Below are 57,671 nucleotides of genomic sequence, written 5' to 3'. Positions count from 1 at the left end.
AAGGTGCGACTCCTTTGGTTTCTTCACCAAATTTGCCTTTAAATAAACTCTCGGAACGACATTCAAATTCTTCGGGATGAAGCAACGGATGCTTATTGGCATCTAAGATAAAATAACATTTTAGCGGCGGTAAATTTTCACCAAAAAGTGCGGTGTCTTTTTCCGTTGTTTTCGGGTCGGTTACAGGAGGCGGGAAAACAGGTTGTTGCCATTGTTCCCAATTGCGTTGCATCACGTCGGGAGGAATCGGTAAATCCGGAAAAAGTAATTTCGCAATTTCGTCAGGGGCAAATAATTTCGGGTGTCGCCCGAATTGGCGGTCAAGCAATTTGACCGGGTGGATTTGATGACGAAGCAGGTAATCGGTTTCCATCACCATCGGTTTTGTCGAAAACACCTCGCCCATTTCCACCAACCGCACTTCGTCAGGCTGCATTCGGCGTGCATAGTACAATAAATCAAGCATACCGTGCCGTTGAAAAAAGGTTTCGGCAGGCAATGCCGCCAATGTGGGGCGAAAGGATTGATTTAGCAGCACATCGGATTTCGCCACCCGTCGTTCAAAGTCGGCTTTATTATCGGCAAAAGCAAGCAATGCTGCCTGTATATCCGTTTCCACCGGCTCAAACCGTTCATTTTGATTTTCTCGCTGCTGTATTAGACGACACTGTCCGAGTTGGATCCAAAGGGATGACATATTATCTCCTATAACAAGAACGCAATACCTAGATTATAAAAGACAAATTAGACAATAAAACACCTCATTTTTCAACCGCACTTTTTTAGCTAATTTCGTCACCCAGTTTTTTTCTGAGCGACTCCTTTAAAAGTTGGACTAATTCCCAACCTATTATAAGGAGTATTTTTTAGAAAAACGCAATGAAACCTTACCTCCCAACCGAAATCTCCACTTCAAGCTGCTCCCCGAACCGCAACGGCTGGCTTAAACGGGCGGTTTCAAGGCAGACCATTGTTTGATAGGCGGTTTCGCTCATTGCACCGGTGGGTTTGTGCCACGGGTTCCAGAGTACTAATTCGCCGGCGTGATGATGTTCGAGGCGGATTTGGCGTTGGAATTGGCGGTCGATAATGTGGTTGGTTTGGCTGCCTAATGGGTCAATGCGGTAAATGCAATCGACATTTTCGCTAATGGTGCGGCGGCTCGGTACGCTTTCCTGCTGTCCGGTCAGGCTGTTAAAGCATTGGGTCGGCAGTGGTTCGATTGCCGTTTGAGCAATATCAGCAAGGTTAAAATAGCTATGCAGTGCCACCTGTGCCGCTTGCCGTCCGTAATGGGTAAAGGTAAGGCGGCATTTGTCGCTGAAGGTCATCGCCATTTTAGCTTCAATAATGCCCTGCTCGTCAAACAGGGCAAAAACCAACCGCACTTTTTCCGCTTCGATCCGATACTCGTCCAGTTGCCACAGGCGTAACCTTGCTGTGCCGTGAGCAGGCTGTTGGCTTGAGCCGAACCACGGATAACAAATCGGCACGCCGCCGCGAATTGCCGTGCCTAATTCAAACGGTTCGATTTCACTTAACCAAAACAGATCACGGCTTTCTCCTTTCGGCTGCCAGCTTAATAGTTGCGCGCCTTGCAGAGCGATTTTTGCCGTGCCAATGGAATGAACCAAATGTAGTACAGGGATTTCATTGTAATGATAAAGCTCAAGTTCAGGGGTGAGCGTGGTGATTTTTTTAATGTCCATTGGGTTTAACTCCTTGAATTTGTTGACACATTTGTTGCATATAAGGGGCGGTTTGGCGGAAAAAATAACGGTAAGATTGGCATAAGTAGTTATGTTTTTCCGTTTCATTTTCAAGAGGCACAAAGCGATGTTTCGGGCAGCCGCCGTAACATAACGGTTGAAATTCACATTGGCGGCATTGTGTGTCCAACGCCGCTTTTTGTTCGCCGAATTGCTGCTGTTGGGGCGATTGCACAATCTCCGCCAACGGTTGCTGATTTAAATTGCCCAGTCGGTAATCGGGGTACACATAATGATCGCAGGCATACACATCGCCGTTGGCTTCCACCACCAAAGATTTTCCGCAAACGGGCTGATAAATGCAGCTGCTTGACGGGTAGCCCAGCCATTGCCCGAGCAGGTTATCAAATTCCAGTACAAAAATCCGCCCCACATCTTCCTGATACCATTGTTGAAACACATCAAATAAAAATTGCCCGTAGCCGTTTTGCGGCACGGAAAAATCGGTTACGCGATTGCCGATCCGCTCCACAACCGGAATAAACTGCATAAAGGTTGAGCCTAGGGCTTTTAAGGCAAGGTAGGTTTCTTTGCCCTTTTGCCAGTTCTGTGCGTTTACCACCGTGAGCGTATTAAAATCCACCTGATATTGCTGCAATAACGCCATTGCCCGCACCGCTTTTTCAAAGGTCGGGTTGCCGCTGGCGGTAATGCGGTAGCGGTTATGCACCGCACTTAAGCCGTCAATGGATAAGCCGATTAGAAATTGATATTGCTTGAAAAATGCCGCCCATTGTGTGTTTAAGGCAATGCCGTTGGTTTGAAAAGCGTTGCTGATGAGTTTGCCCTTGGCAAATTCTTGCTGAAAATCGACCGCTCTTTTGAAGAAATCCAGCCCCAATAACGTCGGTTCGCCGCCCTGCCAGACAAATTCCACCCGATTGCCCGGCTGGGATTGAATGTAGTTTTTTATATAATTTTTCAGGGTGTCGGGCGACATAAAAGGCGTTTTTTCGCCGAAATAGTGGGATTTTTCCAGATAAAAACAGTATTCGCACTGAATATTGCAATGGAAGCTGCTTGGCTTTGCCATTAGGCGAAAATCGGGGCGGGGGGCAAAAAAGGACATTGGGCTATTTTCCCCGTTGCGGTTGGGGGAAGAGCTCGGTAAACAAGCCTTTTTGTTTCAGCTCTTTGCCGATGCGAATGGCGGTTTCCGTTTCGCAGCCGGCATATTCAGCGATTTCACGGTACGTCCAATTATAGTAGGGGAAGTGGGTGGTTAAAAAATAAAGGCTATCGATCACACGATCAAGGGTGCGTAAATAGGCACTTTTCGCCAACCGTTGCTCCGCTTCGCGTAATTCCTTCGCCAAGGTTTGCAATAAAAAGCGGCTTAATGCGTTGTTGTGCAGGAAAAATTGCTCGATATTATCCGGCTTGATTTGGGTTAAGTCGGCATCAATCAACACTTTCGCATTGCAATGATAGTGCTGATCGTCCTGCCCGAATAACGTGCGGAAGCCGAAATAATCCCCTTGGCAATAAAGCCGCACCAGACTTTCTTTGCCGTTATCCAAGGTGTGATACAGCCCGACCAGCCCGGCGTTGAGATAATAAAAAACGTGGGCGGTTTCCCCCTGATTATAAATTGACGTGCCTTTTTTCATTTGATGCAAATGATTAAGGCGGCAATGGGTTAGGTTGTTCGGTAAAAGGTAAGGGGCGGTCATAGTTAGTCCTGTTAATGAAAAGTGCGGTCGAAATTCAGAGTGTTTTCGATATTATGCAACAAATGCACAAAAAATAATATTTTGTGCATTTGTATTATATTGCGTATTTATCCTAAATCTCATTGATAATACGATATACCCAATTCTCCAGCGGATCATTTAATTTTTTCATTTCCTGCCGCATTTCTTCCAGCATTTCCTGTTTGATCGCCCGATAACGTTCGTCATAAAACAGATTGTGCATTTCCAGCGGATCTTGGCGGATGTCATAAAGTTCGCACAGATCGGTGGCGTTGAACACCAATTTATAATCCTTACGCCGCCACATTCGCTGCTCGAAATAGACGAAATGGCCGGCAAGCTGCCCTAATACGCCTTTGCGGTTATTTGCCCGATTTTCACGCACAATCGGCAATAGGCTTTCGCCTTCAAAGGCTTGTGGGATCGGCTGGTTGGCGATGTCATAGACCGTTGATGTTAAATCGTGCAGATAGACCAGATTGTCATCTTGTTTATTCACTCGGGTGGCTTGCGGATCTCGAACGATCAAAGGGATATTGTAGGTAGTGTCGAACATAAATTCGCCTTTTTCAATCATTCGATGCGCCCCCATTGCATCACCGTGATCGGCGGTGGCGACAATAAAGGTTTGTTCGTCAATGCCTTTTTCCGCCAGATAGTCCAGCAATTCGCCAATGGCATCATCAATTAAGCTGATGTAGCCCCAGAACTTCGTGATCACTTCCTTCCAGCGTGCTTCATCGGCTTCCCACATTCCCCACATTTTTGAAATGGTGCGGAAATGCCCCGGTTTGTTCTCAAGCGGTTTAAAAAAGCTCTCGTCTAGCACCACGTCTTCGGGGTTGTACATTGAATAATAAGGCTCAGGCACAATGCACGGGGTATGCGGCCCCCAGAAGTTGATCCAAGTGAAAAACGGTTTGCCTTCCGCTAGGGATTGATCGATATATTTTTTCGCTTCATCAATAATAAAATAAGGAATGGTTTGCTCTTTCGTGCCGGATAGCAGACCGCACAATTCCTGCACCCGTAAATGCAGATTGTCGCCAAAATAGGCACAGCTGACTTCGGGGATCTCGTAGCCTTTTTCAAGCAACCATTCGTGGTAACGGTTGGAATGGGTTGGTGGCTGGTTAAATACCAAATTTTTATACACGCCGCTGCCCGGATAGCCGTAGCCGTCAAAATTATGCCCTTTGATGTCATAATCTTCCGGTACGGATTTCGTGCCAACGTGCCATTTCCCAACTACATAACAGTTATAGCCGTCCAGTTTGGCGATATTCGGGGCTTGGCGGCTGATTTCGCCCGTGCCGCCTTTTTCGCCGTTTTTGATAATGCCGTGGGAAGACGGCATTAAACCGGTAAACAAGGACGTGCGTGCCGGCCCGCACACTGAAGCCGGCGTAAACGCATTATTGAAGCGGATGCCCTGCTCGGCAAGTCGATCCAGATTAGGTGTTTTGACGATGTTATGCCCGTATGTGCCGAGCATATCCTTGCGAACCTGATCCAACAAAATATACATTATATTCATTGTTTAGCCCCTTTTCTTGCCATTAATACCACCACCAACAGTTGCAACACGGCATAAATGCCTAAAATGAGCAGCGGCTGACCGCTTGCAGAAGCAAGCCCTAGCGGAGAAAGTAAGATATGCAATGCGATTAAGCCTAACACTAAGGATACCACGGTCATCGGGGCATAACGCCACGGGGTGAGATCCACGCCGTCTTTGTTCTCTTTGCTTTCTTGGTAAGGTTCACGTTTCAAGAATTGCCCTAGCACTAACATTACCACCACATCAAATACAAACAATGCCGCCATTACATACACGAAATTCACTTTAACATTAAATACCCAAACGATAGAGAAATAAAGCACAACGTGTAATAACAAGGCAATGCGGGCGGCAACGCCGGACACGGTTTTGTTAAACAAGCCCACGGCGAAAAGGGCGACAATCGGAATGTTCACAAAGCCGGCAAAGCGTTTGGTTAATAGGAAAATGCCGTCTGTGCCGAACATTAACAACGGCCCGATAATCATTGTTAGCACCGCCATTACTGCTGACACTTTTTTGGCGTGGCGGATCAATTCCTGCTCAGAGAAGGTTTTTTTGCTGATAGACGGCAATAAATCTTTGCAGTAAATGGTTGCCGCTGAATTTAAGAAGGAGTTAAAGGTACTTAAAATTGCCCCGAATAATGCGGCAATAAAGAAGCCCTGTAAAAAGGTTGGCAATACACGGTTTACCAAGGTCGGATATGATGCGTCCATTGGTTCTACGCCGTCGCCTAAAATATGGAAACTTAACAAGCCGGGTAAGTTTAAGATAATCGGCAAGGTTAATAGGAAAAGTGCTGCAATTAAAATCCCTTTTTGACCCGCTTGTAAATCTCTCGCCCCCAACGCACGTTGTACAATGGCTTGGTTGGTTGTCCAATAGAAGAAATTGACGATTAAAATACCGGTAAACATCGCCTGCCAAGGCACAGCGTCATCAGCTCCGCCAATGGCATTAAATTTTTCGATATGGTTATTGCCAATAATGCTTAACCCTTCGCTAAAGCTGCCGTTGCCGAGATAAATCAAGGCAAAAATCGGCACGAGCAACGCCCCGATGACCAAAATCACGGCGTTGATCGTATCGGATACCGCCACCGCTTTTAAGCCGCCGAATACCGCATACGCTGCCCCGACAATGCCGATTGCCACTACCGTATAAACAATGGATTCGGCATAGGTTAGCCCAAACACGGTTTCCAGATTGAAAATCTTATTGAAGGCGATTGCACCGGTATAAAGTGCGGTCGGAATCACGATAAAAAGATAGAACACTAAAAACAGTGCCGACATTATCAGCCGTGTTTGGCGGTCAAAGCGGTTTTCAAAAAATTCCGGAATGGTGGTGTAGCCGTTTTTAATGTATTTCGGCAACAGATAAAGAGCCAAAAAACACAACGGAATGACCGATTGTACCGTCCACGCAATGATCGAAAAATTGCCCTTATAAGAGACGGCGTTCACGCCGATAAGCTGCTCCGTGGATAACGAAGTCAGCACCATTGAACAACCGATGACCAAGCCGCTCAAGCCCCGACCGGCTAAGAAATACCCCTTGGATGTGCTTAAATCATCATCTTTGGTTTTCTGCCACGAAATAAACCCTACAATGCCCGTTACGAGCAAAAAACTGACGATAGTCATCAACATTTTGTTCTCCTCGCTTGAAATGAATACGGCTTTAGCATAATGCAACGAAAAATAAACAATTATGACCATTATCATAAATGCAATGTGATCAAGATCACAAAATTGACATTATTTTTCAGCCAATATGAGCAGGATCATAAACCCAATGCCGAGCAGCCACCGATAATGTGCAAAACGAAGAGTAAAAAGAGAGTAAACAATGAACCTTTCGCTAATTTTGATTTTAATTTTGTGTGGCGTAATGACCAATATAATGTCCGCTGTGTTCGGCATTGGTGGCGGCGTGTTAATGGTGCCGCTGCTCTACACCCTATTCCCCGATTTCCCTTTGCCAATGGTTGCCGCCACCTCCCTGACGATTGTGATCGGCTCGGCATTGATTAACCTTGTCTATTTTTACAAACAGCATATTCCGATCAATTTCAAATCGGTATTGTGCTGGTCAATCGCAATGATCATCGGCGTGCAAATCGGCTTTGAAAGCAGCTTTTATGTGCCGGATCTCGCCATTATCAGCCTTTTTATCGGCACATTAAGCCTGTTGGCATTCAAAACTCTGTCTCGCTCCCAAGCCGCCAAGCCCCATTCGGCAAACGGCAATGACCTGATAAAAGGAATGGGACTATGCCTGCTCGGCGGCTCGATTGCGGGAATGACCGGCATTGGCGGCGGCTCGATTATGGCACCGCTTATCAGCCAATTAAACAGCGTTCAACCCCGCCAAATCGCCCCTTACACCAACACAATGATGATCCTAGGCGGCACAGGCAGTCTCTACGGCTATCTCGCCAAAACCCCGCCCTTTTATTTGCCAAACAGCTGGCAAATCGGCTATGTAAATTTCGCCATTGTCGCCATTGTGGTATTTAGTGCAATGATCACTGGCTTTTTCTCAATGAAACTCCGCCGTTGCTTGCCACCGGCTCTTACGCAGAAATTACTCGGCGGAATCTTGCTTTTTATCGCCGTTTATACCTTGGGGGTTTATTGGGTGAGGGGGTGATTGTGGCTATGTAATTCCTCGCTAAAATAACACAACTCCATAATAGAATATTTCAACAAAACCAAGAGAAAACGAATGAGTGAATCTCAAACCATTGCGGTACTGAAAGAAGCGAAAGCAGGTATGATGGTTAAAGATGTTTGCCGTAAATATGGCATATCTAGTGCGACATATTACAAATTCCAAAAAAAGCGGTCAAAATTAACCGCACTTTTTATTTAACTTTAATCTTGGTTCTGCTGTGTTAATGCTTTTTCTTTTTTTGAATGATAAAAATAAAGATATAATAAACCTATAGGTGCAATAAAAATACTAAAATAGAAACATATCAGCATTATTATAAATTTTACGATTAACATTAAAATAGCGTTTATCATAAAGACATTATTCCCCATAATATATTCCACAATGGATTCATAAACGAAACGGGAATAAGGGTAAAGCAGCAAGGAAATCAATCCAAAAATGGCAGTGGTAATAGAGCCTTGTATATTGCCACTATTCCACATCTCACGGCTGAAAAAAAGTATCAAAGCATAGAAAAGTAGCCCGAATAAAAATTGCCTTACATAGTAACTTTTTGATAATCCACCAAATGTTTTAGCGAGAATGCTCATTGTTTTTCTCCTCAGTATGTTAAGTAAAATAAGCTACCCCATTAGAAGAGAGAAAACATTCTATGTCAAGCTATTCTTAACACAAAATGAAAATTTTTTGTTAATTTTAAAGCAAATCAACCATTTGTATTTTTACAATATGCTCAACTCCGTAACATCCGGACAAATAATTTAACTTAAATATTACTGGCATAGGATCTCAAAAAAACAATTTTGTCTACTATGAAATAACATTTAAACCAATCTCGCCTTCACAAACAACAACACCGGCCGATGTTGCAGATCTTTAAATTCGGTGTGCCATTGCGGTTGTTCCGCCAGCATCGGCTCTTCCAATTGTTCAATTTGAAAGCCCGCTTGAATCAAGTTATTCACAATCGTGGAAACCGTTCGGTGATAGGTTTTAAAAGGTTGTTTAAACCAATTTCGATCCCGTTCTCCTTCGTCACGATAGAAATTTAAACGGTAGGCAGTCTGCTGTTTGTTTTCATCTTTTTCCCAACGATCACCGTTTTTGTGGGCGGTGGTAATGGGGTGCTCTTGCGAAAAAATCAATGTGCCGTTGGATTTTAACTTAGCTTTGATATCCTGCAGTAACTGCGGAAAATCTTGTACATAATGAAAGGCAAAGGAACTGGTGATCACATCAAAATTCTGTTCCGGCAATGCCGATAAATTTTCCATTGCCAGTTGATACAGTACAAAGTGCGGTGGTTTTTTGGAAAATTTTTCTAAATTTGACCGCACTTTATTAAGCATGGTTTGTGATAAATCCACGCCTACCACAAATTTTGCGCCGCGTGCTAAATATAAAGCCAAATGCTCACCCGTGCCGCAACCTAAATCCAACAATTTTTTATCTTGCAGATCGGGCAGTAAGCCCAACATTGTGGGCTTTTCGACAATTTCATTTAAGCTAATGGGATTTTGTCTGAGCTTTTGATAAAGCTCGAAAAATCCTTCCTTATCATAAACACTTTGCATACTTTTTGTTTTATATCAACCTTTAAACACCGGCGACCAGCCGAATTGCATTGCAAGTTGCGCTGCAATATTTAACACGCCGAACAAAATCACAAAATACACCATAGCATTGCCGCCATAGACTGTGTAACTGCGTTCCGGAAATTTTTCACGGCAGGCTTTGGCTAATAATGCCGGAACGATAGCCGCCCAAACCGTTGCCGCCAATCCCGCATAACCGATAGCGATCACAAACCCATAAGGGAATAACAAACTCAATACCAACGGCGGTAAGAAAGTTAATAATGCAGTTTTGGTGCGACCGCCGGTGCTGTCGTCAAATTTGAATAAATCCGCAATATAGTCAAATAATCCCAAAGTCACACCAAGGAAAGAGGTTGCAATGGCAAAATACGCAAAGAAACGCAAGACGGTTGCAATATAATCCGTTTGAATATATTTGCTCAGTGCATCAAGCAATGCCGCCACATCACCGCCTTTAGCGATTACCGGAGCAAATTCACTGCGAGGCAAATTGCCTTGAATCGCCAGCTGCCATAACACATAAATCATCAAAGCAATAGTCGTGCCGATAAACACCGCTTTCATCACTTGTTTACCGTTGCGGTTATAATATTTCACCAAACTAGGCACATTTTGATGAAAGCCGAAAGACACCAAACATACCGGCAACGCTACCAACACATAAGACCAATATTGTGGTTCTGATTTTACCATTTCATCAAATAACACTTCCGGCTTCACGGACGACACCAATCCTACAACGGAAAGCACAAAAGCAATCACCATACCGATAATTAGTACCGTACTGAAGCGATCCACCGCTTTAGTGGAAATCCACACAACCGCCGCCAGTACAATACAGAAAATCAACGAACCGGCACTTCGCCCGATTTCAACCGTAAATAATTGATTAATAAATCCTTCTGTAATTCCGCCGCCGGATGTAACATAAGCATAAGTCAGAATATACAACACAAAAGCCAGCGATAAGCCGTTTAACACATTCCAGCCTTTGCCAAGCAAGTCTTTCACAATGGTATCGAAACTCGCTCCGGTAGGATAATGCAGGTTCGCTTCCAGCACCATTAAGCCTGATGTAGTCATACAAAACCAGGTATAAATTAAAATAATCAATGAACCCAAAAACCAAACACCGGCAGTAGAAGTCGGGTTCGCCAACATTCCCGCACCAATAGTGCCACCCGCAATAATCATTGCACCGCCCAATAAAGAAGGTGATTTATTTTTATTCATAATATTTACCTTATAAGAAATGATTTGCACTATTATAATAGTGCAAGAGAAATAAAGTAAAGAAACAAAAACAAAGTGCGGTAAAATTTTTGAAAATTCCACCGCACTTAGAATAGGTTACTGAATTAAAAGCTGTATTTTAAATTCATATAATAAGCTCGACCGCGTTGATTATAGGTGCGAGCAGTAGTCGCATTGCGATAGATGCGTTTATCCAAAATATTGCTGATGCCTACTCGTAATCTGAAATTATTGCTAAATTTATAGCCGACATTTGCCCCCCACACGCCATAGCTACCCAACTGATATTGTTTTACAAGACTTTTACCTGTGGTATGAATCACCTGCATAAAGTTTTCCGGATTATTCACTGTTTTTTGTCTACCGTAGCGGGTGTAAGTGGTACTTATATCCCAAAGGTCATTAATTTGCCAATTCAAAGCACTATTAATTGTATATTTCGGCACAATAGAAATTGGGTTTCCGGTATCTTTATTAATATTTTTGATTATATAAGTAAAGTTGGTGCTGAATGTCACGGCATCATCGAAAAACGGCAAGGTCAAATTACTTTCAACACCTTCAATTAACGCACGTTTTGCATTCCCCCAACGATACACATTAGTACCTGTATAGTGACGATATACAGCGACATTGTCTTCGGTATTTTCCATACGGATTTCACGGTTATAATTTGCATCAACTGTCGCCATAAATTCACCGTTAGAAATGATTTTATTGCGATAGTCATTGTGGAAATAAGCCAATGAGTATAAGATTCCACCATCACTATATTCAAATCCGATTTCTTTATTCCAGCTGGTTTCCGGTTTAATATTTTCATTGCCTAGAAAATAACAAGCACGCCCCCAATCAAAACCACCGGCATTACTATTAGTGTATGGATCACTATTAGTTCCTGTTCCGCCTGTTGCATTCAACGCATTTACATTTGTCCAAATATTTGCACTATCAATCGGACAACCATTACTGGCATTCACCAATAAATAGTTTGGTGATGACTGATATAGATTAGGTGCTTTATAAGCTCGAGCGACTCCGCCTTTGATTTTCCAATGTTCGGTTACTTGATGAGAAAAGTTTAATGACGGACTCCAGTTTGAGCCTGAATTAGTGCTGTAATCAAAACGAATACCCGGTGTAACAATTGTTTTGTTATCGGATAATAAAATATTATCTTCTAAAAATACAGCATACTCATTTTGCGATACTTTACCGCTACGACGGCTATTAGCAAGCCAAGGGATTACACCATATGTAGACATTATTTGTACCATTGATGCCGCATCATCTAGTTCTGAACGTGAAGCTTCTACACCAAATGTTGCCGTATGCACTGTGCTTCTAATAGTGAATGGAATATAAAGTTCATTGCTAAAACGATAATTACGTAACAAACTCACCGATTTATTTAAACCGTTATACGCACCTTCAGTGCTCCCCAGCAAACCTTCCGGATAGCGATAGTTGCGGGTTTGCTCGAAAGTAAAATAAGTGCGGTTATCAAATGTTTTCCACTTCCCTTCGTGTGTTAAACTGTAACTCTGTCGATATAGCGTTGATGTTTCTGCTTGCTGTAATGCCAGATTATGACTTACCGCTTGTGCACCGGATACAAATACAGAACTGTTTTGCGTATCACCGTTATAAATATTTCCTTGACGACTGTATGATGCATCCAAGATCAACTTCTGATTCGATGTAATATTCCAAACTAATTGACCGGCAATATCTTTGTTCCTTATCCCTTCACGTCCGGCATATAAAGTATTGACTCTTGTTGCCGCACTATTCGTTTGAGCCACTTCGCGAGAATTGATATCCATATTATCAGCATCAGTCTTAGCAATATTTCCATATAACCGGAATCCTAATACATCTTTTATTAATGGACCGCTAAAATTAAAACCTAATCGGTTAGTATAACCTTCTTTATCATTTTCTGGTTGTTCGGTAAACATATCAATACTGCTATGATATTCAGATGTTGGCGATTTAGTTTTGATATTTACCACACCGCCCATTGCACCAGAGCCATAACGAGCTGCTGCCGGTCCGCGAATTACTTCAATAGATTCAATAGCCTCTGCCGGTACCCAGTTAGTGTCACCACGGGTATTACGTGTACCATTGCGTCCATAACGTTCTGAATTGCGGGACTTTACCGGTTTACCATCGATTAAGATCAATGTATTTTCAGGCCCCATTGCACGAATATCCACTTGTCGTTTATTACCGCGTGCACCACCCGGTGCATTCGTACTTAGTGTCACGCCCGGTTGTTTGGCTATAATTTCAGACACATCATTTTCAATAGGATTTTGTTCCAATTCTTTTTTACTAATAATCGACACGCCCAAGGATTGTTTCACTTGTTCTTCAACCGTGACAGTGATTTCATCCAATTGCTCACTTTCTGCCGCAGAAGCTGCCCCTGAAACAAAAATCAATGCAATGGTGATTAAATTAAGTTTAGGAAATTTTTTCATAATTGAGTCCTTAATATAAGAGTTAAAAAGTAAAAATTCAGATAAAAAAATGGTTAGCTTGAATCGGGGGAAACGCTAACCATAAAGATGGTACAAATGTGAGTTGTTATAATGGCTCTCATTATATATATTTATAGATAACGATCAATAATTAACTTTAGGTATATTTGATTTATGCAAATATGCTAGAATAATGACCAATTTTTCATCTTAACAAGGATATCATTATGACAATCAGTGCAAGAAATCAATTAGCCGCAACCGTAACATCTATTACGCCCGGTGCAGTAAATGACTTAATTAACATTCAGTTAGCTACTGGCGAACCATTGGCTGTAGTGATTACTACCGGCAGTACACAGGTATTAGGATTAACGGAAGGTAAAAATGTTGTAGCTATTTTTAAAGCACCTTCAGTGATTCTCTCTACCGACAACAGCCTATTACTTTCTGCCCGTAATCAGCTGGCGGCAAAAGTTGTTGAAATTAAAGAAGGTGTGGTAAACGCCGAAGTCACAGTAAAAACCAACGGCGGTGCGGAAATCGTGGCAATTATCACAGAAACCAGTTTGAAAAAGCTTGGTATTTCAGTAGGTTATGATGTAAATGTGATTATTAAAGCATCACAAGTGATCCTAGGTGTAAAAAAATAATCGTCGAAAGATAAGCAAAAGTGCGGTACGAATATACCGTACTTTTTTATCACATTCATTATATAAAAATTTATATATAAAATAACTTATATTAGGATCTATTGATAATGCAAAAATACCGTGCTGTGATGTGTGCTCTGCTTATTTTGCTGGTACTGATGTCGCTGATCGCTTTATCTGTCGGACGGTTTTATATTCCGCTGCCGGATGTTTTGCACAGTTTGCTACAACAAAATGATAACAGTGTGCACACTAATATTATTTTTAACTTACGACTTCCTCGCATTTTAGCGGCAATACTCGTGGGATCGGCTTTAGCGGTGGCCGGTGTCACCTATCAAGGTATTTTCCGCAATCCGTTGGTATCGCCGGATCTGCTTGGAGTGTCTAGCGGTGCCTGTATCGGCGCTGCCATCGCCATTTTGCTCGGTATTGGTATGTTCGGTATTCAGTTTTTTGCGTTTATCGGTGGTATTATTGCGGTATCAATGACACTCGCTCTGCCCAAATTATTAAAACGGGATACCACTATTATTCTGGTCTTGGCAGGTATTGTGGTATCCGGCTTTATGGGAGCCTGTTTGGGATTGATTAAATATCTCGCTGATCCGGAAACTCAACTGGCGGATATTGTATATTGGCAAATGGGCAGCCTGACCAAAGCGGAATATCATAATCTGTTGCTGCTTGCCCCTATTATTTTTCTTACCATTGCAATGCTTTTTGCAATGCGTTGGCGGATCAATGTACTGTCACTGGGTGATCGAGAAGCTCAAATGATCGGTGCCAATATTCGCGTAGAACGCACCATTATGGTTATCGCTGCCACGTTACTGACCGCTTCAGCAGTCTGCTTAAGCGGCACTATCGGTTGGCTTGGATTAATTATCCCCCATTTAGCCCGCTTATTAATCGGTGATAACAATCTAAAAACCTTGCCGCTTGCCGCATTAATCGGGGCAATTTTTTTACTATTTATTGATACCCTGGCACGCAATCTTTACGTGCAAGAAATTCCGCTTGGTATTCTCACCGGTTTTCTCGGTGCACCGTTTTTTGCCTGGGTTTTGGTAAAACAAAAGGTGAGTGACTAATGCTGACAATTAAAAATCTTTACTTTAGTCATCAAGATAAATTGGTGTTGAACGGCATTGATTTAGCATTAAACCGTGGCGAACTACTCACTATTCTCGGTGCCAACGGTGCAGGAAAATCAACCTTGCTTAACTGCATTGCCGGTTTATTGAAACCGCAATTTAAAGATGATATCGGTGGTATTTGGTTAAATAATGAAAATCTCACCGCACTTTCCAACCGCCAAATCGCCCGTAAAATTGCTTATGTATCGCAATCTGCACCACAAACGTATTTATATACCGTGCAGGATTATGTGGCATTAGGAAGAGCACCGCATTTAAGCCGGTTTGCCAGCCCGAGTGAAAAAGATTACGCCTTAGTGGATCAAGCCTTAGACACCTTAGATATCCGCCATTTGGCAGATAAAATCTATATGAATATGAGCGGTGGTGAAAAACAGTTGGTGAATATTGCTAAGATTTTAGTGCAACAGCCGCAACTGATTTTATTTGATGAACCCACTTCCGCCTTAGATTACGGCAATGTATTTAAAACAATCCGTTTAATCAAACAATTAGCAGAACAAAATTTTTCCATTATCACCACTACGCATAATCCGGATCACCCAATGCTCTTACACAGCAAATTACCGGATGCCAAAGTGGCAATTTTAAATGCGGCAGGTAAATTACAAGTGGGTAACACCCTGGACATTATCACCGAGCAGAATCTCACCGCTTTGTATCAAACAGATCTGAAATTAATCTATATCCCGGAATTGCAACGGCATATTTGTGCTATTTCGCATCTTTAATTATTTCCAACAGAAGGCAAATACAATGTTTAAATCCTTAACAAAATCATTATTTTTAACCGCACTTTTAGCCACAGCACCGCTCTCTCAAGCCCGTTTGGTACAAGATATCAAAAGCAATCAAATCGAATTACCGGATCAAGTGGAACGTGTAGCGGATTTATGGCACGCGAATAATCAAATCGTGCTATTGCTGGGTGGAGCCGATAAATTAGTGGGCACAACCGATGTGATCAAACGCAATAAATGGTTCAGCGAAGTCTATCCGCGTATTAATGAAGTACCGGCTCTCACAAACGGACAAGGCGTACAATTAGAAAGCCTATTGGAAGTTCAACCGCAAGCGGTATTAGTCTCCAACCAAGCCGCGAAGCAAGAAGTGGAAAGAGCAGGTTTAAAAGCAGTATTAGTGCAATTTCAGGATTTTGACGGACTCAAAAACACCGTGAAAATCACCGCTGACGTGTTGGGCGGTAATGCTCCAACCATAGCAGAAACCTATATAAAAGAATTAGACGGTAATATCCGATTTATTGCAGAACGGCTGAAAAACGTGAGCGAACAAGATAAACCGACGGTTCTGCACATTGCCAATGCAAATAACCTGTATAAAATCGACGGTGGTATGTCGATTGTGGGTGAATGGATCACTAAAGCCGGTGGCAAAAATGCCCTACCGAATCAGGCTAATCTGGTGGAAGTAAGTATGGAAGAAATTATCAACGCCAACCCCGATGTGATTATTATCGGCAGTTTTAACGCAATTCAAGGAATAAAAAAAATCAAAGCCGATCCTCTATGGAAAAGTTTAAATGCGGTGAAAAACAACCGGATTTTTGTCAATCCGCTCGGCACATTCCCTTGGGATCGTTACAGCGGCGAAGAAGCATTACAGCTTTTATGGGCTGCTAAATTATTTCATCCGGAAAAATTTGCCGATCTGAATATGGTTGAAAAAACACAAGATTTCTATAAACGTTACTATCAATATAATCTGACGAAAGAAAACGCAGAAAAAATACTGATGGGACTAGATCCATAGAACATCCGTAGAATAAAAGTGCGGTCGAATTTTCTGAAATTTTACTGCACTCGTTTTGAGCAACTCTCTACTACAAAAATTCAATAATTTCTCTTTTATTCCTCTTGTTCCCTAGCTATTAAAACGTTAATATGCAACTTCCCCTACAAAAACAAACACAGCAATAGGACACTCTAATATGGCAAACTTTCTACAACAATATCAGACTCATATTGATGAGCGTGCGGCACTGGGCATTGTGCCGAAACCTTTAGATGCGGTTCAAACCGCTCAATTAATCGAATTACTCAAAGATCCGCAACAAAATAATGCAGCTTATTTAATGGATCTGTTTGAAAACCGTATTCCTGCCGGGGTGGACGAAGCGGCATTAGTGAAAGCGGAATTTTTAGCAGCGGTGATAACAGGCGAACAACCATCACCGTTGATTACCCCGGAATATGCCGTGGAACTGCTTGGCACAATGCAGGGCGGTTACAATATTGCCCCGTTATTGACCGCACTTGATAACGAAAAATTAGCCCCGATCGCCACTAAAGCGCTATCGGCTACCCTATTGATTTTTGATAACTTTAAAGATGTAGCGGAACGGGCGAAAAAAGGCAATCAATATGCTCAACAAATTTTACAATCCTGGGCAAATGCGGATTGGTTCTTATCCCGTCCGAAATTATCCGAAAAATTAACCTTTACCGTATTTAAAGTCACCGGCGAAACCAACACTGACGATCTCTCACCGGCACAGGATGCTTGGTCTCGTCCGGATATTCCGCTGCATGCCTTAGCAATGTTAAAAAATGAGCGAGAAGGCATTGAACCGGATGATAACGGCAATATTGGCCCAATTAAACAAATCGAACGATTAAAACAAAAAGGGTTCCCGCTAACCTATGTGGGCGATGTGGTGGGAACCGGTTCATCTCGTAAATCGGCTACCAACTCCGTATTGTGGTTTATGGGCGATGATATTCCTTATATCCCGAACAAACGCGGCGGCGGTGTGGTGCTGGGCGGCAAAATTGCCCCGATTTTCTTTAACACCCTGGAAGATGCCGGTACGTTGCCTATCGAAGTGGATGTGAGTAATATCAATATGGGCGATGTGATCGATGTGTATCCGTATCAAGGCAAAATCTGTAAACACGATACTGATGAACTGTTAGCGGAATTTCAATTAAAAACGGATGTATTATTAGACGAAGTGCGTGCCGGTGGACGGATTCCGTTAATTATCGGACGCAGCTTAACGCAAAAAGCCCGTGCCGAACTAGGCTTGCCGGAAAGTAATGTATTCGTGAAACCGCAAAGTGCGGTACAAAATAACAAAGGTTTTACCTTGGCACAAAAAATAGTCGGTCGTACTTGTGGCGTTAAAGGTGTGCGGGCCGGCGAATATTGCGAACCGAAAATGACCACTGTGGGTTCGCAAGATACCACTGGCGGTATGACCCGCGATGAATTAAAAGATCTGGCTTGCTTAAACTTCTCGGCAGATTTGGTCATGCAGTCTTTCTGTCATACGGCAGCTTATCCAAAACCGGTAGATGTGACATTACAACAAACCCTACCTGAATTTATGATGAGTCGTGGCGGTGTGGCATTGCGTCCGGGCGACGGCGTGATCCACTCTTGGCTAAACCGTATGTTATTACCGGATACGGTAGGTACCGGCGGCGATTCACACACTCGTTTTCCGATCGGCATTTCATTTCCGGCAGGTTCCGGCTTAGTGGCATTCGGTGCGGCAACGGGTATTATTCCGTTGGATATGCCGGAATCCGTGTTAGTGCGTTTTTCAGGCGCTATGCAACCGGGCATTACCTTGCGCGACTTAGTGCACGCTATTCCGTATTACGCCATTCAGCAAGGCTTGCTCACGGTGGAGAAAAAAGGCAAGAAAAATATCTTCTCCGGTCGCATTCTCGAAATTGAAGGATTGGAAAATCTTTCCGTGGAACAAGCCTTTGAATTATCCGATGCCTCTGCAGAACGTTCGGCGGCAGCCTGTACTATTAAATTAGATAAAGCTCCGATTATTGAATATCTCAATTCCAATATCGCTTTATTAACCCATATGATCGCTCAAGGCTACGGCGATAAACAAACCTTGGAGCGTCGTATTCAGAGAATGCAAGAGTGGCTTGCAAATCCACAACTCTTACAAGCGGATCCGGATGCGGAATATGCTGCCGTAATCGAAATTAATCTTGATAAGATCAAAGAGCCGATTCTTTGTGCACCGAACGATCCTGACGATGCCCGCTTGCTTTCCGAAGTGCAAGGCGACAAAATCGACGAAGTGTTTATCGGTTCTTGCATGACGAATATCGGTCATTTCCGTGCCGCAGGTAAATTATTGGAACAATCCAACGGCAATGCCCCTACTCGTTTATGGATTGCACCGCCGACCAAAATGGATGCGGATGAATTACGTAAAGAAGGCTACTACAATATCTACGGCAGAAGCGGAGCAAGAATCGAATTGCCGGGCTGTTCACTGTGTATGGGCAACCAAGCCCGTGTAGCAAGCGGTTCTACCGTGGTTTCCACCTCCACCCGTAACTTCCCGAACCGTTTAGGACAAGGTGCAAATGTCTATTTGGCTTCTGCGGAACTGGCGGCGGTAGCATCTTTGCTCGGCAAATTGCCGACACCGGAAGAATATTTGGCTTATATTAATGATTTACAAAATGAGAAAGCGGAAATTTACCGTTATATGAATTTTGACAAGATGGCCGAATATACGAAAGAAGATGTATTAATCTTTAAATCCTAACTTAACTCACAAAGTGCGGTGAAAAAATAAAAATTTTTCACCGCACTTTTACTTTATAAATCAATGAAAAGGTAAATTATGACAAATTCTGTAATCACTGTTATCGGTAAAGACCGCGTAGGTATTGTGTATGATGTGGCAAAAATTCTAGCTGAGCTGCAAATTAATATCGTGAATATCAGCCAACAATTAATGGACGATTATTTCACCATGATTATTTTGGTCGATACAGCGAAATGCCAAAAATCTTTTCCTGAATTGGCAGAAATTTTCACGGCAGAAAGCAAAAATCTGGCTCTGGATATTCGCCTTCAAAATGAAGCGATTTTTAAAACGATGCACCGCATTTAAGGAATGAACCATGAGTATTCAATCCAATGAGATTTTAGAAACCATCAAAATGGTAGCAGATCAGCATTTTGATGTACGAACCATTACAATCGGTATTGATTTGCATGACTGTATCAGCAACGATCTGGAAACACTGAATCGAAATATTTTTAATAAAATTACAACTATCGGTAAAAATTTGGTGCAAACGGCAAAAATTCTTTCGGCGAAATACGGCGTGCCGATTGTAAATCAGCGGATTTCCGTCACGCCTATTGCTCAAATTGCCGCTGCCACTAAAGCGGACTCCTATGTGAGTATTGCTCAAACCTTAGATCGTGCTGCAAAAACCATTGGTGTTTCTTTTATCGGCGGCTTCTCCGCTTTAGTACAAAAAGGCATGTCGCCATCTGATGAAGTGCTGATTCGTTCAATTCCGGAAGCGATGAAAGTCACCGATATTGTGTGCAGTTCGATTAATATCGGCTCAACCCGTGCCGGTATCAATATGGATGCGGTTAAACTGACTGGCGAAACCATCAAACAAACCGCAGAAATTACGCCGGAAGGTTTTGGCTGTGCCAAGATTGTGGTGTTCTGTAATGCAGTGGAAGATAACCCGTTTATGGCGGGCGCATTTCACGGTTCAGGTGAAGCCGATGCCATCATTAATGTAGGTGTATCCGGCCCCGGCGTGGTGAAAGAAGCCTTAGAAAATTCAAATGTCCAAACGCTCACGGAAGTAGCAGAAGTCGTGAAAAAAACCGCTTTCAAAATCACTCGCGTGGGTGAATTAATTGGTCAGGAAGCCTCAAAGATCTTAAACATTCCTTTCGGTATTTTAGATCTTTCCTTAGCGCCAACGCCAGCCGTCGGTGATTCCGTTGCCCGCATTTTAGAAGCCATGGGCTTGACGATCTGCGGCACACACGGCACTACAGCCGCTCTGGCATTGTTAAATGATGCGGTAAAAAAAGGCGGCATGATGGCATCCAGTTCTGTGGGCGGTTTAAGCGGTGCATTTATCCCGGTTTCTGAAGATGAAGGCATGATTGCTGCCGCTGAAAGCGGTATTCTTACATTGGATAAACTGGAAGCGATGACCGCAGTCTGTTCCGTGGGTCTGGATATGATTGCGGTGCCGGGCGGCACGCCGGCTCATACAATTTCCGGCATTATCGCCGATGAAGCGGCTATCGGTATGATAAACAGCAAAACCACTGCGGTACGGATTATTCCCGTCACGGGTAAAGACGTAGGAGAAAATGTAGAATTTGGCGGTTTGCTTGGCTATGCACCGATTATGCCGGTGAAAGCAGGATCATGCGAAATATTCGTTAATCGCGGCGGGCGTATTCCCGCTCCGGTGCAATCAATGAAAAATTAAAAACTTATAAAAAAATACCCGCACTTTGTGCGGGTACTCTTTATATTATCCTTTATCCATCGGCTCAAACTCACGTTCAGGTCGTCCTACATATAATTGACGCGGGCGAACAATTTTCAGATTGTCTTTATACATTTCTTTCCAGTGGGCGATCCAACCAACGGTTCTTGCTAAAGCAAACATCACGGTAAACATAGATGTCGGGATGCCAATAGCTTTTAAAATAATACCGGAATAGAAATCCACATTCGGATAGAGTTTGTGGTCAATAAAATACGGATCGCTTAATGCAATACGTTCTAATTCCATTGCTACATCCAATAATGGTGATTTAATATTCAGTTCGTTTAACACTTCGTGACAGGTTTTACGCATCACTTTGGCACGCGGATCGTAGTTTTTATACACACGATGACCAAAACCCATTAAACGGAACGGATCGTTTTTGTCTTTGGCACGAGCAACGAATTCCGGGATGCGATCTACACTACCAATTTCTTCCAGCATATTAATACAGGCTTCATTCGCACCGCCGTGAGCTGGCCCCCAAAGGGAAGCAATACCGGCAGCAACACAAGCAAACGGATTAGCACCGGACGATGCAGCCGTACGCACAGTTGAAGTTGAGGCATTTTGTTCATGATCGGCATGCAAAATAAAAATTTTGTCCATTGCGCGTTCAAGCACAGGATTTACTTCATAAGGAGCGCAAGGCGTTGCAAACATCATATACAAGAAATTACCGGAATAAGATAAATGATTTTGCGGGAACATAAACGGTTGGCCGATAGAATATTTATAACACATGGCCGCTAAAGTCGGCATTTTTGCCAATAACCGAATCGCCGTTAATTCACGGTGTTCAATATCGTGAATATTTAAAGAATCGTGATAGAACGCCGCTAATGCTCCGCTCACCCCACACATAATCGCCATTGGATGAGAATCTCGGCGGAAACCGTGGAAAAAGCGGGAAATTTGTTCATGCACCAGGGTATGTTTTGTAACTAATGCTTTAAAGGATTGATATTGTTCTTTCGTCGGACGTTCACCAAAGAGCAATAAATAGGAAACCTCTAAATAATCACCGTGTTCCGCCAATTGATCGATTGGATAGCCGCGGTGTAATAAGATCCCTTCGTCACCGTCAATATAAGTAATTTCTGACTTGCATGATGCTGTAGACATAAAGCCCGGGTCAAAGGTGAATAAGTGATTTTTTACTAAAGATTGAACATCAACGGCATCATAACCTAATGTGCCTTGGTGTACGGTCAAATCATATTCACGACCGTCGTTTATGGAAAGCTTCGCTTTTAAATCAGACATTACTCACTCCTTCGGTTATTGAGAATTTATTAAAAAATTTTAATAATGTATGTGTTGTGTGAGCTTGTAATATACACTGATTCAATTTGAAAACGCAATCATTTGATTTAATGAGATAACATTATTTTTTATGTTTTTCTAAAGATTTATGCTGAATTTTAACATTCTTCCCTTTATCTTTAAAATAATTGCCTAATTGTTCGGCAATATAAACCGAACGATGCTTACCACCTGTACAGCCAATAGCGATCGTTAAATAGCTGCGGTTGTTTTTTTCTAACATCGGCAACCAAGTTTCAATGTAATTACGGGTAAGATAGATAAAATTATGTACTTCTTTATGTTGACTTAAAAAATTGATGACTCCTTGATCTAAACCGGTTTGCGGACGCAATGCAGGATCCCAGTGCGGATTCGGCAAAAAACGTACGTCAAAAACATAATCCGCATCCAACGGCAAGCCATATTTGAAGCCGAAAGACACCACGACAATTTTCAACTCTTTATCTGTATTACCGCGTAGAAATTCTCTTAAATGCTCGGCTAAAGAATGTGTGGAAAGGTTGGAAGTATCAATAATTAAATTTGCATTTTGGACTAAAGGATCTAAATATTCACGTTCCAAATCGATGGCCGTTTCGAGGGAAAGATCACTTTGTGAAGATAGCGGATGTAGGCGGCGGGAATCACTATACCGATGAATAAGAATATTACGATCCGCATCAAGAAAAATAATTCTCACCTGATACTGCGTTGAAATTTCGGTCAAAATTTCATCCAGTATATTCGGTGTTTCCGGCAAGTTTCGGATATCCAAACTAATTGCAACGGCTTGCTGATTTTTCGCAAGAATATCGGCAAGCTGTGGCAATAAGACTAAAGGAAGATTATCAATACAATAATAACCAATATCTTCCAACGCTCGCAATGCGACGGATTTACCCGCACCGGAACGTCCGCTAATAATAATAAGTTCCATGACGTTCTCCAAAACCCATTATATTATCATTCGTTTTTTGTTCTTCTTTTTCTGTTTTAATTTCAGTTTCGATCTCTGCTACTTCTGATTTATTCTCATTATAAGCATCAAAATACTGAAAAATTTCCCAAATTTCATCCGCACTTTGTGCCGCCCGCAGCTGTTTATTCAATGCTTTGTCCGATAGCTGTTTGGCTAAATCCGGTAAAACCGAGGCACAAACGGAACAAGATTGTGCAGGAATCAATAAGGCATAAATCAAATCAACTTCTCGACGATCGGCAGAATGATAATCCACCGGTGTCGCTAATTGTAAAAAGACGGCTATCGGTTTATCGCCTTGCGGTAATTTCGCATGCGGCAAGGCAATACCGCCGCCAATACCTGTACAACCCATTTTTTCTCTCGAAAAAATCTGTTCAAAGCATAATTGCTCGTCCAAACCTAATTGTTCGGCAACGATGTCCACCACCATTTCTAAAGCACGTTTTTTACTTGAACAAAGAATTCCCTGACGAATATTTTGTGGTAATAAAAATTGCGTTAATTTAGCCATTATTACTACAGTTTAAACTGCTCTCCGAGATACACGCGTTTTACGTGCTCATCATTTAAAATTTGTTCCGGCGAACCGTTTGCAATCATTTGTCCTTCACTCACAATATATGCCCGTTCGCACACATCTAATGTTTCACGTACATTGTGATCGGTTATCAAAACACCCAAACCACGATCCCGTAAATCCATAATAATTTTTTTAATATCAATCACGGAAATCGGATCTACACCGGCAAAAGGCTCATCTAATAAAATGAACTTCGGATTCGCCGCCAATGCCCGAGCAATTTCCACTCGACGGCGTTCGCCGCCGGAAAGAGATTGTCCCATATTATCGCGAATATGACCGATATTAAATTCTTCGATTAAATCATCCGCTCTTTGACGACGTTGTTTATTATTCAAATCTTTGCGAATCTCCAACACCGCCATGAGATTATCGTACACGCTTAAACGACGGAAAATAGAAGCTTCTTGCGGCAAATAACCAATTCCCCGTTGGGCACGATTGTGCATTGGCAACAGACTGATGTCTTCATCATCAATACGGATTTTGCCTTGATCATGACGAACTAATCCCACCACCATATAGAACGTTGTCGTTTTACCCGCTCCATTCGGCCCCAACAAACCAACGATTTCATTAGAGTTCACTGTTAAACTTACGCTAGACACCACTTTTCGGCTTTTATAACTTTTTGCTAAATTTTCAGCATATAACACAGACATCAATAACTTTCCTATTTTTTCTTCGTATCATTAAGTTGTGTTGGAATCAATACGGTTTTTACACGGGATTTTGATCCGCTGGTAGCTTTCAATTGCTGTTTTTTCACCTCATAAGTAATCAAACTGCCGTTGATTTTGCTGTCTAGCTGTCTTAATTCTGCGTTACCGGTTAAAGTTAAAAATTCTTTCCCTAAATCATAATGTGCTTTTTGAGCTTTACCGTCCACAGGTTTGCCGTTATCCAATAATTGATGGAACGTGACCGGATTTCCAAAGGCATCAATGGTTTCTTTATTGCCGGAACCTTCCGCTGGCCGGGTAATCACGACTTTATCGGCTTTAATGAGAATAGAACCTTGTGTAATCACAACATTATCAGTGAAAGTCACAATATTATTTTCCAAATCTAAGGATTGATTGCTCGAATCAATGTTAATCGGTTGATTAGTATCATCTTTTAACGCTAACGCAGAAGCCGAAGCGACGACTAATACACTTGTTAAAAAAAATTTATTTATTAATTTCATAATGCGTTTTTACCTGTTCTTTAAGAGTGGCTACCTGCTGATGCAGGTTACCGGTTAATTTTTGTCCTGTGGTAGTAAAATTCAAACCATTAATTTTGACTTCTTTATCCGAGGTAATATCTTGTGTAGATAAATTTATCAATGCATTCTCGGTTTCCACCCGCTGCAATTTAGATTCGGCAAGCAAACTCTGTGCCACCACATTACCTTGCAACATTAACATTTTATCTTTGGTCAACAATGCCGTATCAGCACTTAATTTCCAACTTTGCACATCCGCCTCTTTACTTTCAATATCATAAAGATACACAACAGGCTTTATAAAATTCGTATGACCGTCCGATTCGTAATAATAAACCCGCTCGGATAATGCCAAATACTGTTTCTTTCCTGTGGGAGAAAACACCGTGGTGGACATTTTCTGCCCAATATAATCAGGCGTATCCGGCTTTTTAATCAATTCTTGCAATTGGTCGTCATCTTGGTTAAGCGAATAAAACCACGCCAGCAATCCCAAGGCAACCGATGCTAATCCAATATTCCAACGAATATTCATATATTCCTAATACTTAAATACGGTTAAATTCTGCGAATAATAGCATATTTTTCCAAAAAACAATACAGCCGACGCTTCAGCACAAACAAAATCAAAAGTGCGGTGACTTTTTTAAAAAATTTACGTCATAAAAGCAGACATTTTTCCGTTTTTATACGTTTAATCGGATACTTAAACCGAATTTGATGATTTGCAAAACAAGGGATTTTGATTACACTTATTACGGTTATCTCTTTAAAATCATTCGACAAAGCACATTATGTATAAAAAATTATTACGCAGATTCGTTACATTCAGCTGTATTATCGGTTTGTCAGCCTGTTCTCAGTTTCAATATCAGCCGATAGAAACCATTAACAAAGTAGATTATAACAAAGGATATCGGCTAAAAAATATGACATCAAATCCGCATTCCAGTGATGATTTATTTGTTATTTTATTATTATCAGGCGGCGGATCTCGTGCAGCGTCACTTGGCTATGGAGTATTGGAAGCATTAAAAGAACAAAATATTACTATTAACGGCAGACAACGGCGTTTAATTGATGAAGTGGATGTTGTATCGGGCGTCTCCGGCGGTTCGGTATTGGCGGCTTATTTTTCACTGCACGGTGCTGATACTATTCCAAGCTTTGAGAAACGCTTTCTCAATAAAAATTTCCAGCGAGAAATCATCAGCCAAGTATTTTCCTTTGCGAACATGCCGCGTTTAACTTCACCGCAATTCGGGCGCGGCGATTTGTTGCAAGAGCAATTTGAACAAACTTTATTCGGCAATGCGACTTTCGGGGATTTGGTCAACAAACGTAAAGGCCCCTTTGCACTCATTTCAGCAACCGATATGACTCAAGGTATCAAAGTAAATTTCACACAAGAATTTTTTGATATGTTGTGCTTGAATTTATCGGATATGCGAATTGCCCGCGCTGTCGCGGCATCCAGTTCGGTGCCGATGGTATTCAGTCCTCTGAGTTTGAATAATAATGGCGGCAACTGCGGTTATAATATTAACAATATCGTACAAAATATCGGTATCAAAACCTTTCACGCTAGTCCGGAACGTTTTAAAGTTTTAAATCAACAAAATCAGGCTTATTCAAATAGTAAAGAACGCCCTTATATTCATTTGATTGACGGTGGTTTGACAGATAATATCGGTTTAAGCAGTTTATTACAAATCACCCAATTAACGGATCCTGCCGATATTTATAAAATGTTGAACGGAGGAAAAGCCAATAAAATCGTATTGCTCAGTGTTAATGCACAAAATCAAACAACCACGGATATTGATCAAAAATCCGATGTTCCCGGATTAGGCGATGCCTTAAATGCAGTAATTAATATTCCGATTGACAAAGCATCCGCAACCTCAATTGCCTCTACCCGTGCTTTTGTTGATGAATGGAATAACAGTCACATTAAAAATTATAAAGGTGAAAAAGTGAATATATATTTTATTAATTTAGAATTGAAAGATTTGGAAAACCCAACATTACGTCAAAAAGTATTAAATATTTCCACCAGTTTTTATTTAATGCAGGACGATGTAAACGCATTACGGAAATCCGCCAGATTACTGCTTTCCGCATCAAAAGATTATCAAAATCTATTGCATGCATTACATTAATGTATTTTAGTCCCTGTAAAAACGCTAACTTACTTTACATCCTTAAAAAAATTTAATAAAATTTGAAATATTTGTTAAATAAACGTAACAAGTAAACTAAATTTTTTGAAATTTAACCGCACTTTTGTTTAGCTATCAATTAAACAAAAAATGTGATTAAATATTACTCAAATGAGTCTGACTATCTTAAAGATTTCTCGCGGCTTGATTTAGCTTAGCATTGTGGGCAAATCAATCTAAACTACTAACTTAGCAATAAGGAAAAAACCATGTCTGATATTTTAAGAAATGACGTGGATCCAATCGAAACTAACGACTGGTTGTTAGCGATCGATTCAGTGATTCGTGAAGAAGGTGTTGAAAGAGCACAATTTATTATTGAACAATTAATGCAGCACGCTCGTGCCAATGCAGTTTCCCTACCGACCGGTACAACTACCGATTACATCAATACGATTCCAACTTCTGAAGAACCTAACTACCCGGGCAACCTTGACTTAGAACGCCGTATTCGCGGTGCAATTCGCTGGAATGCGATTATGACCGTCTTACGTGCATCCAAAAAAGATTTGGAATTGGGTGGTCATATGTCCTCTTTCCAATCTTCTGCAACAATGTATGAAGTTTGTTTTAACCACTTTTTTAAAGCCCGCACAGAAAAAAATGGCGGTGACTTAGTTTTCTTCCAAGGTCATATTTCTCCGGGAATTTATGCCCGTGCGTTCTTAGAAGGCCGTATCACGGAAGAACAATTAGATAATTTCCGTCAAGAAGCACATGGCAAAGGCTTATCTTCTTACCCACACCCTAAATTAATGCCTGAATTCTGGCAATTCCCAACCGTTTCTATGGGGTTAGGTCCGCTCAATGCGATTTATCAAGCCCGTTTCTTGAAATACTTACATAACCGCGGCTTAAAAGATACCTCAGATCAAACCGTTTATGCCTTCTTAGGTGACGGTGAAATGGATGAAGTAGAATCCCGCGGTGCGATTTCTTTCGCTGCCCGTGAAAAATTAGACAATTTAATCTTTGTTATCAACTGTAACTTACAACGTTTAGACGGCCCTGTCACCGGTAACGGTAAAATCATTCAAGAACTTGAAGGCCTGTTCAACGGTGCCGGCTGGGAAGTGATTAAAGTGATCTGGGGTCGTCGTTGGGATCGGTTATTACAACGCGATACTTCCGGTAAATTATTACAATTAATGATGGAAGTGGTTGACGGTGACTATCAAACATTCAAAGCGAAAGACGGTGCTTACGTACGTGAACACTTCTTCGGTCGCTACCCTGAAACTGCTGACTTAGTAAAAGATATGACCGATGAAGAAATCTGGGCATTGAACCGTGGCGGTCACGATCCGATGAAAGTTTTCGCAGCATTCAACAAAGCGAAACAAGTCAAAGATAAACCTGTTGTATTACTTGTAAAAACCATTAAAGGTTATGGTATGGGTGATGCGGCAGAAGGTAAAAATATTGCTCACCAAGTGAAAAAAATGGATATGAGCGGTGTGAAACACGTACGCGATCGTTTCAACATTCCTGTTTCTGATGAAGAAATCAATTCATTACCATACATCAAATTTGAGGAAGGTTCCGAAGAATACAAATATCTTCACGAACATCGTCAAGCATTAAACGGTTATTTACCGACCCGTTTACCGAAATTCACACAGCAATTAGAAGTGCCTGCATTGGAAAACTTTGCTCAATTATTTGAAGCTCAATCCCGTCCGATTTCCACTACAATGGCTTTCGTGCGTTCATTAAATATCCTACTAAAAGATAAATCCATCGGTAAACATATCGTACCAATTTTAGCGGATGAAGCCCGCACTTTCGGTATGGAAGGTTTATTCCGTCAAATCGGTATTTATAATCCACACGGTCAAAACTATACTCCGCAAGACCGCGAACAAGTAGCTTACTATCGTGAAGCTATTGACGGTCAAGTATTGCAAGAAGGTATCAATGAATTAGGTGCAACCTCATCTTGGTTAGCGGCAGCAACCTCTTATTCAACCAATGACGTACCGATGATCCCGTTCTTTGTGTACTACTCTATGTTCGGTTTCCAACGTGTAGGCGATTTAATGTGGGCAGCTGGTGACCAACGTGCTCGCGGCTTTATGATCGGCGGTACCTCAGGCCGTACAACCTTAAACGGTGAAGGCTTGCAACACGAAGACGGTCACAGCCACATTCAATCATTAACAATCCCGAGCTGTATTTCTTACGATCCGGCATTCGCCTTTGAAGTTGCCGTGATTATGCAAGACGGTGTACGCCGTATGTATGGTCCGGAACAAGAAGACGTGTACTACTATATCACCACTTTAAATGAAACTTATGATCAACCGGCAATGCCGAAAGGTGCAGAAGAAGGTATTCGTAAAGGTATCTATAAATTTGAAACCGTGACCGGCCAAGGGAAAGGTAAAGTTCAATTATTAGGTTCCGGTTCGATTTTACGCCACGTACGTGAAGCCGCAAGATTATTGGCTGATGAATACGGGGTAACTTCCGATGTGTACTCTGTGCCGTCATTCACCGAAGTCGCACGCGAAGGTGCGGATGCAGATCGTTACAACTTATTACACCCTGAAGCGACAGCCCGCGTGCCTTATATCGCGCAAGTGATGAATGATGCGCCGGCAGTAGCTGCAACTGACTACATGAAGTTATTTGCTGAACAAGTACGTCCGTACATCCCGGCACAAAGCTATCGTGTATTAGGTACTGACGGCTTCGGTCGTTCTGACAGCCGTGAAAACTTACGTGAACATTTTGAAGTGAACGCTCATTATGTGGTGATTGCTGCATTAACTGAGCTGGCAAAACAAGGTACGGTGGACAAAAAAGTAGTTGCGGAAGCTATTGCAAAATACGGTATTGATGCAGACAAAATCAACCCACTTTATGCGTAATTAATGGTTTGGCGGGAAGTTAACCGCCAACCTTCAAAAAAGGTAATATAACATGTCAAAACAAATTCAAATTCCTGATATCGGCAGCGATGAAGTTACTGTTACAGAAGTAATGGTAAAAGTCGGTGATACAGTGACCGTTGATCAAAGCGTGATCAACGTCGAAGGCGATAAAGCATCAATGGAAGTACCGGCTCCGGAAACAGGTGTGGTAAAAGAAGTATTAGTGAAAGTAGGCGATAAAGTAACCACCGGCACACCAATGCTTGTATTGGAATCTGCTGATGCGGCTCCGGTTGCTGAAGTTAAAGCTGAAAGTGCGGTCGTTTCCGCCCCGGTTTCTGCATCTGCTGCGGCATCTGTGGTTGAAGTGAATGTACCGGATATCGGTGGCGATGAAGTCAACGTGACTGAAATTATGGTTGCCGTGGGTAACACCGTTTCAGAAGAACAATCTTTAATCACCGTTGAAGGTGACAAAGCTTCAATGGAAGTACCTGCACCATTTGCCGGTAAAGTAGTTGAAATCTTAGTGAACGCGGGCGATAAAGTTTCCACCGGTTCATTGATTATGAAATTTGAAGTTGCCGGTGCAGCTCAAGCGGCTACACCTGTTACTCAAGAAACAGCACCTGCAGCAACTCCTGCTGCAACCGGCGGTGTAGTTGATGTGAACGTGCCGGATATCGGCGGTGATGAAGTGAATGTCACTGAAATTATGGTTGCCGTGGGTGATAGCGTTTCAGAAGAGCAATCATTAATTACCGTTGAAGGCGATAAAGCGTCTATGGAAGTACCGGCTCCGTTTGCGGGTAAAGTTGTGGAAATTCTAGTGAATGCCGGTGATAAAGTATCTACCGGTTCACTAATTATGAAATTTGAAGTAGCGGGTGCAGCTCCCGCTGTTCAAGCTCAAGCAACGGCTCCTACACCGGCACAGTCTGCTTCGGCAGCACCAGTACAGGCAAGCACACCGGCAAGCCAAAATGAAGTAACTGCGAGCACAACCTTCGCTCATGCCACACCGGTAGTGCGTCGTTTGGCACGTGAATTCGGCGTAAACCTAGATAAAGTGAAAGGTACCGGTCGTAAAGGACGTATCTTAAAAGAAGACGTTCAGGCTTATGTGAAAGCGGCGATTCAAGCTGTGGAAAGCGGTAATGTGGCTCCGGCAACAGCCGGCACAGGTGCAGCAAACGGTGCGGGCTTAGGCTTATTACCTTGGCCGAAAGTCGATTTCAGCAAATTTGGTGAAACCGAAGAAGTAGAATTAGGTCGTATCCAAAAAATCTCCGGTGCAAACTTACACCGCAACTGGGTGATGATTCCACATGTAACCCAATGGGATAAAGCGGATATCACCGATTTAGAAGCCTTCCGTAAAGAACAAAACATATTAGCGGAAAAACAAAAACTAGACGTGAAAATCACGCCGTTAGTGTTTATTATGAAAGCGGTAGCGAAAGCCTTAGAAGCTTATCCGCGTTTCAATAGCTCACTTTCAGAAGACAGTCAACGTTTAATATTGAAAAAATATGTAAACATCGGCGTAGCGGTAGATACACCGAACGGTTTAGTAGTACCTGTATTTAAAGATGTCAATAAAAAAGGTATTATCGAACTTTCCCGCGAGTTAGCGGAAATCTCGAAAAAAGCCCGTGCAGGTAAACTGACGGCATCCGATATGCAAGGCGGCTGCTTTACTATTTCAAGCCTAGGCGGTATCGGCGGTACACATTTCACTCCAATTGTGAATGCGCCTGAAGTGGCCATCTTAGGTGTATCTAAATCTGAAATGACACCGGTATGGAACGGCAAAGACTTCACTGCACGTTTAATGTTACCATTATCATTATCTTACGATCACCGTGTAATCGACGGTGCGGACGGTGCAAGATTCATCACCTTTATTAACGGTGTGTTATCTGATTTACGCCGCCTAGTGATGTAATTAGGTAATTGAGCATGTAATTTTGGCAGGTAAAAGCCTGCCAACTTTCAGTAAAAGTGCGGTCAAAAACTGCAAAATTTTTACGGAGAAAAACAATGAATAAAGAAATTAAAACACAGGTTGTAGTATTAGGTGCTGGCCCTGCTGGTTATTCTGCAGCCTTCCGTTGTGCTGACTTAGGCTTGGAAACCGTAATAGTAGAACGTTTCTCGACCTTAGGCGGCGTGTGCTTAAACGTAGGTTGTATTCCGTCTAAAGCCTTATTGCATGTAGCGAAAGTAATTGAAGAAGCTAAATCTTTGTCCACTCACGGTATCGTATTCGGCGAACCTACAACGGATATCGACAAAATCCGCGGTTGGAAAGAAAAAGTAATTACCCAATTAACCGGCGGTTTAGCCGGTATGGCTAAGCAACGTAAAGTGCAAGTGGTAAACGGCTTTGGTAAATTCTCCAGCCCGAATACCATTATCGTTGCAGGTGAAGAAGGCGAAACCATGATTACCTTCGATAACGCTATTATCGCTGCAGGTTCCCGCCCGATTCAATTACCGTTTATCCCGCACGAAGATCCGCGTATTTGGGATTCCACAGATGCACTTAAACTAAAAGAAGTGCCGGAAAACCTATTAATCATGGGTGGCGGTATCATCGGTTTGGAAATGGGTACGGTTTACCACTCTCTCGGTTCTAAAGTCGATGTGGTAGAAATGTTCGATCAGGTGATTCCAGCCGCAGATAAAGATATTGTTGGCATCTACACCAAACGTATCGAGAAAAAATTCAACCTATTGCTTGAAACCAAAGTAACTGCAGTTGAAGCAAAAACAGACGGTATTTACGTATCAATGGAAGGCAAAGCGGCTAATGAAATCCGTCGTTATGATGCGGTATTAGTCGCTATCGGCCGTACACCAAACGGTAAACTTATTGATGCTCACATTGCCGGTGTTGAAGTGGATGATCGCGGCTTTATCCGCACCGATAAACAAATGCGTACCAATGTACCGCATATTTATGCTATCGGGGATATTGTAGGCCAACCAATGTTAGCGCACAAAGGTGTACACGAAGGTCACGTGGCAGCCGAAGTGATCGCAGGCAAAAAACACTATTTCGATCCGAAAGTGATTCCTTCAATTGCTTATACTGAGCCGGAAGTGGCTTGGGTGGGTAAAACCGAGAAAGAATGTAAAGCTGAAGGAATTAACTACGAAGTGGCGAAATTCCCATGGGCAGCATCCGGTCGTGCAATCGCTTCTGACTGTGCTGACGGCATGACTAAACTGATTTTTGATAAAGCCTCTCACCGCGTTATCGGTGGTGCTATTGTAGGTACCAACGGTGGTGAATTGCTCGGCGAAATCGGCTTGGCTATCGAAATGGGTTGTGATGCAGAAGACCTAGCATTAACTATCCATGCTCACCCGACATTACACGAATCTGTCGGTTTAGCCGCTGAAGTATTTGAAGGTTCTATCACAGACTTACCAAATCCTAAAGCGAAAAAGAAATAGTTTGATTTAAACGATAAAGTGCGGTAATTTTTTTGAAAAGTTACCGCATTTTTTATTTTATACTACCCAGTCTCTATCATGCTTTTTTCTTAAACTGACGATACACAGTTAATACGATACTCAATACAGTCAATGCTAAAAAGAATAATGCAATTGGATGATTAAAGAGTTCAGTTAAGTCACCGTTAGCATATTGTACACCGCGACGTAAATTTGTTTCCATTGCATTTTCAAGGATGAAACCGAGAATAAATGGTGGTGCCGGAATACCAAAGCGAGATAAGCTCAGACCGATAATACCGAATACTAACAAACTCCACATATCAAATACACGGTTATTCAACGCATAAGCACCAATTAAACAAAGCACAATGATGATTGGCAATAAAATGTATGATGGAATTTCTAAGATTTTTACCAAAAAACGCATACCGGCATACATAATAAGTGCCATTATGAATGAAGCCACAATCATTGAAGCAAAGATATGATACACAACGTCCCCATTAGTCTGGAATAACAATGGTCCAGGCTGCAAACCGTGTAACATAAAGCCCCCAAGTAAAATTGCAGTCGCACCATCTCCCGGAATACCCAAGGTTAATAATGGAATCATTGCCCCACCAATGGATGAGTTATTACTTGATTCTGTACTAATAATGCCATCTTGGATGCCCGTACCAAATTGTTCCGGATGTTTGCTTACATTCTTTGTTACGGAATACGCAATCAAGTTACTACTTGAAGCCCCGATTCCCGGTAAAATACCAATACCCAATCCAATCAAAGAAGAGCGAATAAAGTTCATTGTTTGGCCTTTTAACTCTCTTAAGCGGAAACCTAATAGACCTTTCATTTTATAGTTAAGGATTTCACCGGTTTGTTGTTTACTATCTGCCGAAGTAAGCACTTCACTAATGGCGTATAGACCTACTAATACGGCAAGTAAATTAAAGCCGGAAGATAAATCCACTGAACCGAAAGTAAAGCGTTGAGCACTATCAATGGAAGATAAGCCTACAGTTGCAAACATCATACCAAATAAGGCACTCAATAAACCTTTGATCATTGATTTACCTGCAAGTGATGAAATCAAGGTTAAGGCAAAAATGGTCACTGAGAAATATTCCCATGGGCCAAATTTAATGGTCAATGCCGCAAGTACCGGACTTAATACAATCATTGCTAGAATACCAATTACAGTCCCCACTAATGATGCAAAAATCCCTAAACCTAATGCTTTTCCTGCTTGACCTTTACGTGCCATTGGCACACCTTCAAAACAAGTTGCTATAGAACTTGGTGTTCCCGGGATATTAAGTAAAATCGCAGAAATTAATCCTCCTGAAATACCACCGATATAAATAGCGGTAAGCATTGATAAACCATTACCACTGCTCATTGCATAGGTAATCGGTAAGAACATTGATAATGCCGCAACAGTAGTTAATCCCGGTAAGGAACCAAATATTATCCCCACCATTACACCTAATAAAATAAAGGCAATACCGAGGGGATCAGTAAAAACGGCAAGAAATCCTGAAGTAAGCATTTCTAACATATTGACACTCCTAACCTAAAATTCCACTAGGCAAAAATAAAGTCAGATATTTACTAAACACAAAATAAATCGTGACTGTAAATACTACGGATAAAACGATAATAAATAAGGTCCATTTTTTACGTTTTTCAGTAGGTATTAATAACAAAGATTGTAAAATTAAATATGCAATACTTGATACAATAAATCCTAGACTTTGATACAGTCCAATATATAAGCTGAGCAATACAATAGAAGCAACTAATTTAATTGGGAATTTTTTCTTAGTTGCGATTTCTTCAGCTTGAACGTATTCTGTTTCTGATCTTGATTTACGGTAACGAATTAAAGTAGTAATAAACAGGCTAATACTGAGTAACAATGTTAAACCACCAATAATTTGTGGTACCGATTTAGAATCAAGCCCTTGCTGACCAAAAGGACTAAATACTGAAATACTTTGTGTTCCGTACAAGTAAGCAATAGAAAGTACAGCAAAAAATATACTGACAGCAAAATCTTTTTTTATGTTGATATTCATTCGATATCTCCCATTATAATAGCTATAAAACGACCAACCGATTGTCGGTTGGCCGTAACATTAACGCTATTATTTTTTACCTTGTAATAAATCACTGATTTTGAGTAGCTCTTCGCGTTCTTTATCCCAGATTTTGATAGTATCTTCCGTATTCATATATACAGGCTCTTGGAAGAAACCTTCAACTTCTTTACGATATTCTGCATTTTCATTGATAACTTTACCAGTTGCCGCAGAAAGTTTTGCAATAATTTCAGGATCGGTACCTTTCGGGAAAAACATCGTATTGTAATAAGCATAACCTGCCGGTACACCGGATTCACGTAAAGTTGGTACATTCACTAATTTGTCATTTTTGCTACGTACGTTACTAACATTAGCTAAATATTTGAATTGTCCTTTATCCACATAGGTTTGTACCATGTTATATGGCATTGGAATAATATCAACGTGGCGACCTAAAAGTAACGGTAAACGTTCGCCGGAACCGCCTGAAGATACGATATTTAGCTTCGCACCCGCTTGTTGTAAACCAATAGCAATCCATAAAGTTGAGGCACCAGTATTTACAGCTAATTTATATTTACCCGGATTTTTTTCTGATTCTGTAATCAATTCTTGAATGGTATTAAATGGTGCCTCCGCATTAGTAACTAACACTTCATCGGCCGCTGCAGAGAATACACAACAAGGATCAAAATCTTTAAATCCGAAATTCACCATTTTTGATGCTTCTGCAATATTTAAAGAAAGCTGTGTCACTAACACGTTATAGCCATCCGGCTTCATTTCTTTTACTTGTGCAGCCGCAATAGAACCGCCACTACCGGCAATATTACTTACCACTACCGGTTGACCCAATTCTTTGGTTAAATGTTTAGCTAACGCACGAGCATTATAATCTGAGTTTCCACCTGCAGAGAATGCAACAATTAAGTTAACCGGTCTTTTTGGCCAATCAGTTTCTGCGGAAACAGAAGAAGAAAATACTACAGCAGCGGTTGCCAAAGCAGTAATGGCAGTTTTAAGTTTGAAATTTTTCATGTTTGTATCTCCAGTAGTTGATAAATAGTGATGTTTGCATTAGCTATTAATGAACCAAACAAAATACTTTAATACATTATAAAAATTAGCCTATTTTAAGTATTCTATATTTATCAAAAGATACGATTATATTCACTCTTTTTATTTGTGCATATGCACTACTACCTGTGATAAAGATCACATTTTATTATAAATAAAAAAATACCATACTTTTATTTCTAATTTAGCACGGTATTTTTAATATATTAACTTTTTATTAGGGAACTATATGAACTGCCATATAAAGTAAAAATCGCGCATCTGTACTATTAAGATCAAGTCCAGTTAGGTCAGAAATTTTATTTAATCGATATTCTAATGTATTTCTATGTACATATAATGCTTTTGCCGTCGCTATTGTTTGCATATTATTTTCAAACCAAACAAGCAATGTTTTTACTAAAACACCATTACTATCCATTAATTTTAAGCGACGAATAGGCCGTTCAAGTTCTTCTTTTTGCCAACCTTCTTTGAGTTGATTAAGCAATACCGGTAAAATCAAATCTTGATAACTGTATATGCGTTTTTTAGGAAAACGCTCTTTACCAATTTGTAGGGTAGTTTTTGCTGTATGGTAGGAAAGAGAAATGCTATTATCACCGGTAAAGTAATTGCCTAGTGCAATTCGCACATTTAATTTAGCGTTCTCATTCATTCGTCCAACAAGTTGTTGAATCCGGACTAACTGATCATCCACATCCCAACGGCCAAAGTTATTTAGTGCCGGTTTTAAAATCACTAATTCAGTGAGAGAGACTACAGCAACAAGATTATCACGTTCTGGAAATTTAAGTAAATGTTGGAGATTTTGCAACTCTGTTCTGGCATTTTCAATTCCTAGCTGACCGCTATCAACTTCAATAATACAAGCAACCCTAGGAATACTCAAATCCACACCTAAACGGTTTGCCCAGTCCATCAATGCGGGTGTAATGCTTTCACTTTCAATTAAATTTAAAATTAACTCTTCTTTCAGACGAGTATCTTGTGCCAAAATATCAAATAATCGAGCTTGTTCCAGCATCATTTCAGCAGTCATACATACAAGTCGGCCAAATTCTTTCAAGGTTGCCGGATTACCTGTTAAACCAATCACGCCCACAATATTGCCATCTACGTGTAAAGGCAAATTAATACCAGGTCTCACCCCATGCAAGCTATGAATAACCGCTTCATTAATATCTACGATTCGCCCTTGTGACAGTACCAACAATGCCCCATCATGGATTTCCCCTATTCGATTAATATCGCCACTGGCAATAATTTTTCCCTTAGCATCCATAATATTAATATTACAATCAATAATATCCATTGTACGCTGCACAATTTTTTGGGCTAGCTTTTCATCAAGTAAGTATGCGGGCATATTATCATTTCCTTACTAAATCCTCATCTTCAATACTGTGGCAATATTGCGAGAAGTGAGTTCTACATTATATTCAGCTTCAGCTAAAGCTTCTGGCAAAGTACTCACCTTATTTAGCACACTGAACACGCAATCAAGTCCATAACCGTATACTATTTCGATATTTTGTCCAAGACTACCGGCAATACCAATTACCGGTAAATTATATTTTTTAGCTACTGCCGCGACCCCAATGGGCACTTTACCTTTAATGCTTTGATGATCTACTCGCCCTTCACCGGTAATCACTAAATCCGCATCTTGTATTTGCTTTTCTAAACCTAATAAATCCACAATAATACCAATACCGCTTTGCAATTTACCTTTCAATACGCCGGCAAAGGCCGCACCTAATCCACCGGCAGCACCGCCCCCCGGAATATCTTTTACTGCTACTTGTAAATCCTGTTCAACCACTTCGGCAAAATGTGTTAATGCAAGATCCAATTCTTTCACTATTTCCGGTGTTGCTCCTTTTTGCGGACCAAAAATCGCCGAAGCCCCTTGTTCACCCACAAGCGGATTACTCACATCACAAGCCACATCAAAACGACATTCGTTTAATCGAGGATCAAGTTGGCTAACATCAATATGCACTAAATCTGCTAAAGTAGCACCACCAAAGTCAAGTTCATTGCCTGTGTAATCTAATAGTTTTGCCCCTAATGCCTGCAGCATCCCGGCCCCCGCATCATTAGTCGCACTACCGCCTAAACCAATAATAAAATGTCTTGCACCAAAATCTAATGCTGATAAAATTAATTGCCCAACGCCAAACGTGGTTGTTACACGTGGGTTGCGACGTTCCATTGGCACTTGTTCAATGCCACAAGCTGCAGCAATTTCAATAAATGCGGTATTTTTATCACCGGAAATCCCCCAAAATGCCATTTGCGGTTCACCTAGTGCATTAATGACTTCCACTTCAACTTTTTGCCCATTCATTGCTTCAATCATCGTATCGACAGTTCCCTCTCCACCATCGGCAACAGGCACTTTTACATAAGTCGCATCGGGAAATATTTGTTTAAAACCACGTTCAATGGCATTTGCCACATTAAGAGCGGATAAACTTTCTTTGAAAGAATCTGGTGCGATGACAATTTTCATAATACTTCTCACTTAGATAGACGTCGTAATATAGCTAAAATGGCTCGGTACTTAGTTAATAAGTTAAAAGAGCGATTGTTCTTTAACACATCTTAGCTATATTTCGAGTTTTTTGATAAAGGGGGAATGAACATCCCCCCTTTTTAATTTATCACAGATAAATCATTAGAAGCGTTTAATTTCTTCACCGGCCAAACGTTCATAGTAACGGGCTAATGCACTGTGATCTAATTGACCATCACCCGCTACTTTTAATGCTTGCATCATTTCCATAACAATAGAAGTTAATGGTAGGTTTGCATTTACACCGTGTGAAGTATCTAAGGCATTAGCTAAATCTTTGATATGCAAATCAATACGAAAGCCCGGTTTAAAATTACGGTCTAATACCATTGGTGCTTTCGCATCTAACACTGTGCTACCAGCTAAACCACCGCGAATAGCTTGATAAACTAACTCAGGATCAACACCGGCTTTAGTGGCTAACATAAAGGCTTCAGACATCGCTGCAATATTCAATGCAACAATCACTTGGTTTGCTAATTTAGTAACGTTACCTGCACCGACCTCACCTGTATAAACCACAGAGCCTGCCATTGCTTTCATAATATCGTAGTATTTATCGAATACTTCCTTTTTACCACCCACCATTACAGACAATGTGCCATCAATCGCTTTTGGTTCACCGCCACTTACCGGGGCATCAAGCATTTCGATACCGTGTTTTTCTAATTCCGCATAGATTTCACGGCTGGCTAATGGTGCAATAGAACTCATATCAATTAATACAGCACCTTTTTTCGCTCCTTCAATTACGCCGTTTTCACCTAATACCGCTGATTTTACGTGCGGTGAATTTGGTAACATTGTGATAATCACATCTACCTGTTGAGCCACTTCTTTAGAGTTTACAGCGGCTACCGCACCGGCTGCTACCACTTCTTTTACCGCTTCTTGATTAAAATCTGTTACTACCAATGAATAACCTGCTTTAAGAAGATTTTTACTCATTGGTTTACCCATAATACCTAGTCCAATAAATCCGATTTTCATTGTGTTACCTCACTCTGTTTATTAAATGAACGTTAATTAAATCTTTATTAAGTGCGGTTAAAATTTCTAAAAAAATTACCGCACTTTTACCTATTTTCAAGCCTTAGTTATCAAGTGATCATACTTTAAACTTATCGCGCAAGGCTTGTGTTGCACCACGAAATACACCAAGATCAGACCCTACTGCCACGAAGGTTGCCCCCCATTCTAAATAGCGACGGGCATCGGCTTCTACCGGTGCTAAAATACCACAGGATTTACCGTGTTTTTTCGCTGTGGCAAAAATATGTTGGATGACTTTTTGTACTTCAGGATGATTGGGTTGACCTAAGTAGCCTAATGATGCAGATAAATCACCGGGACCGACAAAAATACAATCCACCCCTTCTACTGCGGCGATTTTATCTAAATTATCCACCCCGAGTTGGCTTTCCACTTGAACAATCACGCCGATATTGTCATTAATTACATTGAAATAATCAGGAATGGTAGCATAACCATTATTACGATGACTGACGGATACGCCACGAATACCTGCCGGCGGATAACGAGTGGATGCTACGGCACGCAAGGCTTCTTGTTCCGTTTCTACAAATGGTACTAAAATATTGTAAAAACCAATATCTAATAAACGTTTAATAATCATAGGATCATTTTGTGGCAAACGCACAATTGGCGTACTTGAACTATCTTTTAATGCCATTAATTGTGGTATAAAAGAAAGCACATCATTAGGTGCGTGTTCGCCATCTAACAAAAGCCAATCAAATCCGGTCAAACCTAATACTTCTATAGTAATCGGACTACCTAAAGCACTCCAACAGCCTATTAAAGTTTCACCTTTTAATAATTTTTGGCGAAATTCATTAGGAATATATTGTTCGTTCATAAACATTACCTTTCTGTTGCTATTACCAAATTTGTTAAAAAGTCTAAATGAGTTCAACGGAAGTATCATTGTAAAAAATCACAAAAAATAATTCGTTTAGATTTCATTTTATGTGCGTACGCACTACAAGTGATTAATTTCATATTAAGAAAACAAGAAAGAAAATTATCTGTTGTTCTTTAATACGTCACAAGTTTTGTGATCCGGTTCACATTATGCTAGGCATATGCACAAATATAAGCAGTGTTTTCTTTTTATCTTATGGAAAATGATCAATACCTAAAAAGAAGCTATTTTATATAATGCACACTATCTAATATTAATTGCTCCCCAGCGAGCTTTATTTAATTTAAAAGGAAAATCCAATGAGTACTCAATCTGTTCCCGTCATTAAAGAAATGCTTGTTATTCCCGTAGCCGGTCACGATAGTATGTTAATGAATGTAGGTGGGGCACATAGTCCTTATTTCACTCGTAATATTGTGATTTTAAAAGATAGCAGCGGCAACACAGGTGTAGGTGAAGCTCCGGGCGGTGCTACTATTGAAAATGCCTTGCGTGAAGCTATTCCACATGTAGTCGGTCGCCCCATTTCAATTTTAAATCGCATTGTCAATGATATGCACAATGGCTATTTGAATGCTGACTATGATACTTTCGGTAAAGGGGCTTGGACTTTTGAATTACGTGTTAATGCCGTAGCTGCCTTGGAAGCCGCATTACTCGACTTACAAGGTCAATTCTTAGATGTTTCTGTTGCTGAATTGCTCGGTCCGGGTAAACAACGCGATGAAGTCACTATGTTAGGCTATTTATTCTATATTGGTGATGACAAAATTACGGATTTACCTTATCAACAACCGGTACAAGGAAAACACGATTGGTATCGCATCCGTCGTCAAAAAGCAATGGATACTCAATCAGTTGTGGATTTAGCGGAAGCGGCAAAAGATCGTTACAGCTTTAAAGATTTTAAATTAAAAGGCGGTGTATTTGCCGGTGAAATAGAAATTGAAACCGTTACTGCATTGAAAAAATGTTTCCCGGATGCCCGAATTACGCTCGATCCTAACGGCTGTTGGTCACTTGAAGAATCTATTCGTTTATGTAAAGGAATGAATGATGTCTTAACTTATGCGGAAGACCCTTGTGGTGCTGAACAAGGCTATTCCGGTCGTGAAGTAATGGCAGAATTCCGACGTGCTACGGGTATTCCTACAGCGACCAATATGGTAGCTACTAACTGGCGTGAAATGGGGCACAGTATTATGTTGCAATCCGTAGATATTCCGCTTGCAGATCCCCATTTCTGGACATTAACAGGTGCAAGCCGTGTAGCTCAACTTTGTAATGAATGGGGCTTAACCTGGGGTTCGCATTCTAATAACCACTTTGATATTTCCCTTGCTATGTTTACTCACGTGGCCGCAGCAGCACCAGGCAATATTACCGCCATTGACACTCATTGGATCTGGCAAGAAGGTGATCACTATCTCACCAAAAATCCATTAGAAATTATCAATGGTAAAGTAAAACTCAATGATAAACCAGGATTAGGCATTGAATTAAATATGGATAATGTAATGAAAGCACACGAATTACATAAAAAATTACCGAGTGGTTCTAGAAATGACGGTATTCCAATGCAATTCTACTATCCGAGTTGGACCTTTGATCGTAAACGCCCGGCAATGGTTCGTTAATTTTGCAACAAATTTATAGTTATTTAAACAGTTACACAGGAGTTTAAAATGAGTACACCTATTATTACCGAAATGCAAGTTATTCCTGTTGCCGGTCACGATAGTATGTTATTAAATTTAAGTGGTGCACACTCACCTTATTTCACCCGTAACATTGTGATCTTAAAAGATAACAGTGGCAATACCGGTGTGGGGGAAGTCCCTGGGGGCGAAAAAATTCGTCAGACCTTAGAAGATGCAAAACCATTAGTTTTAGGTAAAACTTTAGGCGAATATAAAAATATAATGGAAGCCGTACGTAAAGCCTTTAATGATCGTGATGCCTGCGGTCGTGGTTTACAAACCTTTGATTTGCGTACCACGATTCACGTTGTAACCGCCATTGAAGCGGCAATGTTAGACTTATTAGGCCAATTCTTAAACGTATCTGTTGCATCACTTTTAGGTGATGGCCAACAACGCGATGCCGTAGAAATGTTGGGTTATTTATTCTTTGTGGGCGATAAAAAGAAAACAACGTTGCCTTATCAAAGTCAAGAAAATGACCCATGCGAATGGTATCGTATCCGTCACGAAGAAGCATTAACGCCAGAAACCGTAGTTCGCTTAGCGGAGGCTGCATATGAAAAATACGGATTCAATGATTTCAAATTAAAAGGCGGTGTATTAAATGGTTTTGAAGAAGCTGAAGCAGTTACTGCGATTAAAAAAGCCTTCCCTAATGCTCGTGTTACCTTAGATCCTAATGGTGCTTGGTCATTAGATGAAGCTATTAAAATCGGCAAATCCTTAAAAAATGTATTAGCCTATGCCGAAGACCCTTGTGGTGCGGAACAAGGCTATTCCGGTCGTGAAATTATGGCGGAATTCCGCCGTGCTACAGGGTTACCCACAGCAACCAATATGATCGCAACCGACTGGCGTCAAATGGGACATACTATCTCATTACAATCTGTGGATATTCCATTAGCTGACCCGCATTTCTGGACAATGCAAGGTTCCGTACGTGTGGCTCAAATGTGTAATGAATGGGGATTAACTTGGGGTTCTCACTCTAATAATCACTTTGATATTTCTCTTGCAATGTTCACTCACGTGGCTGCCGCTGCACCGGGTAATATCACCGCTATTGATACCCACTGGATCTGGCAAGAAGGTAATCAACGCTTAACCAAAGAACCGCTTCAAATCAAAGGTGGCTTGGTTGAAGTGCCTAAAAAATCGGGCTTAGGTATTGAATTAGATATGGATCAAGTGGTTAAAGCACACGAATTCTATAAAAATATGAATTTAGGTGCTCGCGACGATGCAATGGCGATGCAATTCTTAATTCCAAATTGGACATTTGATAACAAAAAACCTTGTTTAGTACGTTAATTTAACTTTTTATAAATTGTCCGTTTTATTGAGCGGGCAATTTTTTCAATTTAACGGAGAATACAATGAATAAAATCACATTAAAAAATGGTGAAAAACTTACCGCACTTGGTATGGGTACGTGGTTTATGGGAGAGCGTGCGGAATTACGACAAAGTGACATTACCGCCTTACGTTATGGCATTGAAAACGGTGTTAATATCATTGATACCGCAGAAATGTATGGCAATGGTCGTTCAGAACGATTAGTAGGTGAAGCTATTGCACCTTATACTCGCGAAAGTCTTTATATTATTTCCAAAGTCTTACCGAACAATGCCAATAAACGCAACATGGAAAAATCCTGTGATCAATCACTCAAAGCACTTAATACGGATTATTTAGATATGTATTTATATCATTGGCGTGGCACGACACCACTTGCAGAAACCGTAGAAACTTTAGAAATTCTTAAAACAAAAGGTAAAATTCGCGCTTGGGGAGTATCCAATTTTGATTTAGAAGATATGCAAGAATTACTGGCATTACCACAAGGTAATCAATGTCAAACCAATGAAGTGTTATTTCATTTAGGTTCTCGTGGCATTGAATATGTACTAAAACCTTATCAAGATAAACATTCAATTCCAACTATTGCTTATTGTCCGCTAGCTCAAGCAGGTCAGCTGCAACGTGGTTTAATCACACATCCGGCAGTTAATACAATAGCGCAAGAATTAAGTTGCACACCATATCAAGTATTACTTTTGTTCGTATTAGCCCAGCCTAATATGATCGCTATCCCTAAAGCAGGACAATTACAACACGTGAAAGATAATATTGCCTGTTTACAGATGTCATTAAATATCGAACAACTACAACGATTAAATCAAATATTTCCTATACCCAAAGTACGGGAAATGCTTGATGTAGTTTAATGTCTTCATTTTGTGATCTGCTTCTCAGATTCCGTTGGCCAATTTTGCTAATATCGCTTTGGGTGGATTCCTTTTTAAAATAAATTATGGAGGAAGTTATGAGTGGTATTTCTTTGATTATTAGCTTTATAATTGCCATTATAATCATGATCTGGATGATATCGAAACTCAAGGTACATCCTTTCTTGGCATTAATGAGTATTTCGTTAGTTCTTGCTCTGGTTGCGGGTATTCCTTTGGATAAAATACCCGGCATGATCGGAACAGGCTTTAGCGGAACTTTTCGGAGTATCGGGATTGTAATTATCTTCGGTGCAATTATCGGTACAGTATTGGAAAAAACCGGTGCGGCACTAAAACTAGCGGATATGGTTGTAAAAATTGTCGGTCAAAAACGCCCTGAACTCGCAATGTTGATTATGGGATGGATCGTTGGTATTCCGGTCTTTTGCGACAGTGGGTTTGTAGTATTAAATCCGATCCGTGAAGCTCTGTATAAGAAAATTCTAGCGAATCCTGTCGGAATGGCTGTAGGTTTAAGTGGCGGGCTTTATGCCGCCCATGTATTTATCCCTCCGACACCGGGACCAATTGCCGCTGCAGGTGCATTAGGATTAGAATCTAATTTATTACTCATTATTTTAATGGGGGTAGTTGTATCTATTCCTGTTTTGACTGCGGTTTACATATTCTCTAAATATATCGGTAAACGAGTTATTATTGAAGATGAAGCACAAGCTGATGCCGTGATTGCAAAAAGTTATGATGAATTATTAAAACAATATGGCGTGTTACCGAGCGGTTTCTTAAGTATCACCCCGATTTTAATGCCGATTATATTTATGGCACTAGGTTCTATTGCGAAAATTACAGAAGTTGAAGGAACATTCGGCATTATTATGATTCAATTCTTAGGTAATCCGATAATTGCATTAGCCATCGGTGTGATTTTCTCTATTTTCTTATTGGTACAAACGAAAAAAACAGCCGAGTTTAATGATCTGACTAACGAAACCTTAAAAATCGTTGGTCCGATTCTATTCATTACCGCAGCCGGTGGTGTGCTTGGACGTGTGATTACTGAAGCGGGATTTGTGGATTACATCAAACAAAATGCCCATATTATCAGCACTGCGGGTATTTTCTTCCCATTCATTATTTCTGCTATTTTAAAAACTGCTCAAGGCAGTTCGACTGTGGCAATTATTACCACAGCCTCTATTATGGGAATGTACAATGCGAGTGATTCCTTAATGCAAGTGCTTGGTTTGACCTCCGAAATGGCTGCCGCATTATGCGTTATGGCGATTGCTGCCGGTGCAATGTGCGTATCACATGCTAACGATAGTTATTATTGGGTTGTCACAAACTTTACTAAAATGACTCCGCAGCAAGGTTACAAAACCCAAACTATGATGACCTTCATTATGGGGGTAGTCGGTATTATCACCGTATATATTCTTTCGTTGATTTTATTATAAACATAAAAAACGGTTGGAAACTTTTAAGTTTCCAACCGCACTTTTGAATAAGTTTAATATATTACTCTTCTAAAATAACTTTTCCGATATACCCCAAATTACGATAGCGTTGTGCATAATCAATACCATAACCGACAACAAATTCGTCCGGAATTGCAAAGCCAATCCAATCTACCGGTACTTCCACTTCGCGACGAGACGGTTTATCCAATAAAGTACAAATTGCCAAAGAAGCCGGGCTGCGTAATAATAAAATTTCACGCACTTTTTCCAGCGTATATCCGGTGTCAATAATATCTTCGACAATCAGCACATGCTCACCTTTAATATCACCAGCAAGATCTTGGCTGATTTTTACATCATGATTAGTCGTCATTCCACTACCGTAACTGGACGTAGTCATAAATTCAATTTCTATCGGTAAATGAATTTCCCGTACTAAATCGGCCATAAACATGAATGAACCGCGTAGTAAACCCACTATAATTAATTTATCAATATGCTGGTGTTGATAGAATTGCGTGATTTCTTTTCCTAATTCCACAATTCTTGACTTTACTTCTTGCTGCGGAATTAAAATATCAACATGATGTTTTTTCATAATTTACTCTTTGTTATCAATCAAACAATGTCGCTATTATAGCACAGAATAAAAAAAGTCAGAGCATCTCTACTCTGACCTTTTAAATACCCTAACGAATTTACTTTCTACTCTACTCGCTACCTTGGTAGCTCCTGCCTATAACAATAGTGTTATACGAATAGGATTGGTCTCTCACCTCAACCCTGCTCTTAACAGGTAGTGATATATTAACAAATCAACTATAAATGTCAATAGGAATTATTCTCATTTATTAAAATATTTTTTAATTTCCTGAAACCTTCATTTTTTCCAATAAAATGGAACCGGTTTGAATATTAGAACGATGCTCAATATCATTACCTACGGCAACAATATTACGGAACATATCCTGCAATTGTCCCGCAATGGTAATTTCGGCCACAGGATACTGAATTTTGCCGTTCTCCACCCAAAAACCGGCTGCACCGCGAGAATAATCGCCCGTCACCATATTCACGCCCTGTCCCATTAATTCAGTGACTAATAAGCCTGTTCCCATTTGGCGTAAAAGTGCGGTCAATCCGCCGTCAGAATTCGATTTAACTAACCAGTTATGAATACCGCCTGCGTGTCCGGTACTTTGCATGCCTAGCTTTTTACCGCTGTAACTGGTTAATAAATAGGTTTGTAAAATCCCTTGTTCAATAATTTCACGGGAAACAGTTCGTACGCCTTCGCTATCAAAAGGGGATGAAGCTAATCGACCGATTAAATGCGGGCGTTCACTAATTTGGAACCAGTCCGGTAACACTTGTTTGCCTAAATGATCCAATAAAAAACTGGCTTTGCGGTACAAACTGCCGCCGCTGATTGCGGTAGCTAAGTGAGACACCAAGCCTGTTGCGACATCATTCAAGAAAATCACTGGAACTTCCTGAGTCGCAATTTTCTGCGGTTGCAAACGTTCAAGGGTTTTTCTCGCACAATTTTCACCAACCCACACCGCACTTTCTAAATCTTTAATATTACGGGCAATAGTATATTCATAATCACGCTCTAATTGATCTCCAAATCCTGCAATCATACTACAAGATAAAGAATAACGGCTGGACAAATAACTTTTGAGCAAACCATGGCTGTTGCCATATACACGCACGCCCGTATGAGAATTAAACATCCCCCCCTCACTATTGACAATGCGTTCATCATAAGCCATTGCGGTTTGCTCCGCTTCAATCGCCAATTGAGCAGCTTGATCCACATCGATCTCTGCTTCGTGATACAGCTGCAAATCCGGTGCATTAAAGGCCATTAATTCTTTTTCTGCCAAACCGGTGCATTCGTCCGGCGAAGTATATTTGGCGATAGCCAATGCGGCCTCCACAGTATTTTTAATTGCTTCGTAACTTAAATCGGAAGTGGAAGCATTACCTTTTTGCTGTCCTAAATACACGGAAATACCTAATGCACCGTCATTATTAAATTCAACATTTTCAATTTGTTGCAAACGACAAGACACAGATAAACCGCTGACTTTCGTTACGTCGACTTCCGCCGTTGCACCGGCTTTTGTTGCAATTTTAATAGCATAGCTCACCGCCTCTTGAAGTTGTTGTTCTTGTTGTTTTAAAAGTGCGGTTTGATTTTGTTCGTTTTTCATCAGATAACCTTTTTTACTAAATTTTCCGATATTCTATCGCATTGTGATAGAATGCCCAAAACTATTTCATAATCGGCTTCATAAAATAAAGGAAAATAATAATGGCTCGAGGCAAGAAAAAGAAAGATAAAGAATTAGATTGGCTTGATGAGGAACAAGAAGAAATTATTTGGGTGAGCAAAAGCGAAATCAAACGTGATGCTGAAGAACTCAAAAAATTAGGTGAAAAATTAGTAGCGCTGACTAAAGCTAAATTAGACAAAATGCCACTGGATGAAAATTTGTTAGATGCGATTGAGCTGGCTCAACGCGTACAAAAAGAAGCCCGTCGTCGCCAGCTACAATATATCGGTAAACTATTGCGTAATATTGATCCTGCCCCTATTCAAGAAGCGTTAGATAAATTAGAAAACAAGCATAAGCAACAACAAGCTATGTTACACAAATTAGAAGTGCTCAGAGATGAATTAATTGCGAAAGGCGATGAAGGCTTAACCGAATTATTAAACGATTATCCGTATGCCGATCGCCAACATTTACGTAATTTAATTCGTTCAGCTCAAAAAGAAAAAGAGCAACACAAGCCGCCAAAAGCTTACCGTGAAATTTATCAGGTTTTAAAAGAACTGGCACTGCCGGAAGAATAAAAAATAAAGAGATATCCCTGTAACAAATCGTTCATTACAGGGATTTTTTTAAGACGCTAACGCTAACATTTCTTCTGCATTTGCCAAAACATTTTCCGTAATTTTTTGACCGCCTAATAGACGAGCCAGTGCTTTTACCCGTTGTTGATTAGAAAGTGCGGTCATATTTGTCTCTGTTTTATTGTCAACAACGGATTTTTCCACCCAGAAGTGATGATGGGCGGCACAGGCGACTTGCGGTAAATGAGTAACACATAACACTTGACATTTTTGTCCGAGTTTACGCAATAATTTACCCACAACACTGGCTGTAGCACCACTAATTCCAACGTCAATTTCATCAAAAATCAAAGTTGGGATTGATGATTTATCAGTAGTCAATACTTGAATAACCAATGCAATTCGAGAAAGTTCACCGCCGGATGCCACTTTAGTTAACGATTGTGCTGCCTGCCCTAAATTACTGCGTAAAGTAAAGATGGCGGAATCCGCACCGTTTATATCAACTTTTGTCAAATCCGATTGTATTTCCACAAAAAATTCTGCATTTTCCATTGCTAAATGCTTAATTGACTTCGTCACTTCTTTCGCTAATTTGACCGCACTTTGCCGGCGACTTGCCGAAAGTTGACGAGCCGATTGCAACATTTGTTCGTGCGCTTTATTTTCCGCTTCCAATAAGCTGTCTTCACTGTCGCTAAATTCCATTAATTGAGACAATTCTTGGGTTAATCGTTGATGATATGAAGCTAATTCTTCCGGAGCGACATTATGTTTACGGGCAAGGCTAATCGTTTTACTCATCCGCGCCTCCACTTCCTGCAAAGCGTGAGGATCTTGCTCAATATTATTGGCGAGGTGATACACTTCGCTTGTTGCTTCCTGCACTTGAATCAAAGCATCTTGCAACATACCTTGAATGTCCGAATAACGACTATCCAACGCAGCTAAATCATCAATATATTTACTTGCCCGATACAGCATTGAATCGATATTAGCTTCTTCATTCTCACTCAAAACATTCAGTAATCCTTGAGACAACGAAGTTAATTCTTCACTATTGGAAAGTCGGCTATGCTCACTTTCTAGCTCTTCATATTCACCGATTTTAAGATCAAACTCATCCAATTCTTCAACTTGATATTGCAACAACTGTTTGCGTGCTTCGTTTTCCGCTTGTTGCTGCTTGAATTGTTTTACTTTTTGTTGAATGGTCTTCCAAGCGGAATAATCCTTTCGCATTTGATGCAACAAATCGTTGTGTGCGGAAAAATTATCCAGAAGTTGTAATTGATAATCTGCTTTTAGCAATAATTGTGAAGCGTGCTGCCCGCTGATATGTACTAAACATTGTCCCAATTCTTTGAGCTGAGAAGCCGAAACCGGCGTATTATTGATATAGGCCTTAGAGCGTCCGTCAGAATTGACGATACGACGTAAAATACACTCTTGCGGATTTTCATTATCCTGTAATTCATGTGCTTGCAACCATTGAAGTGCGGGTAAATTTTCAGTTAATTTGAAAGTGGCACAAACTTCCGCCCGCTGATTGGCATCACGCAACATTGTAGTTTCCGTACGGCTACCCAAGCACAGTCCCAACGCATCTAAAGCAATGGATTTTCCGGCACCGGTTTCACCGGTAATGGCAGACATTCCCTGAAATAATTCAATATCCAAATGACGAACGATAGCAAAATTATTGATAGTGAGTTGAGTGAGCATAATTAACACCTTACTGTATAACAATACACTGATTAATTACCAGTATATATTGTTTTTTTATACAGTAAAGCATTTTTTACGGAAATTTTAGAATAACTTTTTCAACCAACCGAGTTTAGAACTTAACACATTGTAATAATTATAATTATTCAAATGTAATAATTTCAATTTATGGGGATATTTTTGTACAATGATCACATCGTCACTGGAAAACGGTAAAGCGACTTGGCTGTCACAGCTCATTTCCAATTGAGAAATATTATAATCGGCAAAACGCATAGAGATTTTGCTATTACCGTCAATGACCAACGGACGGGATGAAAGCGTATGCGGAAACATTGAAACTAATGCAATGGCATTAAGTTGTGGGGTTAAAATCGGCCCACCGGCCGAAAGCGAATATGCAGTTGATCCTGTCGGAGTGGCAATAATCAGACCGTCGGAACGTTGGGAAAAGGCAAATTTATCGTCAATATATACATGGAAATCGATCATATGAGCAATTTTTGCCGGGTGAAAAACCACTTCATTAATGGCATTGGCGGTTTGGATGATTTCCCCCTCTCGCTCAATCTTTGCTTCCAACAAAAAACGCTCTTCCACAAAAAATTCACCGTCTAAACAGGCTTGTAATTGAGCATATGCATTTTTCGGATCAATATCGGTTAAAAAACCTAAATTACCGCGGTTTATACCAATTAAGGCAATATCATATCGGCATAACGCACGTGCACGTCCCAACATATTACCATCGCCGCCAATGACGATCGCCAATTGTGCGGCAGAACCGATTTGATCAAGCGTTGCAATGTGTTTGTGCGGTAAATTAAATTTTTTGCCTACGGCTTCTTCGACCAACACTTCATAACCACGTTCAAGCAACCATGTGAACAAATTTTTATGCATTTGCATTGTGCTGTCATTACGCGGTTTCCCTACTAACCCAATGATTTTAAAAGAATCGCACAATGGATTAGGCACCGATGTATTCGGAAAATTATTTTGCAAGCTATTCATTTATTTTATGACTTGAATTTAAAAAATTAGTCATTATATTATACGTAATTCACCCATTTGACTAGAAGGAAAATAAAAATGTCTAAACAAGAGCAAAAAGTAGAAAATCAAGAAGAATGCCAACAAACTCAAACGCCGGAAGTTGAAGAATCGGCAACCGAACAAACCACACAAGAAGTTGATCCGTTAGAAGAAGCGATTGCCCGTGTACAAGAATTAGAAGAACAATTAGCGGAAACAACTAAGAAAGAACAGGATTTATTATTACGTACTCGTGCGGAGATTGATAATATTCGTCGCCGTACAGAACAAGATGTTGAAAAAGCCCATAAATTTGCACTGGAAAAATTCTCTAAAGATGTGCTAAATACCATTGATAATTTAGAACGTGCCCTAGCGACTCCGGCAAACCATGAAGATGAAACGGTTAAAGCCTTATTTGACGGTGTAGAGCTTACTTTAAAAGAACTATTAGCAACGGTCTCTCGCCATGGTGTTGAACCCATCGGCGTGGTTGGCGAAGTCTTTAATCCGGATTTGCACCAAGCGATTTCTATGCAGCCGACAGAAGGTTTTACCAGCAATCAAATCACTCAAGTATTGCAAAAAGGCTATTTGCTGAACGGACGAGTGATCCGTCCTGCAATGGTGATGGTTGCAGCTTAACTTTCAATTTTAGGACGCCATCTTATGGCGTCCCGACTACGGTTCCCTTCAATAATTTCCGCATCCAACTGCGATTGACCGACAGTGCCTGCACAATATCTTCACTTAACGGCAAAGGTTCGCCGTAAATTAACGATGCCAGCGACTCGCCTAATAAAGGTGCGGAAGTTAATCCCCGCGATCCCAGTGCCCCGACTAAAAATAAATTATCAAAATTGACCGCACTTTTAATTGGCTGTTTGCGACGGCGAAGATTAAAAATATTTTTATAATCAATCACCTGTTGATTAAAATTCGGTACATTACCCATCAACGGAATACGATCCCGCACGGCACAGCGGATCCCTTGGCGAGCCAAATTATAGGCTGTATCGACTTCGTTTACCCATTCCATTGGTGCAAGATTTTGCTGAATTTTTTGCTGATTTTGCTGTTGTTCGGCTTGGCTGAATTCCCGATTATCGCAATCCCGCACGTGGCTTGCACCGATACAATGAAATTGTTTTGCTTCATCAACCGGCGTAAGATAACCGTCATAGCAGATTACCGTTTTTAATTTCAGTAAATTTTCACTAGTCGCAATTTGGCTCACCTGCCCACGCACCGCATAAATCGGCAAAACTTGAGTTTGGGTAAATTGGTTCAGTTTATGCCCGTTCGCGATGATCACGACATCGTGCGTAAACTGCTCACCTTGTGCATTTTTCAAGATCCATTGGTGCTGTTGCTGCGAAAGTGCGGTGATTTCTTGAGAATTTCTAAAAATTAGACCGCACTTTTGCAAATACGCAAACAGATTTTGTACAAATTGACAGGGTGCTAACCAACCGCCTTGAGGAATAAAACCGCCGCCACAAGGCAACGGCAACCCCACGGTTTTACTGAGCGCTTCTTGATCTAAGGCTTGATACAAACTTGGATCCCATTGATAGGCCGCAATTTTATCTAACTTATGTTGTGCTTTTTCCGAATAACCCGTAAGTGCCACGCCACAAAACTGATGTTCAAATTCTAATCCCTGTTCCATAGCCCAACGCAGCTGCTGGTTGCCATAAGCAAAGGCATGAATATAAAAGCGGATATTGATCAAATCGTCATCACTGAGTTGAGGATAAAACGCCCCTTGTTTATTGCCTGAAGCATTAAATGCGGGCTGTTCGTCTTCACAATAAACCACTACCTTGCCACCCCGTTGCAAAACAGATAACGCGGTAAACAATGAAGCAATTCCACCGCCAATGATGGCAACAGATGAATTTTCGCTGAAATTCACCGCACTTTTCGGCAAATACCAAGGGGTTTTAATTTCAAGTGCGGTAGTATTTCTCATTTTTTCACCGAATAGCATTTCCCGCTTTTTGCCGTAACCTTTACGTTTATGCACGTTAAATCCCGCTTGTTCCAATCCTTTTCGTACATGACTTGCCGCAGTAAATGTTGCAAACGTGCCGTTTGGTTTGGTGTAACGATACATTTGGCGATACAATCCATCATTCCACATTTCAGGATTTTTACTCGGCGAAAAACCGTCTAAAAACCACGCATCAATTTTATTGAGCATATAATCGCCCAACTGCGGCAAATTATCCGCCACATCACCAAACCATAGATCCAATGTGGTTTCCGCAAAATGAAAACGATAGCAACCTTCGATGGGCTTTAGCCATTTTTGTTGTAATTGTCGAGCCAGTTCGGCAAATTCCGGATAAGCTGAATGAGCCAACTGAAGAGCGGTCAATTCCAGCGGATATTTTTCAAAACTGATAAAAAATAAACGTTTGAGCTTTGCTTGAGGAAATTGCTCGCGGAATTGACGAAATAATTGTGTTACCGCAAAAAAATTTAACCCTGTGCCAAAGCCCGTTTCCGCAATCACAAAATGCGGTTGCTCGAAATTAATCCAACGCGACCATAGTCGATTACCTTCTTGGAAAACATAACGGCTTTCATCCAATCCGTTTTGGTTAGAAAAATAGACATCGTCAAATTGTTCGGAAACAGGTGTATTATCTTGATTAAAATAGATTTTTGCATTAGAAATCGGTTGCATTTTGCTTTTTCTCATCTGTCTTTTCAATGTGGTTAGTATTATAATACGCCAAGTTTTTTCTTTATACACTGGTCCCACATTAAAATTAATACTTGCATTATTATTTTTTTATAGTATGGTAACGCCAGCGTACAGATGTAAGTTGAAATTTTCTTTTAATAAAGTAAGGAATAAAATATGAAAAGAGCGGTTATTACAGGCTTTGGGGTGATCTCAAGTATCGGTAACAACAAACAAGAAGTCTTGGAATCATTAAAAGCTGGTAAATCCGGTATCGAAACCGTACCTGAATTTATTGAAATGGGCATGCGTAGCCAAATTGCCGGCACAATTAAATTGAATCCGGCAGATCATATTGACCGTAAAGTGTATCGTTTTATGGGCGATGCCGCGGCTTATGCTTATCTTTCAATGCGTGAAGCTATCGAAGATTCCGGTTTGACCGAAGATCAAGTATCTAACGATCGCACCGGTTTGATCATCGGTGCGGGTACAGGTTCTGCTCATAGTCAGTTAATCGCTTGTGATGCGGCTCGCGGGCCACGCGGTGTAAAAGCTATTGGTCCTTATGCCGTAACCAAAACAATGGCATCCAGCGTTTCTGCTTGTTTAGCAACCCCTTACAAAATCCGTGGTGTCAACTATAGTATCAGTTCGGCTTGTGCCACATCCGCACACTGTATCGGTCACGCTTGGGAATTAATCCAATTAGGCAAACAAGATGTTGTATTTGCCGGCGGTGCGGAAGAATTAGGTTGGGAATGTGCTTCCGAATTTGATGCCATGGGTGCGGTTTCCACCAAATACAATGACACGCCGAAAAAAGCATCTCGTGCTTACGACGCAAACCGCGACGGTTTCGTCATTGCTGGTGGCGGCGGTGTGGTTGTCGTAGAAGAATTAGAACATGCTCTTGCTCGCGGTGCTAAAATTTACGCAGAAATCATCGGCTACGGTGCGACCTCCGACGGTTATGACATGGTTGCCCCAAGCGGTGAAGGTGCGGAACGTTGTATGAAACAGGCATTAGCCAACGTAAATACTCCGATCGATTACTTAAACGTACACGGTACTTCAACTCCGGTAGGTGATGTAAAAGAATTAGGTGCAATTAAAGCCGTATTCGGCGACAAAATACCACCAATTTCTTCCACCAAATCAATGACCGGCCACTCATTGGGGGCGGCAGGTGCACATGAAGCAATCTATACGTTATTAATGTTAGAAAATGATTTTATCGCACCAAGCATTAATATCGATCAACTAGACGAACAAGCGGAAGGCTGCAACATCCAAACCAAATTGGTTGAAAACGCAGGCTTAACCACCGTAATGTCAAACAGCTTCGGCTTTGGCGGCACAAACGCAACGTTGGTATTTAAGAAATATCAAGGTTAATTAAAAGCAAAGAGCGGTTGAAAATAACCGCTCTTTTTTATTTATCATTCACTCAATGCAAACTGCTCTCGTAATAAATGCAGTTGATCCCGTAACGCGGCTGCCTGTTCGAATTCCAAATCTTGTGCGGCTTTGTACATTTGCTGTTCGAGCCGTTTAATTTGTTTTTGTAGCTCTTTCGGACTTTTTGCTGCATAAAGTGCGGTAGGTTCTGCCACAGTTTTTGTTTTAGCTTTACCTTTCGATTTATAACCCGAACCTTGTCCGATATCTAACAGTTCACCTACTTTTTTATTCAACGCTTGCGGTATAATGCCGTATTCTTCGTTGTATTTCATTTGTTTTTCGCGGCGGCGTTGGGTTTCATTAATGGCTTTTTCCATTGATTTGGTAACGGTATCGCCGTATAAAATGGCTTTCCCTTTCAAATTTCGAGCCGCACGGCCGATAGTTTGGATCAGTGACCGTTCGGAACGCAGGAAGCCTTCTTTGTCCGCATCTAAAATGGCGACTAACGACACTTCCGGCATATCCAAACCTTCACGCAGCAAGTTGATACCCACCAATACATCAAATTCACCCAAACGCAAATCACGGATAATTTCCACCCGTTCCACAGTATCAATATCGGAATGTAGATAACGTACGCGGACAGCGTGTTCTTCCAAATAATCCGTAAGATCTTCCGCCATTCGTTTGGTGAGCGTAGTCACCAGAACCCGCTCGTTTTGCTCCGCTCTTTGACGGATTTCCGATAATAAATCATCCACTTGGGTCATCACAGGGCGTACTTCAATTTCGGGATCCAACAAGCCTGTTGGCCGCACCACTTGATCAATAACCTCACCGCCGGAATGTTCCAGTTCATAAGGTCCCGGCGTAGCAGACACATAAACGGTTTGCGGTGCAAGGCGTTCAAATTCTTCAAAACGCAACGGGCGGTTATCCAAAGCGGACGGCAAACGGAAGCCGTATTCCACCAGCGTTTCTTTACGAGAACGGTCACCAC

At 41.1% G+C, this 57,671-nt stretch carries 49 protein-coding genes (2 of these 49 running past the window's edge); 20 read left to right on the top strand and 29 right to left on the bottom strand.

Features of this window, described 5'->3' with window-relative positions:
• The 6 genes from EDC44_RS00725 to EDC44_RS00700 form a co-directional block, all read right to left on the bottom strand.
• On the bottom strand, positions 1-697 hold the 5' portion of the coding sequence (locus EDC44_RS00725) for a DUF4123 domain-containing protein (RefSeq protein ID WP_131974367.1). 692 nt of this gene lie to the left of the window's left edge; only the first 697 of its 1,389 coding nucleotides appear in the window; the start codon lies at positions 695-697; the stop codon falls past the left edge of the window.
• 190 nt (positions 698-887) lie between these two features.
• Positions 888-1,709: a D-hexose-6-phosphate mutarotase gene (locus EDC44_RS00720; RefSeq protein WP_131974365.1), complete on the bottom strand. Its 822-nt coding sequence runs from the start codon at positions 1,707-1,709 to the stop codon at positions 888-890.
• Entirely contained in the window at positions 1,699-2,838 is a 1,140-nt protein-coding gene (locus EDC44_RS00715; protein ID WP_131974363.1) for an anaerobic sulfatase maturase, read from the bottom strand. Before EDC44_RS00715 ends, EDC44_RS00720 begins: the two co-directional genes overlap by 11 nt.
• 4 nt (positions 2,839-2,842) lie before the next feature.
• Positions 2,843-3,442, bottom strand: coding sequence for a Crp/Fnr family transcriptional regulator (locus EDC44_RS00710; protein WP_131974361.1), 600 nt, complete (start codon positions 3,440-3,442; stop codon positions 2,843-2,845).
• A gap of 112 nt (positions 3,443-3,554) precedes the next feature.
• On the bottom strand, positions 3,555-5,000 hold the full coding sequence (locus tag EDC44_RS00705) for a sulfatase family protein (protein ID WP_131974359.1): 1,446 nt from the start codon (positions 4,998-5,000) through the stop codon (positions 3,555-3,557).
• A complete protein-coding gene (locus EDC44_RS00700) occupies positions 4,997-6,679 on the bottom strand; it encodes a solute:sodium symporter family transporter (RefSeq protein ID WP_131974357.1) in 1,683 nt (560 codons plus the stop codon). Before EDC44_RS00700 ends, EDC44_RS00705 begins: the two co-directional genes overlap by 4 nt.
• A 199-nt stretch (positions 6,680-6,878) precedes the next feature.
• Here EDC44_RS00700 and EDC44_RS00695 point away from each other — a divergent pair, with 199 nt between their 5' ends.
• Complete coding sequence (locus tag EDC44_RS00695) at positions 6,879-7,682, top strand: sulfite exporter TauE/SafE family protein (protein ID WP_131974355.1); 804 nt, start codon at positions 6,879-6,881, stop codon at positions 7,680-7,682.
• Between the two features lie 39 nt (positions 7,683-7,721).
• Positions 7,722-7,904, top strand: coding sequence for a transposase (locus EDC44_RS00690; RefSeq protein ID WP_481219192.1), 183 nt, complete (start codon positions 7,722-7,724; stop codon positions 7,902-7,904).
• 2 nt (positions 7,905-7,906) lie between these two features.
• On the opposite strand, the gene EDC44_RS00685 is transcribed toward EDC44_RS00690, so the two are convergent.
• From EDC44_RS00685 to EDC44_RS00670, 4 genes are all read right to left on the bottom strand, one after another.
• Positions 7,907-8,299 carry a hypothetical protein gene (locus EDC44_RS00685; RefSeq protein WP_131974351.1) on the bottom strand — a complete coding sequence of 131 codons (393 nt, stop codon included), beginning with the start codon at positions 8,297-8,299 and terminating at the stop codon, positions 7,907-7,909.
• A gap of 234 nt (positions 8,300-8,533) precedes the next feature.
• Entirely contained in the window at positions 8,534-9,283 is a 750-nt protein-coding gene (locus tag EDC44_RS00680; protein WP_131974349.1) for a class I SAM-dependent DNA methyltransferase, read from the bottom strand.
• A 15-nt stretch (positions 9,284-9,298) separates the two neighbouring features.
• Positions 9,299-10,540, bottom strand: a complete 1,242-nt coding sequence (locus tag EDC44_RS00675; RefSeq protein ID WP_131974347.1) for an aromatic amino acid transporter — start codon at positions 10,538-10,540, stop codon at positions 9,299-9,301.
• A gap of 125 nt (positions 10,541-10,665) precedes the next feature.
• The gene (locus EDC44_RS00670; protein WP_131974345.1) at positions 10,666-13,050 is read right to left on the bottom strand and encodes a FepA family TonB-dependent siderophore receptor; all 2,385 of its coding nucleotides are present in this window, start codon (positions 13,048-13,050) and stop codon (positions 10,666-10,668) included.
• A 227-nt stretch (positions 13,051-13,277) separates the two neighbouring features.
• Here EDC44_RS00670 and EDC44_RS00665 point away from each other — a divergent pair, with 227 nt between their 5' ends.
• The 7 genes from EDC44_RS00665 (at position 13,278) to EDC44_RS00635 (ending at position 21,129) form a co-directional block, all read left to right on the top strand.
• Positions 13,278-13,703, top strand: a complete 426-nt coding sequence (locus EDC44_RS00665) for a TOBE domain-containing protein (RefSeq protein WP_131974343.1) — start codon at positions 13,278-13,280, stop codon at positions 13,701-13,703.
• A gap of 107 nt (positions 13,704-13,810) precedes the next feature.
• A complete protein-coding gene (locus tag EDC44_RS00660) occupies positions 13,811-14,797 on the top strand; it encodes a FecCD family ABC transporter permease (protein WP_131974341.1) in 987 nt (328 codons plus the stop codon).
• Positions 14,797-15,594, top strand: coding sequence for an ABC transporter ATP-binding protein (locus tag EDC44_RS00655; RefSeq protein WP_131974339.1), 798 nt, complete (start codon positions 14,797-14,799; stop codon positions 15,592-15,594). Before EDC44_RS00660 ends, EDC44_RS00655 begins: the two co-directional genes overlap by 1 nt.
• Positions 15,595-15,619: 25 nt before the next feature.
• Positions 15,620-16,636, top strand: coding sequence for an ABC transporter substrate-binding protein (locus EDC44_RS00650; protein WP_131974337.1), 1,017 nt, complete (start codon positions 15,620-15,622; stop codon positions 16,634-16,636).
• Between the two features lie 178 nt (positions 16,637-16,814).
• Positions 16,815-19,412, top strand: coding sequence for a bifunctional aconitate hydratase 2/2-methylisocitrate dehydratase (acnB, locus tag EDC44_RS00645; RefSeq protein ID WP_131974335.1), 2,598 nt, complete (start codon positions 16,815-16,817; stop codon positions 19,410-19,412).
• Between the two features lie 78 nt (positions 19,413-19,490).
• The gene (locus tag EDC44_RS00640) at positions 19,491-19,763 is read left to right on the top strand and encodes an ACT domain-containing protein (RefSeq protein ID WP_131974333.1); all 273 of its coding nucleotides are present in this window, start codon (positions 19,491-19,493) and stop codon (positions 19,761-19,763) included.
• 10 nt (positions 19,764-19,773) lie between these two features.
• Positions 19,774-21,129 (top strand): PFL family protein, encoded by a 1,356-nt coding sequence (locus EDC44_RS00635; protein WP_131974331.1) that lies wholly within the window; start codon positions 19,774-19,776, stop codon positions 21,127-21,129.
• A 45-nt stretch (positions 21,130-21,174) separates the two neighbouring features.
• Here EDC44_RS00635 and EDC44_RS00630 read toward each other — a convergent pair whose 3' ends face one another.
• From EDC44_RS00630 to lptC, 6 genes are all read right to left on the bottom strand, one after another.
• The gene (locus EDC44_RS00630; RefSeq protein ID WP_131974329.1) at positions 21,175-22,458 is read right to left on the bottom strand and encodes a citrate synthase; all 1,284 of its coding nucleotides are present in this window, start codon (positions 22,456-22,458) and stop codon (positions 21,175-21,177) included.
• Between the two features lie 121 nt (positions 22,459-22,579).
• Positions 22,580-23,437 (bottom strand): RNase adapter RapZ, encoded by an 858-nt coding sequence (gene rapZ / locus EDC44_RS00625; RefSeq protein WP_131974327.1) that lies wholly within the window; start codon positions 23,435-23,437, stop codon positions 22,580-22,582.
• Positions 23,418-23,993, bottom strand: a complete 576-nt coding sequence (gene ptsN / locus EDC44_RS00620; protein ID WP_131974325.1) for a PTS IIA-like nitrogen regulatory protein PtsN — start codon at positions 23,991-23,993, stop codon at positions 23,418-23,420. Before ptsN ends, rapZ begins: the two co-directional genes overlap by 20 nt.
• Positions 23,994-23,998: 5 nt before the next feature.
• Positions 23,999-24,724, bottom strand: coding sequence for an LPS export ABC transporter ATP-binding protein (gene lptB, locus EDC44_RS00615; protein WP_131974323.1), 726 nt, complete (start codon positions 24,722-24,724; stop codon positions 23,999-24,001).
• Between the two features lie 11 nt (positions 24,725-24,735).
• Complete coding sequence (gene lptA / locus EDC44_RS00610; RefSeq protein ID WP_131974321.1) at positions 24,736-25,251, bottom strand: lipopolysaccharide transport periplasmic protein LptA; 516 nt, start codon at positions 25,249-25,251, stop codon at positions 24,736-24,738.
• Positions 25,235-25,807 carry an LPS export ABC transporter periplasmic protein LptC gene (gene lptC, locus EDC44_RS00605; protein ID WP_131974319.1) on the bottom strand — a complete coding sequence of 191 codons (573 nt, stop codon included), beginning with the start codon at positions 25,805-25,807 and terminating at the stop codon, positions 25,235-25,237. Before lptC ends, lptA begins: the two co-directional genes overlap by 17 nt.
• Before the next feature lie 259 nt (positions 25,808-26,066).
• On the opposite strand from lptC, the gene EDC44_RS00600 reads away from it, so the two are divergent.
• The 4 genes from EDC44_RS00600 (at position 26,067) to lpdA (ending at position 33,835) form a co-directional block, all read left to right on the top strand.
• Positions 26,067-27,434 (top strand): patatin-like phospholipase family protein, encoded by a 1,368-nt coding sequence (locus tag EDC44_RS00600; protein WP_131974317.1) that lies wholly within the window; start codon positions 26,067-26,069, stop codon positions 27,432-27,434.
• A 269-nt stretch (positions 27,435-27,703) separates the two neighbouring features.
• Positions 27,704-30,367, top strand: coding sequence for a pyruvate dehydrogenase (acetyl-transferring), homodimeric type (gene aceE, locus EDC44_RS00595; RefSeq protein ID WP_131974315.1), 2,664 nt, complete (start codon positions 27,704-27,706; stop codon positions 30,365-30,367).
• 52 nt (positions 30,368-30,419) lie between these two features.
• Positions 30,420-32,318 carry a pyruvate dehydrogenase complex dihydrolipoyllysine-residue acetyltransferase gene (gene aceF / locus EDC44_RS00590; RefSeq protein ID WP_131974313.1) on the top strand — a complete coding sequence of 633 codons (1,899 nt, stop codon included), beginning with the start codon at positions 30,420-30,422 and terminating at the stop codon, positions 32,316-32,318.
• A gap of 95 nt (positions 32,319-32,413) precedes the next feature.
• Positions 32,414-33,835, top strand: a complete 1,422-nt coding sequence (gene lpdA, locus EDC44_RS00585) for a dihydrolipoyl dehydrogenase (protein WP_131974311.1) — start codon at positions 32,414-32,416, stop codon at positions 33,833-33,835.
• Between the two features lie 76 nt (positions 33,836-33,911).
• Here the strand turns inward: lpdA and EDC44_RS00580 are convergent, their stop codons facing one another.
• From EDC44_RS00580 to garL, 7 genes are all read right to left on the bottom strand, one after another.
• Positions 33,912-35,396, bottom strand: coding sequence for a tripartite tricarboxylate transporter permease (locus EDC44_RS00580; RefSeq protein WP_131974309.1), 1,485 nt, complete (start codon positions 35,394-35,396; stop codon positions 33,912-33,914).
• A gap of 10 nt (positions 35,397-35,406) precedes the next feature.
• Positions 35,407-35,916 carry a tripartite tricarboxylate transporter TctB family protein gene (locus EDC44_RS00575; RefSeq protein ID WP_131974307.1) on the bottom strand — a complete coding sequence of 170 codons (510 nt, stop codon included), beginning with the start codon at positions 35,914-35,916 and terminating at the stop codon, positions 35,407-35,409.
• A gap of 69 nt (positions 35,917-35,985) precedes the next feature.
• Positions 35,986-36,960 (bottom strand): tripartite tricarboxylate transporter substrate binding protein, encoded by a 975-nt coding sequence (locus EDC44_RS00570; protein WP_131974305.1) that lies wholly within the window; start codon positions 36,958-36,960, stop codon positions 35,986-35,988.
• 256 nt (positions 36,961-37,216) lie between these two features.
• Complete coding sequence (locus EDC44_RS00565; RefSeq protein WP_131974303.1) at positions 37,217-38,368, bottom strand: CdaR family transcriptional regulator; 1,152 nt, start codon at positions 38,366-38,368, stop codon at positions 37,217-37,219.
• Positions 38,369-38,383: 15 nt separating this feature from the next.
• A complete protein-coding gene (locus tag EDC44_RS00560) occupies positions 38,384-39,517 on the bottom strand; it encodes a glycerate kinase (RefSeq protein ID WP_131974301.1) in 1,134 nt (377 codons plus the stop codon).
• A 165-nt stretch (positions 39,518-39,682) separates the two neighbouring features.
• Positions 39,683-40,570: a 2-hydroxy-3-oxopropionate reductase gene (gene garR, locus EDC44_RS00555; RefSeq protein ID WP_131974299.1), complete on the bottom strand. Its 888-nt coding sequence runs from the start codon at positions 40,568-40,570 to the stop codon at positions 39,683-39,685.
• Positions 40,571-40,688: 118 nt separating this feature from the next.
• Complete coding sequence (gene garL / locus EDC44_RS00550) at positions 40,689-41,459, bottom strand: 2-dehydro-3-deoxyglucarate aldolase (protein ID WP_131974297.1); 771 nt, start codon at positions 41,457-41,459, stop codon at positions 40,689-40,691.
• A gap of 365 nt (positions 41,460-41,824) precedes the next feature.
• Here garL and EDC44_RS00545 point away from each other — a divergent pair, with 365 nt between their 5' ends.
• The 4 genes from EDC44_RS00545 (at position 41,825) to EDC44_RS00530 (ending at position 46,937) form a co-directional block, all read left to right on the top strand.
• On the top strand, positions 41,825-43,162 hold the full coding sequence (locus EDC44_RS00545) for an enolase C-terminal domain-like protein (protein ID WP_131974295.1): 1,338 nt from the start codon (positions 41,825-41,827) through the stop codon (positions 43,160-43,162).
• A 48-nt stretch (positions 43,163-43,210) separates the two neighbouring features.
• On the top strand, positions 43,211-44,539 hold the full coding sequence (gene gudD, locus EDC44_RS00540; protein WP_131974293.1) for a glucarate dehydratase: 1,329 nt from the start codon (positions 43,211-43,213) through the stop codon (positions 44,537-44,539).
• A 65-nt stretch (positions 44,540-44,604) separates the two neighbouring features.
• Positions 44,605-45,456 (top strand): aldo/keto reductase, encoded by an 852-nt coding sequence (locus tag EDC44_RS00535; RefSeq protein ID WP_131974291.1) that lies wholly within the window; start codon positions 44,605-44,607, stop codon positions 45,454-45,456.
• 98 nt (positions 45,457-45,554) lie between these two features.
• Positions 45,555-46,937 (top strand): GntP family permease, encoded by a 1,383-nt coding sequence (locus EDC44_RS00530; RefSeq protein WP_131974289.1) that lies wholly within the window; start codon positions 45,555-45,557, stop codon positions 46,935-46,937.
• A 61-nt stretch (positions 46,938-46,998) separates the two neighbouring features.
• Here the strand turns inward: EDC44_RS00530 and hpt are convergent, their stop codons facing one another.
• Together hpt and pmbA are read right to left on the bottom strand one after the other, a co-directional pair.
• Positions 46,999-47,538 (bottom strand): hypoxanthine phosphoribosyltransferase, encoded by a 540-nt coding sequence (gene hpt, locus EDC44_RS00525; RefSeq protein ID WP_131974287.1) that lies wholly within the window; start codon positions 47,536-47,538, stop codon positions 46,999-47,001.
• A gap of 265 nt (positions 47,539-47,803) precedes the next feature.
• A complete protein-coding gene (gene pmbA / locus EDC44_RS00520) occupies positions 47,804-49,159 on the bottom strand; it encodes a metalloprotease PmbA (RefSeq protein WP_131974285.1) in 1,356 nt (451 codons plus the stop codon).
• Between the two features lie 101 nt (positions 49,160-49,260).
• Between pmbA and yjgA the strand changes: the two genes are divergently transcribed.
• Positions 49,261-49,806, top strand: coding sequence for a ribosome biogenesis factor YjgA (gene yjgA / locus EDC44_RS00515; RefSeq protein ID WP_131974283.1), 546 nt, complete (start codon positions 49,261-49,263; stop codon positions 49,804-49,806).
• A 48-nt stretch (positions 49,807-49,854) separates the two neighbouring features.
• Here the strand turns inward: yjgA and recN are convergent, their stop codons facing one another.
• The gene (gene recN, locus EDC44_RS00510) at positions 49,855-51,531 is read right to left on the bottom strand and encodes a DNA repair protein RecN (RefSeq protein WP_131974281.1); all 1,677 of its coding nucleotides are present in this window, start codon (positions 51,529-51,531) and stop codon (positions 49,855-49,857) included.
• 87 nt (positions 51,532-51,618) lie between these two features.
• The gene (locus EDC44_RS00505) at positions 51,619-52,548 is read right to left on the bottom strand and encodes an NAD(+) kinase (RefSeq protein WP_131974279.1); all 930 of its coding nucleotides are present in this window, start codon (positions 52,546-52,548) and stop codon (positions 51,619-51,621) included.
• Between the two features lie 78 nt (positions 52,549-52,626).
• Here EDC44_RS00505 and grpE point away from each other — a divergent pair, with 78 nt between their 5' ends.
• A complete protein-coding gene (grpE, locus tag EDC44_RS00500; RefSeq protein ID WP_131974277.1) occupies positions 52,627-53,214 on the top strand; it encodes a nucleotide exchange factor GrpE in 588 nt (195 codons plus the stop codon).
• A 22-nt stretch (positions 53,215-53,236) separates the two neighbouring features.
• Here the strand turns inward: grpE and mnmC are convergent, their stop codons facing one another.
• Positions 53,237-55,264, bottom strand: coding sequence for a bifunctional tRNA (5-methylaminomethyl-2-thiouridine)(34)-methyltransferase MnmC2/FAD-dependent 5-carboxymethylaminomethyl-2-thiouridine(34) oxidoreductase MnmC1 (gene mnmC, locus EDC44_RS00495; RefSeq protein ID WP_131974275.1), 2,028 nt, complete (start codon positions 55,262-55,264; stop codon positions 53,237-53,239).
• Between the two features lie 177 nt (positions 55,265-55,441).
• Between mnmC and fabB the strand changes: the two genes are divergently transcribed.
• Complete coding sequence (fabB, locus tag EDC44_RS00490) at positions 55,442-56,662, top strand: beta-ketoacyl-ACP synthase I (RefSeq protein ID WP_131974273.1); 1,221 nt, start codon at positions 55,442-55,444, stop codon at positions 56,660-56,662.
• 44 nt (positions 56,663-56,706) lie between these two features.
• Here the strand turns inward: fabB and uvrB are convergent, their stop codons facing one another.
• A protein-coding gene (gene uvrB, locus EDC44_RS00485) for an excinuclease ABC subunit UvrB (protein ID WP_131974271.1) crosses the window boundary here: on the bottom strand, positions 56,707-57,671 show its final stretch. It continues 1,060 nt past the right edge of the window; the window shows 965 of its 2,025 coding nt (coding positions 1,061-2,025); its start codon lies off the right edge, out of view; it ends in the stop codon at positions 56,707-56,709.

The organism is Cricetibacter osteomyelitidis, from assembly GCF_004340985.1.
Lineage (GTDB): Bacteria > Pseudomonadota > Gammaproteobacteria > Enterobacterales > Pasteurellaceae > Cricetibacter > Cricetibacter osteomyelitidis.
The sequence above is the reverse complement of the archived record's forward strand: the minus strand, read 5'-3'. Positions and strand labels throughout refer to the sequence as shown.

Coding starts and splice junctions, on each gene's coding strand:
- EDC44_RS00685 (WP_131974351.1), bottom strand. CDS start 8,299: ATGAGCATTCTCGCTAAAACATTTGGTGGATTATCAAAAAGTTACTAT.
- EDC44_RS00635 (WP_131974331.1), top strand. CDS start 19,774: ATGAGTATTCAATCCAATGAGATTTTAGAAACCATCAAAATGGTAGCA.
- EDC44_RS00710 (WP_131974361.1), bottom strand. CDS start 3,442: ATGACCGCCCCTTACCTTTTACCGAACAACCTAACCCATTGCCGCCTT.
- EDC44_RS00695 (WP_131974355.1), top strand. CDS start 6,879: ATGAACCTTTCGCTAATTTTGATTTTAATTTTGTGTGGCGTAATGACC.
- EDC44_RS00565 (WP_131974303.1), bottom strand. CDS start 38,368: ATGCCCGCATACTTACTTGATGAAAAGCTAGCCCAAAAAATTGTGCAG.
- EDC44_RS00665 (WP_131974343.1), top strand. CDS start 13,278: ATGACAATCAGTGCAAGAAATCAATTAGCCGCAACCGTAACATCTATT.
- hpt (WP_131974287.1), bottom strand. CDS start 47,538: ATGAAAAAACATCATGTTGATATTTTAATTCCGCAGCAAGAAGTAAAG.
- EDC44_RS00680 (WP_131974349.1), bottom strand. CDS start 9,283: ATGCAAAGTGTTTATGATAAGGAAGGATTTTTCGAGCTTTATCAAAAG.
- garL (WP_131974297.1), bottom strand. CDS start 41,459: ATGAACGAACAATATATTCCTAATGAATTTCGCCAAAAATTATTAAAA.
- fabB (WP_131974273.1), top strand. CDS start 55,442: ATGAAAAGAGCGGTTATTACAGGCTTTGGGGTGATCTCAAGTATCGGT.
- EDC44_RS00505 (WP_131974279.1), bottom strand. CDS start 52,548: ATGAATAGCTTGCAAAATAATTTTCCGAATACATCGGTGCCTAATCCA.
- lptB (WP_131974323.1), bottom strand. CDS start 24,724: ATGTCTGTGTTATATGCTGAAAATTTAGCAAAAAGTTATAAAAGCCGA.
- yjgA (WP_131974283.1), top strand. CDS start 49,261: ATGGCTCGAGGCAAGAAAAAGAAAGATAAAGAATTAGATTGGCTTGAT.
- EDC44_RS00655 (WP_131974339.1), top strand. CDS start 14,797: ATGCTGACAATTAAAAATCTTTACTTTAGTCATCAAGATAAATTGGTG.
- EDC44_RS00570 (WP_131974305.1), bottom strand. CDS start 36,960: ATGAAAAATTTCAAACTTAAAACTGCCATTACTGCTTTGGCAACCGCT.
- aceF (WP_131974313.1), top strand. CDS start 30,420: ATGTCAAAACAAATTCAAATTCCTGATATCGGCAGCGATGAAGTTACT.
- EDC44_RS00575 (WP_131974307.1), bottom strand. CDS start 35,916: ATGAATATCAACATAAAAAAAGATTTTGCTGTCAGTATATTTTTTGCT.
- rapZ (WP_131974327.1), bottom strand. CDS start 23,437: ATGGAACTTATTATTATTAGCGGACGTTCCGGTGCGGGTAAATCCGTC.
- EDC44_RS00640 (WP_131974333.1), top strand. CDS start 19,491: ATGACAAATTCTGTAATCACTGTTATCGGTAAAGACCGCGTAGGTATT.
- garR (WP_131974299.1), bottom strand. CDS start 40,570: ATGAAAATCGGATTTATTGGACTAGGTATTATGGGTAAACCAATGAGT.
- gudD (WP_131974293.1), top strand. CDS start 43,211: ATGAGTACACCTATTATTACCGAAATGCAAGTTATTCCTGTTGCCGGT.
- EDC44_RS00535 (WP_131974291.1), top strand. CDS start 44,605: ATGAATAAAATCACATTAAAAAATGGTGAAAAACTTACCGCACTTGGT.
- mnmC (WP_131974275.1), bottom strand. CDS start 55,264: ATGCAACCGATTTCTAATGCAAAAATCTATTTTAATCAAGATAATACA.
- aceE (WP_131974315.1), top strand. CDS start 27,704: ATGTCTGATATTTTAAGAAATGACGTGGATCCAATCGAAACTAACGAC.
- EDC44_RS00705 (WP_131974359.1), bottom strand. CDS start 5,000: ATGAATATAATGTATATTTTGTTGGATCAGGTTCGCAAGGATATGCTC.
- lpdA (WP_131974311.1), top strand. CDS start 32,414: ATGAATAAAGAAATTAAAACACAGGTTGTAGTATTAGGTGCTGGCCCT.
- recN (WP_131974281.1), bottom strand. CDS start 51,531: ATGCTCACTCAACTCACTATCAATAATTTTGCTATCGTTCGTCATTTG.
- EDC44_RS00660 (WP_131974341.1), top strand. CDS start 13,811: ATGCAAAAATACCGTGCTGTGATGTGTGCTCTGCTTATTTTGCTGGTA.
- EDC44_RS00560 (WP_131974301.1), bottom strand. CDS start 39,517: ATGAAAATTGTCATCGCACCAGATTCTTTCAAAGAAAGTTTATCCGCT.
- acnB (WP_131974335.1), top strand. CDS start 16,815: ATGGCAAACTTTCTACAACAATATCAGACTCATATTGATGAGCGTGCG.
- lptA (WP_131974321.1), bottom strand. CDS start 25,251: ATGAAATTAATAAATAAATTTTTTTTAACAAGTGTATTAGTCGTCGCT.
- EDC44_RS00720 (WP_131974365.1), bottom strand. CDS start 1,709: ATGGACATTAAAAAAATCACCACGCTCACCCCTGAACTTGAGCTTTAT.
- lptC (WP_131974319.1), bottom strand. CDS start 25,807: ATGAATATTCGTTGGAATATTGGATTAGCATCGGTTGCCTTGGGATTG.
- EDC44_RS00670 (WP_131974345.1), bottom strand. CDS start 13,050: ATGAAAAAATTTCCTAAACTTAATTTAATCACCATTGCATTGATTTTT.
- grpE (WP_131974277.1), top strand. CDS start 52,627: ATGTCTAAACAAGAGCAAAAAGTAGAAAATCAAGAAGAATGCCAACAA.
- EDC44_RS00700 (WP_131974357.1), bottom strand. CDS start 6,679: ATGTTGATGACTATCGTCAGTTTTTTGCTCGTAACGGGCATTGTAGGG.
- ptsN (WP_131974325.1), bottom strand. CDS start 23,993: ATGGCTAAATTAACGCAATTTTTATTACCACAAAATATTCGTCAGGGA.
- EDC44_RS00580 (WP_131974309.1), bottom strand. CDS start 35,396: ATGTTAGAAATGCTTACTTCAGGATTTCTTGCCGTTTTTACTGATCCC.
- EDC44_RS00650 (WP_131974337.1), top strand. CDS start 15,620: ATGTTTAAATCCTTAACAAAATCATTATTTTTAACCGCACTTTTAGCC.
- EDC44_RS00530 (WP_131974289.1), top strand. CDS start 45,555: ATGAGTGGTATTTCTTTGATTATTAGCTTTATAATTGCCATTATAATC.
- EDC44_RS00630 (WP_131974329.1), bottom strand. CDS start 22,458: ATGTCTGATTTAAAAGCGAAGCTTTCCATAAACGACGGTCGTGAATAT.
- EDC44_RS00600 (WP_131974317.1), top strand. CDS start 26,067: ATGTATAAAAAATTATTACGCAGATTCGTTACATTCAGCTGTATTATC.
- EDC44_RS00715 (WP_131974363.1), bottom strand. CDS start 2,838: ATGTCCTTTTTTGCCCCCCGCCCCGATTTTCGCCTAATGGCAAAGCCA.
- pmbA (WP_131974285.1), bottom strand. CDS start 49,159: ATGAAAAACGAACAAAATCAAACCGCACTTTTAAAACAACAAGAACAA.
- EDC44_RS00675 (WP_131974347.1), bottom strand. CDS start 10,540: ATGAATAAAAATAAATCACCTTCTTTATTGGGCGGTGCAATGATTATT.
- EDC44_RS00545 (WP_131974295.1), top strand. CDS start 41,825: ATGAGTACTCAATCTGTTCCCGTCATTAAAGAAATGCTTGTTATTCCC.